A 56,114-nucleotide genomic window follows, 5' to 3' on the forward strand; every position below is an offset into this window, starting at 1 on the left:
GCGCGAGATGGCGCGCCGCGAGCTGGAGAAGCAGATCTACCAGCGGGACAGGCCGTCCTGGCTGGAACGGACGTGGAACCGCTTCGCCGACTGGCTGCAGGAGCTGATGAACCGGGCGTCCGCGCCGAACGCGTCGGGGAACGACGGCGGCTGGTTCTCGGTCATCGTCATCGTCCTCATCCTGATCGTCGCGATCATTCTGGTGACGTGGCTGCTGTGGGGCCGGGGCAATCCCCGGTCGCGCAAGAAGGCGCTGCTGGAGGACGAGCCGTCCACCGCCATGGACCACCGGAGCGAGGCCGAGCGGTACGCGGCGGCGGGGCAGTGGGCCGAGGCCGTCCGGGAGCGGCTGCGCGCGATCGCGCGGGACCTGGAGGAGCGGGCCGTGCTGGCGCCGCGTCCGGGCCGGACGGCGGACGAGCTGGCAACGGAGGCGGGCGAGGCGCTGCCCGACCTGGCGGACGCGCTGCGCGCCGGCGTCCAGATCTTCGACGACGTCTGGTACGGGGACCGGCCGGGCACCCCGGAGGGGTACGCCGCGCTGCGCGACCTCGACGAGCGCGTGCGGGCCGCCCGGCCCAGGCCGCTGCCGCCGGGCGACCTCGTCCCGGCCGGCGCCCCGCCCGCCGACGGATCGGCGCCGGCCACCGCGTCGAACGCCGCGGCGCCCACCAGCGCGTCGAACGCCGCGGAGGACGGGGGCCCGCGTTGGTGACCCCGACGGCTCCCGCCGGCGCCCCGGCGGCCGCCCAGGGCCCCGCGGGCGGCGACGCGCCGTCGGCCCGCGAGGTCGCGGGACGCCGCTGGCGCTCGTCGCGGGCGATCGTGGCGGTCCTGCTGGCCCTGGCCGTGATCGCGGTGATCCTGGCCGCCCTGCGGCCGTCGGTGTCACCGGACGCCCTCGATCCGGAGTCGCCGGGCCGGGACGGCAGCCGGGCGCTCGCCGAGATCCTCAAGCGGAACGGCGCGGACCTGTCCGTCGCCAGGAGCACCCGGGACGCCCTCCGCGCCTCCACCCCCCGAACCGTGCTGGTGGTGACCCGTACGGAGCGGCTCACGACCGACGACATCGACCGGCTGCGGGCGACGCCCGGGGAACTCGTCCTGGTCGTGCCGGGCCCCGACGTCCTCGAAGCCCTCGCGCCGGGCGTCGAGCCCGCGGGCGTGAGCTTCACGCGGACCGCCGCGCCCGGATGCGGCCTGCAGGCCGCGACGCTCGCGGGAACCGTCGACTTCGGCAGGTCGGACACCTACACCGCCACGGACCCCCTGGCCGCCTGCTACCGGACCGACATCGGGCACCGGCTCGTCCAGGTGCGCCACCACGGCCGGACCGTCACCGTGCTGGGATCGGCGCGCCCGTTCACGAACGAGCACCTGGAGCGGGAGGGCGACGCGGCGCTCGCCATGAACCTGGCGGGGGCCGAGCCCTCGGTGGTCTGGCTGATCCCGGACCCGCCGGAGCCCGGCGCCGAACGCCAGAAGTCGCTCGGCGACCTGCTCCCGTTCGGCGTGAAGCTGTTCGTCCTGGAACTGCTCGTCGCCGTGCTGCTGGTGGCGCTGTGGCGCGCCCGCAGGCTCGGCCCCGTCGTGGCGGAGGCGCTCCCGGTGGTCGTCCGCTCCGCCGAGACCGTGGAGGGCCGCGCGCGGCTGTACCGCGCGAGCCGTGCCCGGGACCGGGCCGCGGACGCCCTGCGGGCGGGCGCCAGGGAACGGATCGTCCCGCTCCTGGGGCTGCCCCGCAGCTCCGCGCAGGACTTCGGGGCCGCGCGGGAGATCGTCGCCGCCGTCGCCCAGCGGACCACCTTCGAGGACGCCCAGGTGGGCGCCGTCCTGTACGGTCCTGAGCCCGCGGACGACGCCGCGCTCATCGCCCTCACCGACGTGCTCGACGACCTGGAAAGGCAGGTACGCCAGTCGTGAACCATCCTGTGGACCTGGGGAAGGACGACCTGGGCGACGACGTGCCCGGCGCCCTCTCCGGAGCGCCCGGAGCCGTCCCCGCGGAGACGCGGCGACGCGGGGAGACCGCCCGCGCGGCCCTCACGGCGCTGCGCGGCGAGGTCGCCAAGACGGTCGTCGGCCAGGACGCCGTGGTGACGGGCCTCGTCATCGCGCTCCTCTGCCGGGGCCACGTGCTGCTGGAGGGCGTGCCGGGCACCGCGAAGACGCTGCTCATCAAGACGCTGTCCCGCGCGCTCGACCTGGACTTCAAGCGCGTCCAGTTCACGCCCGACCTCATGCCGGGCGACGTGACCGGGTCGCTGGTGTACGACAACCGGACCGCGGAGTTCGAGTTCCGCGAGGGCCCGGTGTTCACCAACCTCCTCCTGGCGGACGAGATCAACCGGACCCCGCCGAAGACCCAGGCGTCCCTGCTGGAGGCCATGGAGGAGCGGCAGGTGTCGGTCGAGGGGACGGCGCGTCCGCTGCCCGACCCGTTCGTGGTGTGCGCGACGCAGAACCCGATCGAGTACGAGGGCACGTACCCGCTGCCCGAGGCCCAGCTCGACCGGTTCCTGGTGAAGCTCACCGTCCCCGTCCCCACCCGGGACGAGGAGATCGCGATGCTGCAGCGGCACGCCGCCGGGTTCGACCCGCGCGACCTCTCGGCGGTGAAGCCGGTCGCGGGCGCGGCCGACCTCGCGGCGGGGCGCGCCGCGGTGCAGGCCGTCCACCTCGACCCGAAGGTGGCGGCGTACGTGGTCGACCTGTGCCGCGCGACGCGGCAGTCGCCGTCGCTGCAGCTGGGCGTGTCCCCGCGCGGCGCGACGGCGCTGCTGGCGACGTCGCGCGCGTGGGCGTGGCTGTCGGGCCGCGACTACGTGACGCCGGACGACGTGAAGGCCCTGGCGCGCCCGACGCTCCGGCACCGGGTGCAGCTGCGCCCCGAGGCGGAGCTGGAGGGCGCGACGGCCGACGGCGTGCTGGAGGGCATCCTCGCCCACGTCCCCGCCCCGCGCTGATGGCGCTCACCGGGCGCCTGGGCCTGCTCGCGCTCCTCGGCGCGGCCGTCCCGCTCCTCCTGCCGGGGTGGGGCGCGCTGTTCGCCGTCTGGGGCGTGCTGCTCCTCGGCGTGGTCGCCGATCTGGCGCTGGCGGGGAACGTGCGCGCGCTGCGGCTGCACCGCCACGGCGACACCAGCGTCCGGCTCGGCGAGACCGCGCGGGTGACGCTCACCGTGGAGAACCTGGGGCGGCGCCGCCTCAAGGGGCGCCTGCGGGACGTGTGGCCGCCGAGCGCGGGCGCGACGCCCCGCACCGTCCGGGTGGACGTCCCCGCCGGCGAACGCCGCCGCATCGAGATGACGCTGACGCCGACGCGCCGGGGCGACCGGCGGGCGGTGACGGTGGTGGTCCGGTCCACGGGCCCGCTGGGCCTGGCGGCGCGCCAGCTGTCGCGTTCCGCGCCGTGGACGGTGCGGGCGCTCCCGGCGTTCCCGTCGCGCCGCCATCTGCCCGCGAAGCTCGCGCGGCTGCGGGAGCTCACCGGCGCGCACGTCGCGCTGATCCGCGGCCAGGGGACGGAGTTCGACTCGCTCCGCGAGTACGTCGTCGGGGACGACGTCCGGTCCATCGACTGGAGGGCCACCGCGCGGCGCGCGGACGTCGTCGTCCGGACCTGGCGCCCGGAGCGGGACCGGCGCATCTACCTCGTGCTGGACACCGGCCGCACGTCGGCGGGCCGGGTCGGCGACATCCCGCGGCTCGACTGCTCGATGGACGCCGCGCTCCTGCTCGGCGCGCTCGCCTCGCGCGCGGGCGACCGCGTCGACCTGCTCGCCTACGACCGGCGGGTCCGCACGCGGGTGGAGGGCGCCTCCCGCACCGACCTGCTGCCGGCGATGGTGCACGCGATGGCGCCGCTGGAGCCGGAGCTGATCGAGTGCGACGCGGCGGGCATGGTGTCGACGCTGATGGCCCGGGTGCGGCAGCGCTGCCTGGTCGTGCTGCTGACGGAGCTGAACACCGCCGCGATCGAGGAGGGGCTGCTGCCGCTGCTGCCGCAGCTCACGTCGCGGCACCTCGTGATGGTCGCCGCGGTGTCGGACCCCCGGGTCGGCGAGATGGCCGCCGGGCGGGGCGACCTCGCGTCCGTGTACGACGCGGCCGCCGCCGAGCGCGCCCGCGCCGACCGGCGCCGCATCACGGCGGAGCTGCGCGGGCACGGGGTCGAGGTCGTGGACGCGCCGCCGGACGAGATCGCGCCCGCGCTGGCCGACGCCTACCTCGCCCTCAAGGCGGCGGGGCGGCTCTAGCCGTGTCCGGCCGTCCCGCTAGCCCGAGACGGGGGCGAGGTCGGGGCGCAGGTCCGCGTCGCCCGTCTCGCCGCGCCGGGTGGCGCGCCGCCCGAGGACGATGACGTAGGCGAGGAACGCGACCTCCGCGACCACGCCGATGCCGATGCGCAGCCACGTGGTGTGGACCCAGCCCGTGACGAACCCCTCGATCAGGCCGGAGACCAGGAGCACGACGATGAGGCCGAGGGCGATGCTGACGGCGGCGCGGCCCTCCTCCGCGAGGGCCTGCCCGCGGGTGCGCCGCCCGGGGTCCACGATCGTCCAGCCGAGCTTCAGCCCCCCGGCGCAGGCCAGGTAGACGGCGGTGAGCTCCAGCAGGCCGTGCGGCAGGATCAGACCGAAGAACACGTCGCCCTTGCCGTGGGCGAACATCAGCCCGCCGACGATGCCGAGGTTCACCTGGTTGACCAGCAGGACGTAGACGGTGGGGATGCCGAGGAGGATCCCGAAGATGAGCGCCACGGCCGACACCCACGCGTTGTTCGTCCACACCTTGAAGGCGAACGAGGACGCGGAGTGCTCGGTGTAGTAGTTGGCGAAGTCGTGCTCGACGAGTTCGCGGATCTCCTGCGAGGTGCCGATGGTCGCCTGGACCTCGGGGCTGTGGACGACCCAGATGGCGAGGGCGAGGGCGACGAGGTTCCCGAGCACGGCGTTGCCGAGCCACCACCAGCGCATCCGGTAGGCGGCCGCGGGGAAGGACAGCGTGGCGAAGCGCGACACGTCCCGCCAGAGGGGCGCGTGGGCGCCCGCCACGGCGGCCCTGCCGCGCGCGACGAGCGATGACAGCCGCCCGATGAGCTGGGGGTCGGGCGAGCTGGACCGGACGGCGGACAGGTGCGTGGCGGTCCGCTGGTAGAGCTCCACCAGCTCGTCGACCTCCGAGCCCGACAGCCTGCGTCCGCGGTTGATGAGCCACTCCAGGCGCTGCCACTCGGCGTTGTGCGCGGCCACGTAGGCGTCGACGTCCACCCGGGGAGACTAACGGGTCACCCCGCCGAGACGGCAAGATGGACCGTCCCGGCCCTGACCGGCCGGGAAAGAGGAGGAACGGGACATGGCGAAGCTCGTCACCGGCGAGGCCGTGGCGCTCGACATCCGCGTCGCGCGGCTGGCCAGCCGCGGCTGCGCGCTGCTGCTCGACCTGCTCGTCCAGATGGCGCTCCTCTGGGTCCTGCTCATCATCACGGGCATGACGTCCCTGGTGGCGGACGACGCGTGGACGACCGGCCTCACGCTGGTCGCGGTGGTCCTCGTCATCGTCGGCTACCCGTGCGCGTTCGAGACGCTGTCGCGGGGACGGACGCTCGGCAAGATGGCCGTGGGCATCCGCGTCGTCGCGGACGACGGCGGCCCGATCCGCTTCCGGCAGGCCTTCGTGCGCGCGCTCGCCGGGTTCATCGAGTTCTGGACGCTGTACGGGGCGCCGGCCCTCATCACCTCGCTCGGCAACCGGCGCGGGAAGCGGCTGGGCGACCTGTTCGCCGGGACGATCGTCATCCAGGAGCGGGTGCCGTCCTCCGCCGTGTTCGGCCCGGCCGCGGTCATGCCGCCCCAGCTCGCCTGGTGGGCGCGGACGCTGGAGCTGTCCATGCTCCCGGACGACCTGGCGATGACGGCACGTCAGTACCTGCTGCGGTTCTGGGAGCTGCGTCCCGAGGTGCGCGACTCCCTGGGCGACCGCATCACCCGGCAGGTGGTCGCGGTGGTCAGCCCTCCGCCGCCGCCCGGCGTGCGCCCCGAGATCCTGCTGTCGGCCATCCTCGCCGAGCGTCGCCACAGGGAGGAGCAGCGTCTCGCGGAGCGCGCCCTGCGCCGGGCCCGCCGCCACGGCGCGGTCCCCTGGCAGCCGCAGCCGCATCCCGCGATGGTGATGGCCGGGCCTCCGCCCGCCGGGTCTCCGCTTCAGGGCCCTCCCGCTCCGCCGCCGTTCAGCGCTCCCGGCCCGGGGCAGCCGCGATTCCTGCCGCCCGCCGATTACGGCGCGGGCCCGTATCAGGGGATGCTCCCCCCGCCCCAGCATCAGCCGCAGCCGTGGCAGGACCGGCGGCAGCACCCGTAGGCGCCGGAAACCTCGGTGATCTTGCCTGGTCAGCGGGTTCGCCGGGGGTGTCCAAGGTGACCGGTGATGCCCTAGGGTGCACCCCGTGCGGGTGGTGGTGACGGGGGCGGCGGGATTCATCGGGAGCCACGTGGTCGACGCGCTGTGCAGCGCCGGTCACGAGGTCCTCGCCGTCGACGCGCCCGGACGCTCCCTGGCGCCCGAGGTCGCGTGGCGTACCTGGGCCGCGGTCGCGGCGCGTCCCGGCGTCACGGTCCTGGAGGCCGATCTGGCGGTCGCCGACCTGGCCCCGCTGACCCGCGCCGACACCGTCGCGCATCTCGCGGGGCGTCCCAGCGTCCGCGGGTCCTGGGGCGCGGGGCGGGCGGCGGCGGAGCGCGACAACGTGCTCGCCACGCACCGGCTCCTCGCGGAGTGCGCGCGGCGTCCGGCACGGCGGCGTCCCAAGGTCGTCGTGGCCTCCAGTTCGTCCGTGTACGGGTCGGCGGGTGACAGGCCGAACCGGGAGGGCGATCCGCTCCACCCGGCCAGTCCCTACGCGGTGAGCAAGGTGGAGGTCGAGCGACTCGCCGTGGACGCCGCCCGGAACGGGCTCCGCACGGTCCTGCTGCGGTACTTCTCCGTCTATGGTCCGCGACAGCGCCCCGACATGGCGTTCCACCGGTTCACCGAGGCGGCGCTCGACGGCCGCCCCCTGCCCGTGTTCGGCGACGGCCGCAGGTCGCGGTCCTTCACCCACGTGGCGGACGTCGTGACCGCGACGCTCAGGGCGGTCGCGGAGGAACTGCCGTCCGGGATCGCGGTCAACGTCGGCCATCCCGAGCCCGTCGGCGTGCACGAGGCGATCGGTCTGCTGGCCGGCGTGCTCGGCGTCCGGCCCGAGATCCGCAGGGAGGCCCCCGTGGCCGGGGACGCCGCCAGGACCTGGGCCGACCCGGCGCGCGCGCACCGCCTGCTCGGCTGGACGCCCGCCGTCGACCTCGCCGAGGGGCTGGCCGACCAGATCGCCTGGCACCGCGCCCTGCGGCGCCCGGAGACATCCCGGCCGGAGACATCCCGGCCGGACGCCCGCGAGCGGGAGGTGCGCGTCGGGTGAAGCACCGCGCGGCCTACTTCGCCTTCGACCGCTTCCCCTCCGCCAAGGGGTCGGCGGTGCACATCGCCCAGATGGCGGACGAGCTGTTCGACGTGTTCGGCGGCGGGCTCCTCGGCGTCCTCGGCGGCGGCGACCTGCCCCGCTACCAGCGGGAGGGGACGCGGGAGATCGCGCGGTTCGGCGAGCGGATCCCCAACCTGCTCGACCGGGTCGAGGCGTTCTCCGCCTGGGTCGCCGCCCATCTGGCCCCGCACCGGGAGACGCTGGAGATCTGCCACGTCCGCGACCCCTGGGGCGCGCTTCCCGCCGTGGCGGCCCCCGGCCGCGGGTACCGGGTCGTCTACGAGGTCAACGGGCTGCCGTCGATCGAGATGGGGCACACCTGGCCGCTGGCGTCACCGCGCACGCTGGGCAAGATCCGCGAGCTGGAGCTGTTCTGCCTGGAGCGCAGCGACGCGATCGTGGTCCCGTCGGAGGTCATCGGCGGCAACCTGCGCGGGCTGGGCGTCCCGGCGGAGAAGATCCATCTCGTGCCCAACGGCGCGGAGGTCGGCCCGACGCCGCCCCGCCCGCCGGACGCCCCCGACCGCTACATCGTCTACGTCGGCGCCCTGCAACCGTGGCAGGGCCTCGACGTCCTTCTGCGCGCGTTCGTCCGCCTCCAGGACCTGCCCGGCCTGCGCCTCGTCATCTGCTCGTCGCTGCCCGAGCGGCGCGCGCGCACGGTGCGGCGGCTCGCGGAACGGCTCGGCGTCGCGGAGCGGATCGACTGGCGGTTCGAGCTGCCCCACGCGGACGTCGCGGCCTGGCTCGCGCACGCCGCCGTGTCGGTCGCGCCGCTCACCGGGTGCGCGCGGAACCTGGACCAGGGCTGCGCGCCCCTCAAGGTCGTCGAGTCGATGGCGGCGGGCGTGCCGGTCGTCGCGTCCGACCTTCCGGCGGTGCGGGAGCTGATGACGGACGGGGAGCACGGACGGCTCGTCCCGGCCGACCGCCCGGCGGAGCTGGCGCGGGCCGTACGGATCCTGCTGGAGTATCCGGAGGCGGCCGCGGCGCTCGGGGCGCGGGGCCGCCGCCGGATCGAGGACGACCTGACCTGGGCGCGGTCGCGGGCCGCGCTGGCCGACCTGTACCGGGCGACGGCGTGCCGGGCGGACCGCCCGGCGATTGGTGGTGACACGCATGTTCTGGCGTAGGCAACGGGCGGCCATGGAGCGGTTCCATCCGCTGCACCGGGCGCTGATCGACCAGCGCGGTTTCACGGTGTCGCTGCGCCGCGACGACTGGGAACCGGTCATCCGCAGCCTGGCCGGGCACGGCCTGGAGGTGAAGCGGCGCAAGTGGGCGCCGCCGCCCAGGACGGCGACGGTGCTCGTGCCGCTGGTGCGGGTCCTCACCGCCGACATGCGCCCGGAGGGGGTGCTGTCGGTCGCGGCGGACCTGCGCGGCCCCACGGCACCGGGGAAGGCGACGCCGGAGCAGCAGCTCCCCGTCCGCCATCCGGTCAAGTCCCTGAAGCAGTGGTTCGTCATCGATCCCTGGCTCCGCATGCGGGCCGAGCTGCGGGACGGAAGCGTCCTGGAGTTCCAGGTCACCGACCGGATCCGGCACCGCAAGCTCCGGAAGACCAACCCGCGCGGGAAGATCAAGTTCAAGCGGAAGTCGAAGACGGTGCAGCTGGTGCGGGTGATCCGGCACCTGCCGAAGGGCGCCGCCCACCGCCGTCCGGACACGCCTCCGCCGGCCTGGTTCAGCGTCCGCGTCAAGACCGGCTCCCGGATGGTGATCCGCGCGACCGGCAAGTTCCAGGGCCCCGTCGCCGACCCGGAGCTGACCAAGGCCATCCTGCAGATGACGACGGAGCCGTTCCGGTGGACGCCTCCCGGGACGATCACTCCGAGGAGGAAGCCGTGACCCCCTGTACCGTCACCACCGGGTTCTTCGTGCTCGGCCGCTGCGGGCGCCCGTCCGTCGCGGACTGCCCGCGCTGCCGCCGCCGGGTGTGCGCGGAGCACGCCGATCCGCAGAGCGGCACCTGCCCCGAGTGCGCCGCCGCCCAGGGCTACGGGTCGGACGACCCGCACGACCCGACGTGGATCGTCCGGTACCGGCGCCGGCACTACGAGCAGGCGCACGCGTCCTACCAGGGCGGCTGGACCACCTACGACGACTACGATCGGGGCGCGTTCAACCCCGGCGACGACTGGTCGTACGGAAGCGGCGACTTCGGGGCGGGCGACGACGGCGGGTTCGTGGACAGCTGATGGACCGCGTCCTGTGGATAACGGAGCACTATCCGCCGAGCCGCGGCGGGATGGCCCAGTCGTGCGACCGGATCGTGCGGGGGCTTCGCGGCGCCGGGGTCGAGGTGGACGTCGCGCACCTGACGCGGCGGGACCGGCCGTGGCGGGTGGAGCGCGAACACGGCGGGCGGCTGCTGACCGCCCCGCTGGGCGACGACCCCGAGCACGCCCTGCGCCGCCTCTGGACCACCGTCACCGCCGAGGGTCCCGCGTCCTACGGCCATGTCGCCGGGTTCGGCGGCACGTACTCGATGCTGGCCGCGCCGGTCCTGGCGCGGCTCCTGGACGCGCCCCTCATCACGCTGCTGCGCGGCAACGACATCGACGTCGGGGTGTTCTCGCTCCGGCGGCGCGGCGTGCTCGCCGACGCGCTGCGGGCGTCGGCGCGCGTCTGCGTGGTCGCCCGCTCGCACGCCCCGCTCGTCGCGGCGGTGGCCCCCCGCGCGCCCGTCACGTTCGTGGCGAACAGCGTCGACACCACGCACTGGCGGCTGCTGCCGTCCGAGGAGGCGCAGGGCCGCGCGTGGCGGGCCGCGAACGTCGAACCCGAGCGGCGCACCATCGGGCTCATCGGGCAGCTCAAGAGCAAGAAGGGCATCGGGTTCTTCCTGGACGCGCTCGCCGCCTCCGGGCATGTCGAGACGTTCCACCTGGTGCTCATCGGCGAGGTGGAGGACGACGTCACCGCGTGGCTCGCCGCGCGCGACGGCGCCGTCCGGTACTCCCGGCTGCCGTTCCTGGACCGGTACGACCTTCCCGCGCGCTACGCGAGCTGCGATCTCGTGGCCCTGCCGTCCTTCTACGACGGGATGCCGAACGTCGCGCTCGAGGCCGCGGCCCTGGGCGTCCCCCTCCTCGCCTCGGACGCGGGCGGCCTCGCCGACGTCGCCGACGACGCGATCGGGTTCACGTTCCGGGCGGGCGACGCGCACGGCTGCCGGGAGGCGATCGACCGGGCCGCCCGGGTGGACGACGACGCGCTCGGCAAGCTCGGCGCCGCCGCCGCCGAGCGCATCGCGCGCGACTTCACACCCGCCGCCGAGACCGCCGGCTACCTGCGGGTCCTCGCCGAGACGCGGTGACTCGGGACGTGATCGCCTGCTACGCGCGTGGGGGCGGCCTCGGCCACCTCACCCGGCTCCGCGCCGCCCTGCACACGCTGCGACCGGACGGCGAGGTCGTGATCGTGTCGGACTCGCCGTTCGCCGCGCGCGCCGCGGGCGGGCTCCCCGTCGTCCCGTCGCTGGACGGCCTGCGTCCGCGCGAGATCGTCGTGGACGCGTTCCCGGCGGGGCTGAAGGGTGAACTGACCCGTCCACCCGCCGGGACGCGTGTGACGCATCTGGCGCGTTCCCTTCGCTGGGACGCCTACCGCCCGCTGCTGCCCGCCGACCCGCCCCGCTTCGACCGGACGTTCCTCCTCGAACCCCTCCAGGCCGGGCACGAGTCGTACCTTCGGGCGATGTCGGACGAGGTCGTCCCGCTCACCCTCATCGACCCGCCGGCGGAGCCCCTGGACGTGCCCGGGTGGCTCATCGTCCACAGCGGGCCGGACGAGGAGACGCGCCAGCTCGTCTCGTACGCGCGCGACATGGCGGCCATGGAGGGCGTGGACCCGCCGCTGACCCTGATAGCGCCGCGACGGCCGAGCGGCGTCCCGGACGAGGTGGCCCACAGGGACGTGTACCCGGTCGGCCCGCCCGGCCCGCGGGTGGAGCGGATCGTCACGGCGGGCGGCTTCAACGCCGTGCGGCAGTACGCGCCCTGGCGGCGCATCCACCGCGTCCTGCCGTTCCCCCGCACCCTGGACGACCAGTTCGCGCGCGCCGCCCGCGCCAAGGGAACCGCCTAAGTCGGGTCAGCGCGCGCGGGCGCCCTCCCGCATCCGGTTGGGGTCGATCTCCCTGCCGGGCCGCCTTCGCAGGTACTCCGCCTCCATCTGGTTCATCCGGCGCGTGTGCTCGCCGTACGCCTGGTCCGGGGCGTGCCGCAGGGCCTCGAGCCGTGTCTCGTACAGGTGCCCGAGCTCGCGGAACAGATCCTCGTCGCTGAGCGCACTGGGCGCGACTCCCGTCTCAGTCATCTGCCCTACTCCCTCCGGCGGCACTGGCCGGATCGTCCTGCGCGGTCGATGGCGCGGGGTCCCCTACCCGGTGGCCGACCTGTGAACCGCGGGGCAGAACACCGCGAGGGCGCGCGTCCGCTTGCCGATCCGCACGCCCGCGGGCTGCGACGTCACCTCTCCGTCCCGGGCCAGGCGGAATCCGCCCGCCGGGGCGACGAGCTCCAGCCCGCCCGCCTCCCACGCCCGGTAGCCGGGCGTTATGTGGAGGTGGCCCACCATGATCGCCGCGAGGGCGCGGAGCCGGGGGGCCCGCCGCCCGGTGGCGATCACCCGGATGTCGAGGCGCCCGTCGTCGAGGCGCTCCCGCCAGGTCGGCGCGGCGCCCCGGGACCCGTAGACGCAGTTGCCGATGAACGCGAGCCATACCCGGCGGCGCCGCCCGTCCATGACCATCTCGACGGGTTCGGAGTGCCGGAGCGTGCGGACGGCCGCCACCATCAGCGCGGGCCATTTCCCGAGCCGGCCCTGGAGGCGCTCCCGCCGCAGGACCAGTTCCGGGTAGGCGCCGATGCTGGCCGTGTTGAGGAAGACCTCCTCGTCCCCGCCGCTCGCGACGGAGGCGACGTAGCCCACGTCCACGTGCCCGAGGCTCCCCTCCCGGTACGCGGCGATCGCGTCGGTCGCGGTCTCGACGCCCACCGCACGGGCGAAATGGTCGAACGTCCCACCGGGCAGGACGAGGAGGGGGACGTGCCGGTCGATCGCGGCGCGCGCGGCCGCGTTCACCGTGCCGTCCCCGCCGACGACCGCGAGGACCTCGGCCCGCTCCGCAGCCTCCGCGAACACCTTGCGGGCGTCGTTCCCCGGCTCCAGCCGGACGATCTCGGCGGCGGGCAGCTCGCGCTCCAGCGCCACCAGGGCGAGCTCCGTGCCCGCCGGCAGGAGGCTGTCCTCGGAGGCGCCCGAGCCGGGGTTCACGACCGCCACGACGCCGCGTCCGTCCGGGCTGGTCTCGACCTCCACATCCTGGGCGCGCGGCACGCAGGCCACAGGGGGACGCGCGGGCCACACCACGCGCGTGCCCACCGCGGCCAGGGCGCCCAGCCCGAGCCCGGCGAGGACGTCGCCCGGGTAGTGCGCGCCCGTGTACACCCGGGCGAACGCCACCGCGGCGGCCGTCGCGGCGATCGGGGCGGCCACGGCCCGGGGCGCCTCCAGCGCGACGCCCGTCGCGAACGCCGCGGCGGACGCCGAATGCCCGGACGGGAAGGCGTGGGACGTCGGCAGCTTCCACCGGATCCGCATCGGCGGCACCAGGTCGACGACCGGCCGCCGGCGCCGGAACGCCTGCTTGCCGATGATGTTCACGCCGGGGCTGGCGATCGCGATCGCGACCGCGCCGCGCAGGGCGCCGCGCCGCAGCCGGGCCCGCCGGCTCAGCCCCAGCACCCCCGCCGTGGTGAACCACAGGACGCCGTGATCGGCGAACCGGGACAGCCGCGGCAGAACGTACTCCAGACCGGGGAGGTGAGCGGCCGCGACCCGGTCGAACGCCCACCGGTCGAGCCGGCCGAGGCGCCGCAGGAGCGGGGCCCCACCTTGAGGAGAACGTTCCCACACGGACGGTGACCTTCCATGATTGGCGCGCATGGGCGGGGTATCCCCAGAGGGGACGACATGATTCCGTAAAGATCTCAAAACGGGGGTCACATGCGGGCGAACGTCACGCGGGGCCTGGGGACTGCAATAGGCTTCGCGACATGAGTCACCCGGAACGGCTCGGTTCCTCGGGTGGCGAGTCGGTCGGGACGATCGCGGGGCCTCCTCACGTGAGCGAAACGCTGGCCGACTACGCCGCACGGCATGGGCTGAAGCAGAGCGCCGCGCGTCCTCCCCTGCGCAAGTACATCCAGGACGTATGGGCCCGGCGCAACTTCATCTGGGCGTTCGCGTCCGCCAAGAACATCTCGATGTACACCGACTCGCGTCTCGGACAGGTCTGGCAGCTGCTGACCCCGATCCTGAACGTCGCGGTCTACTACCTGATCTTCGGTGTGCTGCTGAACACCAGCCGCGGCATCCCCGACTTCATCCCCTTCCTGGTGACCGGCGTGTTCATGTTCGGCTTCACGCAGCGGTCGATCCAGTCGGGCTCCAAGTCGGTCGGCGACAACCTGTCGCTGATCCGGGCCCTGTACTTCCCCCGGGCCACGCTGCCGCTGGCCATCGCGGTCGTGGAGCTCCAGCAGCTCCTGACGTCGCTGATCGTGCTGATGGCGATCATCTTCGCGTTCGGCGAGCCGCTCACCTTCAACATGCTGCTGTTCCTGCCGATCCTGGTCCTGCAGCTGATGTTCAACATCGGGGCGAGCCTGGTGGTCGCCCGGCTGGGCGCGTTCAACCGCGACATCACCCAGCTGCTGCCGTTCATCATGCGCACCTGGCTGTACGCCTCCGGCGTCATCTTCAGCCTGCCGACGCTGATGGGCCCCGGCTCCAAGCTCGCCCAGTACCCCTGGGCCGCGGACCTGCTCCAGATGAACCCCGCGTACGTGTACATCGAGCTGAGCCGGCACGTCCTGCTCGGCAAGTACAGCGACTACGTGGAGAACACCCTGAACATGCAGCACGTCGGCCAGCTCTGGCTGTACGCGGTGATCTGGTCGGTGGTCGCTCTCGTGGGCGGTTTCCTGTTCTTCTTCCGTGCCGAGGAGCGTTACGGACGTGGCTGACACCAAGGTCCGCAAGGCCGTCGAGATCGACCCGAACCGCGAGCCCATCGTGGTCGTGGACGACCTGCACATCATCTACCGGGTGTACGGCGCGGGCGGGAAGGGCAACGCCGCCAGCGCGTTCTCCCGCGTCCTGCGGCGCGAGAGCCGCCCCTCGATGACCGAGGTCCACGCCATCAAGGGCCTGTCGTTCGTCGTCTACCGGGGCGAGGCCGTCGGCATCATCGGGACGAACGGCTCCGGCAAGTCGACCCTGCTGAAGGCCATCGCCGGCCTGCTGCCCCCGCACAGCGGCGGCGTCTACACCGACGGCCAGCCGTCCCTGCTCGGCGTCAACGCGGCCCTCATGAAGGACCTCACGGGCGAGCGCAACATCGTCCTCGGGTGCCTCGCGATGGGCATGACCCCGGCCGAGACCAAGGCGAAGTACCAGGAGATCGTCGACTTCGCCGGGCTGAAGAAGGGCTTCATCCAGTACCCGATGCGGACGTACTCGTCCGGCATGGGGGCGCGGCTCCGGTTCGCGATCGCCGCCGCGAAGACCCACGACGTCCTGCTGATCGACGAGGCGCTCGCCACCGGCGACGCCAAGTTCAAGGTCAAGAGCAAGCGGCGGATCGAGGAGCTGCGCAAGGAGGCGGGCGCGGTCTTCCTCGTCGCCCACCAGCTCGACGTCGTGAAGGAGACCTGCGACCGGGTCATCTGGATCGACGACGGCATGATGCACATGGACGGCCCGGCCGACGAGGTCGTCGCCGCCTACATCGAGGCCACCGGCAAGTAGTTCCCCGGCCCGGTGATCCCGGGCCGACCGACGACCGTGGCGCCCCCGTGGCGCCGCGGTCGTCTCGCGTTGTACCCCGCTGTGACCTCCTTCGCCCGGAGTTGCGGATGAGGTTGGTGTTACCCCGCAGGCTCTGGGTGGGCCGCGTCCCCCGATCTACCGTCGTAGGTGACCCCTTCATCGGCGAGGGAGAGCTCCCATGGCGGACCACCTCAGCAGGCGCGGCTTCCTGTCCTCGACGGCGCTCGCCGCGGGCGCCTACGGCCTCCTGGCGGGCTGCGCCAGCGAGACGACCGGGCCGCAGGCGAAGAACACCGGGAACGCGCCGAAGGAGGTGCACACCGTCCCCACGCGAAAGCTGAGCGGCTCTCTCAGCATCCTCATGTGGAGCCACTTCGTCCCCAGGCACGACACGTGGTTCGACCGGTTCGTCGCGGACTGGGGCGAGAAGGTCGGGGTCGACGTCCGGGTCGACCACATCAACACGGTGGACATCCCGCGCCGGGCCGCCTCCGAGATCCAGGCCGGGCGCGGGCACGACCTCATCCAGCACATCGCCCCGTTCTCGCAGTACGAGCCGTCCGTCCTGGACATGAGCGACGTCGTCCAGGAGGCGACCCGCCGGTGGGGGCAGCAGCTGGAGCTGTGCCGCAGGTCGAGCTACAACCCCAACACCCGGCGGTTCTACGCCTACTGTCCGGGCTGGGCGCCCGGCCCGGGCGACTACCGCAGGTCGATGTGGCAGGAGGTCGGCTTCCCGAACGGGCCCGCGAGCTGGGACGACCTGCTGCGGGGCGCGTCCGAGATCAAACGGACGACCGGCGTCCCCTGCGGGATCGGCCTGTCCCCCGAGACCGACTCCAACATGGCCGCGCGGGCGCTCCTGTGGTCGTACGGCGCGTCCGAGCAGGACGAGAACGAGCGCGTCGTCATCAACTCGGACGCCGCGGTCGCCGCCGTCGAGTTCATGACCCGGCTGTGGAAGGGCGCCGAGACCGAAGAGGTGTTCTCGTGGGTCCCGGCGTCCAACGACCAGGCCCTCATCGCGGGCAGGTCGTCGTTCATCCTGAACTCCATCTCCGCCTGGCGGACCGCGATGGGCACCAGCCGCTCCATCGGTGACGACATCTTCTTCAGCCCCGCCCTGCGCGGCCCGAAGGCGGCGATGGCGGCGCAGCACGTCATCCAGCAGTGGGTCGTCCCCAAGCACGCCGGGAACGCGGACGCCGCGAAGGAGTTCCTGCTCCACTACACGGCGAACCTCCCGGCCGTGACGTACCACTCGGAGCTGTACGACCTGCCGGGCTGGCCGTCACTCGTCCCGCAGCTCAACGGCTGGTTCGACGACGACCCGTTCGGCGCGCGGCCGGCGGACAAGCTGAGCCTGCTGAAGACGGCGGCGTCGTGGAGCGCGAACATCGGCTACCCGGGGCCGTCGAACCCGGCGATCGGCGAGGTCTTCAGCACGAACGTGCTGCCCACGATGTTCGGGCGGGCCGCGCGCGGCCAGGTGTCCGCGAAACAGGCCGTCGCCGACGCGGAGAAGCAGATCGACAAGATCTTCCGCGACTGGCGCGACCGCGGCCTCGTGGGCGGCTAGCGGCATGCGGACGGTCGAGGTGAAGGGGCTCGTCTGGCAGTCCCTCCAGGCCGCGACGGTCATCACCGCGGTGCCGAGCGCGTTCCTGTTCAACCTGTTCCTCGACCGGTTCGTCACGGGCCTCACGATGGGGGCCGTCAAGACCTGATAGACGTGGGAGGGACACGAGATCCCTTGACGAGGAGGTCGTCATGGCCGGTAGGCCGCCGCTCCCCCACGAGTTCCTTCCCGAGGTCCCGTCGTTCACGGTGACCAGCGACGACATCGCCGACGGCGGGCGCCTGCCCGAGGCGCACGTGTTCGACGACTGGGGCTTTCGCGGCGGGAACCGCTCGCCGCACCTGCGCTGGTCCGGTTTCCCGGACGAGACGAAGGGCTTCGCGGTCACCTGCTTCGACCCCGACGCCCCCACCGGCAGCGGCTGGTGGCACTGGGTGCTGTTGGACATCCCGGCGGACGTGCGGGAACTCGCGACGGGCGCCGGCACGGAGGACTCCAAGGCCGGCGTCCACGTCCGCAACGACTACGGCGTCGCGGCGTACGGCGGTGCGGCCCCGCCGCCCGGCGCGCCGCACCGGTACGTGTTCACCGTCCACGCCCTGGACGTCGAGACCCTCGGCGTCGACGGCGACGCGACCCCCGCCATCGCGGGCTTCAACATCACCTCGCACACCCTCGCCCGCGCCTCGCTCGTCGCGGAGTACGAGAGCTGACCGCGTTCCGCCGGGCCGCGGCGGCGGCCGCGACCCGGCGTCCGGTCACCGCTCGAAGGGGAAGCGGTCGGTGAAGGCGGGTTCCAGGTCGTCCAGCCAGACGGCCTCGGGGTCGTACTTGGCGAAGAAGGGCTTGCCCACGAGGTCCGCGTCGCGGCACTGGATGAAGTGCAGGGCGAAGACCTTCTCGCCGAACAGGTCGACGACACCGTCCACGCAGACCTTGCCCGGTGTCGCGGACATGGAGGGGCCGCGGACCGTGCGGGACAGGCCCGAGACGTTCTTGTAGGCGTCGCGGAAGATGTCGTAGGCGCGGGCCAGGGGAACGGCGAAGTAGTCCTGCGGTCCCGTGTCACGCTCCACGAACATGTAGTAGGGGACGAGGCCCATGCGGGTCTGCGTCCGCCACATCGACTCCCAGACCTTGGCGTCGTCGTTGATGGTGCGGATGAGGGGCGCCTGGGTGCGGATGACGGCGCCGGTGTCGCGGATGCGGCGGCACGCCTCGGTGACCATGAGGGGTTCGAGTTCGCGCGGGTGGGTGAAGTGCGCCATGAAGGCGAGGTTCTTGCCGGACGCGACGACCTCCTCGAACAGCCGGAGCATGGCGTCGGCGTCGGGGTCGGTGACGAACTTCTGCGGCCAGTAGGCCAGGGACTTCGTGCCGATTCGGATGGATTCGAGCTGGTCGAGTTCCAGGAGCGGCTCGATGTAGCGGCGCAGGACCGGCTCACCCATGATCATCGCGTCGCCGCCGGTGAACAGAACGCTGGTCACCTCGGGGTGCGAGATCAGGTAGTCGCGCAGCCGGCCGGGGTCGTCGCCGGCCATCTTCAGGTCGGCCTCGCCGACGAACTGGGCCCAGCGGAAGCAGTACGTGCAGTAGGCGTGGCACGTCTGTCCCTGCTTGGGGAAGTACAGGACGGTCTCGTCGTACTTGTGCTGCATCCCGGGGATCCGGCCGTCGCCGAAGCTCGGGATGTTGAGCTCCATCTGGCCCGCCGGGTGCGGGTTGAGCTTCATCCGGACGGCGTGGGCGACCGCCTCGACCTCGGCCTTCGGAGCGTCGCGGCGGAGGAGGTCACTGAGTTTCGCGACGTCCTCGGCGGGGAGCATGTCCTCCTGCGGGAACACCAGGCGGTAGATCGGGTCGTCCGGGGCGGCCGACCAGTCGATGAGCTCCTCGATGACGTACGCGTTCGTCCGGAACGGCAGGACCGTGGCGACCGCCCGGGTCGCGAGCCGCTGGTCGGGCGACAGGCCCGCGCGGGCGGTGAGCTCGTCGAGGTGCTTCGCCGTGAAGGCGCGGAACTTGCGACCCGAGGATCGCACTGCGGGAGCCGCGTCGTTCACCAGTGTCACGTGTTGGTACTCCTTGAAGTCGGCGGGGGAGACGGACCCCGGCATCACGGACAGTGATCACAGAGCCCAGAAACACCCCCATTGAACAGTTTTGGGACGGTACATGCAGAATTGATACCCGCTCCCCCGACTGAAGATGCTGGTCAAGGACGATCTACGCAAACCAACACGACATCATCGTGGAGCGGACGGCCCGTGCACAATGATTACGTCCTGTCAGCTCGTCTCCGCGCCGCGCGCCCGATGAGCGGTCTGCGTCACATCCGGCCCTAAGGTCCGAAATACTGGCGGGCACGGGCCGGGCCGAGGGGGCGGTGTGGAGTCTGTCGACGCGCGGGGGCCGGGGGTCGCGCCCCGCCCTCTGATCGTATTCGCGTTCCTCGCGGCGGTCTCGTACGCGACGTTCCTGCTGGAGCATTTCCTCAGCCCCGATCTGGACGTCATCAACGGTTATGTGAGCGAACTCTCGGCCTCCGACCAGCCGTTCCACCTCGTCTACAGCGGCGGCGACCTCGTCACCGGCGTCCTGTCGATCACCGTGGCGGCGGGGATGCTGGCGCGCCTCCCCCGGCGGCCGCTCGCGACGGCGGGCTGGACGTTCCTCGCCCTGTTCGGGGTGTGCGCGATCGGCGACGCCGTCTTCCCGCTGGACTGCGCGCCGTCCCTGGAGACGCGGTGCGCGCTGAAGGAGCGTTCCGGGACCCTGAGCTTCTCCCACGGATTCCACGCCGTGACGAGCAGCTCGGTGATCGTCTGCGGCGTGGCGGCGCTGTTCACGCTGTCGCTGGCGGCGCGCCGGTACGGGTGGTGGCCCGCGCTGGCGCGGTGGGGATGGCCGCTCGCGCTGACCGAGGCGGTGTTCGCGCTGAGCACGCTGGTCGCGATGTACGCGGGGCGGTGGCTGGGCATCCTCCAGCGCGTCCAGATCGCCATCCTGTGCGCCGGGCTGCTGACCATCGCGTGGGCACTGCACACCGGCCGGCGGGCCGCCGCGGAGAGGACGGCGTCATGATCGTCAATGTGGGGCGCGAGCAGGTGCACCTGGTCGAGTCCGGGCCCGCGGGCGGTCCCCCGCTGCTGCTGAGCACCGGGCTCGGCGGGGCGTGGTTCGACTGGACGCCCGTGGTCCGCCTGCTGGAGGGCGCGTACCGCGTCATGGTGTTCGACCGTCCGGGCCTCGGCCTCAGCCCGGCGGCGCAAAGGCCGCCGAGCCTGCGCCGCGACGTCGGAACCATGGCGGTGCTGGCGGAGCGGGCCGGACGGCCGGTGACCCTCCTCGCGCACTCGATGGCCGCGTTCCCGGCCGAGGCGCTGGCGCGGCTGCGGCCCGACCTCGTCCGCGGCCTGGTCCTGGTCGACCCGAGCTGCGAGCGCGACCCGCGCGTGCTCGTCCGGAAGGCCGCCGCGCTCACCCCGCTCGCCACCGCGTTCGGCGCGCTGCTCGACGCGACGCGGCTGGCGCGCATGCTGGGGCCGCTGGGGCGGCGCCTGGTGCTCGCGCGGACGACCACGCGGGACGAGCCCGTCCCGGCGAAGACCGTCCGGGCGGTGTACGGGCGCGGAACGGTCCTCGGCACCGTCCTCGCGGAGAACCTGGCGTACCGGGAGATGGCCGTCGATCTCGCCCGGCTGCGGGAGCGGCGGCGGTTCCCCGCGATCCCGCTGGCGGTGCTGACCGCGCTCGGGAACGCTCCGGACTCGCGCCGGGCGAGGAGCTGGGCGGAGGCCCACGCGGAACTCGCCGGGATGAGCCCGCACGGGAGCCGGGCGGAGCTGCCCGGCTGCCTGCACATGGTCTCGCTCGATCGTCCGGACGCCGTCGCCGACGCGGTCGCCGAGGTCTGCCCATGAGACGCGCGGCGATGGCCTGCCTGGCCGCCCTCCTCGTCCTCACGCTGCCGGGCTGCAAGGTGATGCAGAGGATCTCCGAGGGCGCGTACCGCAACGCGGTCGCGGACGGCGCGGTCGCCGAGCTGCGGGAACGCGGCTTCGACGTCCCCGAGCGCCCCGACTGCACCGTCCGCGCGTCCGGGACCGACCTCGTCCGCGTGAACTGCACCGGGAGGACGGGAACCGGACGGCCCGTCACGGTCGAGGGCATCGCCCGCGACGCCGGGGCCGAGCATCCCCGCGAGACGTACGTGATCGCGGTCGACGGGCGGGAGGTGCTCCGCCAGGACTGCCTCGGCCTCGGCTGCCGCTGACATCTGACCAGGTCAGCGGGTTTGTAGGGGCATGCCGTCGGTGAGGAAAGCGGTGTGGAGATCACTCGCACCAAGGGCCTGGCCGCAGGCGCCGCCGGGCTGCTCGCCCTGGCCGCCGCGAGCGCGGGCGCGGCCTACCTGGCCCTGTCCGACGGGGACGAACTGCGCTACCGGACGCAGGCGGCGCTGCGCGGCGCGCTGCCCACCACCGCCGCCGCCGAGCTGCACGACCGGGGCGTCCGCCTGCGGACCGCGCTGACGTGCACCGACCTGCCCGGCCTGACCGCCGGCAGGCTCGGCGCGACGTGCACCGGCGTGACCGAGGACGACCGGCCGGTTCAGGTCCTCGGCACCGGCGACCTCGAGACCGACCGCAGCTTCTACACGATCCTCGTGGCCGGTGAGCCGCTCGTCGAGAACGCCGGGTGCCTGGGGGCCGACTGCCACCGCGACGAGTGAGGACCACCACTCCGGCCGGGCGCGCGCGAGGCAGGGGGACGGACCGCCTACGATGCGATGAGCTGCGTTCTTGCGGCGCACCTCGTCCTTCCACCCTCCTGGAGCCGCCATGCCCGGCCCTGGCGAGCCGTCGCGCCCGGCGCCGGTCCGCCGCCCCGTCCCGGTGCGCCAACCCGCGCGCCCGCTGCCGGTCGCGGTCGACACGATGGGCGGCGACAACGCCCCCGAGGAGATCATCGCGGGCGCGGTGGAGGCGATCCGCCTGCACGGCGTCCGGCTGGTGCTGGTGGGGCGGGCGTCGCGGATCCGGCGGGAGCTGGAGCGGCACGACTTCATGGGGAAGGTCCCGATCGTCCACGCGGACGAGGCGCTCGACATGGGCGAGGGCGCGCTCGCGAGCTGGCGCAAGCCCCGCTCGTCGATCGCGATCGCCTGCCATCTGATCAAGCAGGGGCGGGCGTCGGCGCTGGTGTCGGCGGGCACGACGGCGGGCGTGGTCGCGACGTCCCGGCTGAGGCTGAAGAGCCAGCAGGGCGTGCTGCGGCCGGCGATCGCGGTGACGCTTCCGACGCGTCCGCATCCGACGATCCTGCTGGACGCCGGGGCGACCGCGGACGTGAAGCCGGAGGGCCTCGTCCAGTTCGCGGCGCTCGGCACCGCGTGCGCGCAGATCCTGCTGGGACGCGACCGCCCCCGGGTCGGGCTCCTGTCGATCGGGGCCGAGGCGGGCAAGGGCAACAAGCTGGCCAGGCGCGCCCACGAGCTGCTGGCGAGCGGCCACCACGGCATCGAGTTCGCGGGGAACGTCGAGGGGCACGACCTCCTGCAAGGCGCGGTGGACGTCATCGTCACCGACGGCTTCACCGGCAACGTCGCCCTCAAGACGATGGAGGGCACGGTCCGGACGGCGTTCTCCGAGATCCGCGCCGCCATGACGTCCAGCGCCACGGCGCGGATGGGCGCGCTGCTCCAGCGGAGGCGGCTGCAGGAGCTCCGCCACCGCCTCGACCCCGACACCTACGGCGGCGGCGTCCTGCTCGGCCTGAACGGGACGGTGGTGATCGCGCACGGCGCCTCGCACGCGCGCGCGATCACCTCGGCGTGCCTGCTCGCCCACCAGCTCGCCGAGGGGCGGATCGTGGAGCGCATCCGCGAGCAGGTCGCGCTGACCCGGACGTCCCGCTTCGGCCGCTGGACGCACGGCGAGCGCGACGACCGGCCCGCCGAGCCCGCGGAGCGGCCGGGACCGGGCGCCCCCGCCGTCCCCGAGCACGACGAGGCGCCCGGCGTGCCGTGACGCACCCTCCGCGACGGGCGAATATGTGCCGGTCCGGCGCCCCGGCGCCGATAGCCTTGGAGCATGCCCGATCCGCAGCTCGTTCTCGCCGCCCGCGTCCAGGCCGCGCTCAGCGCCGCCTTCGGACCGTCGTACGCGGACGCCGACCCGGTCATCCGGCCGTCGCAGTTCGCCGACCTCCAGGCCAATGTGGCGCTGCCGCTGGCCAAGAGGCTGGGCCGCAAGCCGCGCGACGTGGCCGATGAGATCGCCGCGCGCCTCGACACCGCCGATGTGATCGCGAACGTCGAGGTCAGCGGCCCGGGGTTCCTGAACCTGACGCTCAGCGACGCGTGGATCGCGGGCGAGGCGCAGAACGCCCTGGAGGACGCGCGGCTCGGCATCCCCGAGACCGCGGCGCCGCAGCGGGTCGTCGTCGAGTACTCCTCCCCCAACGTGGCGAAGGAGATGCACGTCGGGCATCTGCGGACCACGATCGTCGGCGACGCCATCGCCCGCATCCTCGGCTTCCTCGGGCACGAGGTCGTCCGGGACAACCACGTCGGCGACTGGGGCACCCCGTTCGGCATGCTGATCGAGCACCTGCTCGACCTCGGCGAGGACGCCGCCGCGCGCGACGACTCGTCCGTCTCCGACCTCACCGCCTTCTACCAGGCCGCCCGGCAGAAGTTCGACGCCGACGAGGCGTTCGCCGACCGGTCCCGGCGGCGGGTCGTGGCGCTCCAGGCGGGCGACCCGGAGACGCTGCGCCTCTGGCAGATCCTCGTGGACGTGTCCAAGCGGTACTTCAACCTCGTCTACCGGCAGCTCGGCGTCACCCTCACCGACGACGACATCAAGGGCGAGAGCTTCTACAACGACATGCTCGCCCCGACCGTCCGGGAGCTGGAGGACAAGGGCATCGCGGTCGTCAGCGAGGGCGCCCTGTGCGCGTTCCCGCCCGGCTTCACCGGCCGCGAGGGCGAGCCGCTGCCGATGATCATCCGGAAGAGCGACGGCGGCTACAACTACTCCACCACCGACCTCGCCACGATCCGGTACCGGGTCGACACCGAGCGCGTCGACCGGATGGTCTACGTGGTCGGGGCGCCGCAGGCGCTGCACTTCCAGATGGTGTTCGCGGTCGCCCGGATGGCGGGCTGGCTGAGCGACGACGTCCAGGCCGAGCACGCCAAGATCGGCAACGTCCTCGGCACCGACGGCAAGATCCTCAAGACGCGGGCGGGCGGCACCGTCAAGCTCGCCGAACTGCTCGAGGAGGCCGTCGAGCGGGCCGGGGCCGTGTTCGACGAGATCCAGCGGGACGAGCCGCTCGACGACGCGACGCGCGCCGCGATCGTCCGGGACGTCGGGATCGGCGCCGTCAAGTACGCCGACCTGTCGGTCGCGCTCGACAGCGAGTACGTCTTCGACTTCGACCGGATGATCACCTTCAACGGCAAGACCGGCCCGTACCTGCAGTACGCGGCGGCGCGGATCCGGTCCATCTTCCGCAAGGGCGGGCTCGCCCCGGAGGACGCGGCGGGGCCGATCGTCCTCACCGAGCCGGCCGAGCGGGCGCTCGCGCTGCAGCTCCTCGGGTTCGGCTCGGTGCTGGAGCAGGCCGCGGCCGCCGCCGAGCCGCACAAGCTCGCGACGTACGTCTACGCGGTCGCCGACGCCTACACGACGTTCCACGAGAACTGCCCGGTGCTGAAGGCGCCCGACGAGGCCGCCAGGGCGTCCCGGCTGGCTCTGTGCGCGGTGACGCTCCGCACCCTGGAGACCGGCCTGCACCTGCTGGGCGTGCCGACCCCCGAGCGCATGTAGCTACTGCAGGTAGCCCTCGACCTGCTCCGCCGGGCGGACCTCCGACACCTCTTCGGGGTCCTGGCCCGCGTCCCGCTTGGCGCGGCGGCGGCGGAGCAGGTCCCAGCACTGGTCGAGCTCCACCTCGAGCTCGTGGAGCCGGCGCTGCTCGTCCGCCCGCCCGAGTCCGCCCTGCCTGTGCAGGTCCCGGAGCCGCTGCTCCTCGTCGACGACCACCTGGATGCGGTCCAGGATGTCCTTCTCGTCCATACGGTCCTCCGTCCGGGCCGGGCCGCTCCGCGGCGAAGCCCCCCTCCCCTCGATCGGGGCAGGGGCTCCGCGCCGGACGCGCCCGGCGGTCAGCTCTCGCGGCGCGCGTCGCTCGTCAGGCCCGTGAGGAACCCGCCGTCGGTGCTCGTCGAGTGCTGGAGCGATTCGGTCGCGCTCCTCGCCATCGGGGACGGCGCGGGCGGCGTCGAGGAGATCGCGGCCTCCGCGGTCCCCTTCCCCGCGCCCGCGGCCGCCTTGGCCCGCGTTCCCGTCGCCTTCCGCGCGCCCGTCGCGGCCTTGGCGGCGCGCGGCCGGGTCGTCGCGGCCTTCGGTTTCGCCGCGGCCTTCGTGGTGCGGCTCGTCCCGGACCGCGCGGCGGACGCCGCCGGCTTCGCGGCCGCGGCGCTCTTGCCCGCGGCGCTCTTGCGCGCCGTACCCGACTTGGCCGTGCTCCTGGCCGTGCCCGACTTCGCCGTGCCCGACCTCGACGCGGCCGACTTCGCCGTGCTCGACCTGGTCGTGCCGCTCTTGGCGGTGCTCGCCCTGGCCGTGGCCGGCCTGGACCGGCCGGCCGCGGCCGACGTCGTCTTGCGCGCCGTCCCCGACCTCGAGGTCGTGCCGCTCTTCTTCGCGGTCGTCCTCGACCGGGCCGTGGACGACGCGGCGCGGGTCGTCGCGCCCGCCTTGTCCGCGGTCGTCTTGATGGCCTTGGCGGCGGAGTCCATCGCCTTCGCCGCGTCCGCCATCGCCTTGGTCGCGGTCGTCATGGCCTTGTTCATGGCCGTCATGGCCTTGGCCGACGTGGACGCCTTCGTCGCGACCGACTTCATCTGCGTCGCGGCGGCCTTCGCCTGGCTCGCGGCCTTGGTGACGCGGGCCGACGCGGCCGACGTGGTGCGGCTCGACGCCGACCGCGCGGACGCGGTGCGGCTCGCCGGTTTCCTCGCGGCCGACGTGCGGGACGACGACGTCTTCGTCCCGGACCGGCTCGCCGACATCCGGGCCGTGGTGGTCCCGGACGTCGACCGCCTGGCCGCCGAGGTCTTCGTCTTGGCCGCGCTCGACCGGGTGGCCGGCTTCTTCGCGGCGGTGGACTTCTTCACTGGTGTGCTCTTCGCCCGTGCGGCCGTGCTGCGGCCGGACGCGGTGCGAGATGCGGTCTTGGTAGGCACTGATCTCCCCCCGTGATGATCAGTCTCATCTGGGGAGATCTATTCCACAGTTCGTGATGCTCTACACACAGTCCGTGATTTCCGTGTCAGACGCCCACCGGATGCCAGACCGTCTTGGTCTCCAGGAAGGCGGTCATCCGGGCGGTTCCGGGCTCGTCCGCCCAGTCGATGTCCCCCGGCCGGACGACCCGCTTCAGGTTCCCCGCGGCGGCCTCCTCGAGCGCCGCGACGGCATCGGCGCCGACCCCGGCGAGGTCGAGCGCGTTCACGTCCATGTGCGACGCGAGCCACGGCGCGAGCTCCGCGCGCCGACCCGTGAGGATGTTGACGACCCCGCCCGGCAGGTCGGACGTGGCGAGCACCTCCGCGAGCGTGACGGCCGGCAGCGGCGCCGGCTCGGACGCGACGACGACCGCCGTGTTGCCCGACACGATCGCGGGCGCCACGACCGACACGAGGCCGAGCAGCGGCGAGTCCGGCGCGACGACCGCGACGACGCCCGTCGGCTCCGGCGTCGAGAAGTTGAAGAACGGCCCCGACACCGGGTTCGCGGACCCGGCGACGGCGGCGAGCTTGTCCGCCCACCCCGCGTACCAGACCCACCGGTCGATGGCCGCGTCCACCTGCGCGACGGCCTGCGGCTTCGTGACGCCCGTCTGGCGGAGCTCGTCCACGAACTGGGCGGCGCGCCCCTCCAGCACCTCGGCGACCCTGTAGAGGATCTGGCCGCGGTTGTAGGCGGTGCGGCCGGACCAGCCGCCGAACGCCTTGCGGGCGGCCGTCACGGCGTCACGGGCGTCCTTGCGGGACGCGTGGGAGGCGTTGGCCACGAACCGGCCCTTCGCATCGGTCACCACGTACGACCTGCCCGACTCCGAGCGCGGGAACGCGCCCCCGATGAACAGCTTGTAGGTCTTGCGGACCGCGAGACGGTCAGACATCGAGGTACGCCTCCAATCCGTGGCGCCCGCCCTCACGGCCGAACCCCGATTCCTTGTAGCCGCCGAACGGGGAGGCCGGGTCGAACTTGTTGAACGTGTTGGCCCACACGACCCCCGCGCGGAGCCGCTCCGCCGTCCACAGCATGCGGGAGCCCTTCTCCGTCCAGATCCCGGCGGACAGCCCGTACGGCGTGTTGTTGGCCTTGGCGACGGCCTCGTCCGGCGTGCGGAACGTCAGCGCCGACAGCACCGGCCCGAAGATCTCCTCCTGGACGACGCGGTGCGACTGCGAGACGCCCGTGAACACCGTCGGGGCGAACCAGAAACCGCGCTCCGGCAGCTCGCACGGCGGCGACCACCGCTCGGCGCCCTCCTGTTCGCCCACCGCCGCCAGCGCCCGGATCCGCTCCAGCTGCTCGGCCGAGTTGATCGCGCCGACGTCGGTGTTCTTGTCGAGCGGGTCCCCGATCCGCAGCGTCGCCATCCGCGCCTTCAGCCGGTCGAGCAGCTCGTCCGCGATGGTCTCCTGGACGAGCAGCCGCGACCCGGCGCAGCAGACGTGCCCCTGGTTGAAGAAGATCCCGTTGACGATGCCCTCGACGGCCTGGTCGAGCGGCGCGTCGTCGTAGACGATGTTCGCGGCCTTGCCGCCGAGCTCCAGCGTCAGCTTCTTGCCCGTGCCCGCCGCGCTCCGCGCGATCAGCCGTCCGACCTCGGTGGACCCGGTGAACGCGACCTTGCCGACGCCCTCGTGCTCCACGAGCAGCCGGCCGGTGTCGCCCGCGCCCGTCACGATGTTCACGACGCCGGGCGGCAGGTCGGCCTGCCGGCAGATGTCGGCGAACAGCAGCGCGGTCAGCGGCGTCGTCTCCGCCGGCTTGAGCACCACGGTGTTGCCGCAGGCCAGCGCGGGGGCGATCTTCCAGGCCAGCATCAGCAGCGGGAAGTTCCACGGGATGACCTGCCCCGCGACCCCGATCGGCCGCGGGTCCGCGCCGAACCCGGCGTGGCCGAGCTTGTCGGCCCATCCGGCGTGGTAGAAGAAGTGCGCCGCGGCGAGCGGGACGTCCACGTCCCGGGACTCGCGGATCGGCTTGCCGTTGTCGATCGACTCCAGCACCGCGAGCTCCCGCGCCCGCTCCTGGAGGATCCGCGCGATCCGGTACAGGTACTTGGCGCGCTCCCGGCCGGGCATCGGGCCCCAGACCTTGTCGAACGCGGTGCGGGCCGCCTTCACGGCGCGGTCGACGTCCGCCGCGTTCGCGGTGGCGATCTCCGCCAGCACGGTCTCGTCGGCCGGATTGATCGACTTGAACGGGTCGCCGTGCCCGTCGGTGAACTCGCCGCCGATGAACAGCCCGTAGGACGCGCGGATGTCGACGACGTCCCGCGACTCGGGCGCGGGCGCGTACTCAAAGACCATGGTCAGTCCTGCGAGAAGTAGTCGGGACCGGAGTAGACCCCGGTGGTGAGCTTGCGGCGCTGCATCAGCAGGTCGTTCAGCAGGCTGGACGCGCCCAGCCGGAACCACTCCGGCGTCAGCCAGTCCGGGCCCGCCGTCTCGTTCACGAGCACCAGATACTTGATCGCGTCCTTGGTCGTGCGGATGCCGCCGGCCGGCTTCACGCCGACCTGCCGCCCGGTCTCCGCCCGGAAGTCGCGGACCGCTTCCAGCATCACGAGCGTCACCGGCAGCGTCGCGGCGGGCGACACCTTGCCCGTGGACGTCTTGATGAAGTCGGCGCCGGCGCGCATCGCCAGCCAGGACGCCCGCCGCACGTTGTCGAGCGTGACCAGCTCGCCCGTCTCCAGGATGACCTTCAGGTGGGCGTCACCGCAGGCGTCCTTGACCGCGACGATCTCCTCGTACACCTTGAGCAGGTCCCCGGACAGGAACGCGCCGCGGTCGATCACCATGTCGATCTCGGACGCCCCGGCCTCGACGGCCGCCCGCGTGTCCACCAGCTTCGCCTCGAGCGGCGCCCGTCCGGACGGGAACGCCGTCGCCACGCTCGCGACCCCGATGCCCGTCCCCTTGAGCGCCTCGACCGCCACGTCCACCCGGTCGGGGTAGACGCAGACGGCCGCGACCCTGGGCACGCCCGCGTCCAGCGGATCGGGCCGGGCGGCCTTGGCGCACAGCGCCCGCACCTTCCCCGGCGTGTCGGCGCCCTCCAGCGTGGTCAGGTCGACCATCGAGATCGCCAGGTCGATCGCCTCGGCCTTCGCGGACGTCTTGATCGACCGGGTGGCCAGCCGCGCGGCCCGCTCCCCCGCCCCGACCTCGTCCACACCCGGCAGGCGGTGCAGGAACGCGCGCAGCTCGGCGGCGCTGATCACAGTCTCCGTTGACACGTCACCAGCATCACCCATGAGCGGGCATTTGGACAAAACGGCCGCGTCCCGTTTCGGTCACGTCCCCGTCATCGACCTGCGAAGACGCCCGTCCCACCGATCAGCCGAGGGGGCGGGCCGCCCACCGCCCCGGCGTGCCGGGGAGCACCGTCGTCCGGTCGAAGAGTCCTCGCGCGCCCCCCTTCGCCTTCACCAGGGGAACGGCGTCCCCCGTGGCCGTGAAGCCCACGAGGAATCCGCCCTTGGCGCCCTGGTGCGTGTCGCCCTTGAACGCTCCATCGGGGGGAACGAACGTGCCGCCTCTGACGGGCCGATGCAATGTGATGGACAGCCCGCCCTGTTTTCCGCTCTTGGGGATCAGGTACATGGAGACCGACGGCTTCTCGCTGAGGACGGCTCGCTTCACCGTGAAGCCCGCCGGGAACCCCCTGATGTGCAGCGGGAACTCCACCGGCCGGTCGGCGAACCTTGTCGCGGACGCGATGCGGTAAACCATGCCGGACGTGACCGGCCGGCGGTCGGTGATCGCGAGGACCGCCCAGCGCCCCGGCCGGAACTCCCACCGGAACTCCGCCGGGACCTGCTCCGAGCCGCGCTCGCCGGGCTTGACCGTCCAGTACGCCGGACGTCCGTTCACCGGAGCGGCCGGGGTGCGGCGCCCCTCCCGCCCCCCGGGCAGGCGCCCGATGCCGGGCTCGGCACGGTGGACGCTCAGTTCGATCCCCACCGTCGGAGAGTCGACCCGGGTGGCCAGCACCGAGAAGGTCCGGGCACCCTGATCATCCCGGATCCACAGGCTTTCCCTGTAGCCGTCCGGAAGCCACCCGAACGTGGCCTGGGCGACCAGGGGCTCCGCGTAGGACGGCGCCGCGGACGCGATGCCGGCCCCGCGCTCGGTGTCCGGTCCGGGAAGGACCACGGCTCCGACCCCGACGGCGCCCGCCAGCACGGCCCCGACGGCCGTCCCCGTCCTGGTCCGGCGGATGCGGCGGATGCGGCGGCCCCTCACGGCCGCCGCTGCGATGTCGACCCTCGGGGCCGGCCCGGCGGTGCCGGCGATGCGCTCCAGTTCGTCCTTGATGGTGTTCATGCCCGGCTCTCCCCTTGATGCTCGACCGGCCGCAGGGTGCGGCGCAGCGCGGCCAGGCCGCGCGCGGACTGGCTCTTGACGGTTCCGGTGGAGCAGTTCAGGGCGTCCGCCGTCTGCTCGACGGACAGATCGCAGTAGAAGCGCAGCACCACGACCGCGCGCTGCCGGGGCGGCAGGGCGGCCAGCGCCGCCCGCAGGTCCAGGTCGGCGAGTTCGTCGCTGACAGCCGCGTCCGGCGTGTCCCGGACGACCCGGACCCGCCGCCGCCACCCGCCCCGCTGCTCGGCCAGGTACACGCGCACGAGGACAGTCCGGGCGTACCCGTCGAGGTTGTCGGCCGCCGAAGCCCGCCGCCAGTGCACGTACAGGCGCGTGATGGCGGTCTGCACCAGGTCGTCGGCGCGGTGCCAGTCCTGGCACAGCAGGTAAGCGACGCGCCGCAGCCAGCTCAGCCGGCCCGACACGTACGCGGTGAACTCCTCGTCACGCCCCGGCTTCGCCATGCTCGCCCTTTGCTCCACACCCCCCTGATGCGCCCGGAGCCGACAAAGGTTGCACCCGCGTCACATGGAGGGAAGCGGGGGGAGGGGCAGGGGCAGTCCCGGCAGGCCGTCCATGCTGGTCGCGACATGCTCCTTCTTGTGGAAGTACTCGTCGAGCGACTCATCGGTCTCCCGCTCGAACCGGGAGGCGTGCAGGGGGCGGTCGGACTCGTACGTCATGAAGGGAACGGCGTACCCGCACGTGTCGCGGATCTTCTCGGCGGTCACGACGATGATCGCGCGCAGGCCGTGCGCGGTCGGGTCGATGTCCGGGAAATGGCTCATCAATTCCGCCCAGCGCGCGTCGTCGCGGAAGACCGGCTCCCCGCGGCCGTGCACGCGCACGATGTTGGGCGGGCCGTCGAAGGCGCACCACATCAGCGTGATGCGTCCGTTCTCCCGCAGATGCGCGATCGTCTCGGCGTTGCTGCCGGCGAAATCGAGGTAGGCCACCGTGCGTTCGTCCAGCACGGCGAACGAGCCGGTCAGCCCCTTGGGCGAGAGGTTGACGGTGCCGTCGCCGTCCAGCGGCGCCGTCGCGGTGAAGAAGATGTGCTGCGCCTCGATGAAGGCGCGCAGCCTGCCGTCAATCCGGTCGTAATTCTTTCCCATAGGCCGATTATGTCGGGCGATGCTTCCTCTCCCCAGAGACGCGTCAGGAATCGGTGAGGGCCGCCGGGCAGGACTCTGGTCGCTCTTGTTGGCGACGCCCCAGCTGGTCGACGTGCCGGGCACGATTCCTCGGGCCCTCGGTCTCAGCCGTACATCGCCGACTCGGCCGCCGGGGTGTTTCCGGTCAGTTGGACGGGAACTGGCGGTTCGTCCAAGCAGTGAGTTCGGTGCGGGCCGCGGCCAGTTGCCCGGCCGTCACGGGTGTGCCGGCCGTCGTGTTGACGACCAGGGCGACGTGCACCGCGCCCGGAGCCGCGGGCGCCGTGAGCTGCAGCCGGTACGCCGAGGTGGAGCCGGTCTCGTGGACGGCCCGGACGGCGCCCGACGCGGGCACGCCGTTGACCGTCCCGAGATCGCTGACGACGGTGGTGCCCGCCGGGGCGAACGAGCGCGGCAGGTGCAGTTCCGTGGGAGCGGCGGTGGCCGATCCCCGCCACGCCAGCACGGCGTACTGGCGGTCCTTGACGAGGGCGGCCAGGGTCGGCATCGAGGACGGGACGGTGAGCCACGCCTGCTGCCTGCCGGCGCCGCCGTACCCGGAACGGGCCAGGTCCTCGAAGGCGAAGGCGAGGGTGTCGCCGTTGACCGCCGAGGGGTAGAGCCGGTCCAGGACGCGCGCGTCCAGCCGGAGGGTGACGTTGCCCGCGTCGTCGGCGGCCACGACCGAGTGGTCCTCGTCGTTCCATCCGTCGCCCTCGGTCTGCACCTTGCCCGGGTTGCCGTTCATGAGCTCGCGGTGGCGGCCGCTGTAGACGTCCCAGTGCCACTGCATCGACGACAGCACCGAGCCGCCCGCCGCCGGCCCGTTCCACCAGGTGCGGCCCGCGACGCCGGAGTCCATGCCCTGGTACATCGCGCGGATCATCCAGGGGGTGCGGTCGCTGCCCGATCCGGAGAGCTTGTTGCCGAACTCCGAGACCAGCGGCGCGGTGCCGAGGGCGGCGGCCCGCTGCCGGATCTCGTTCATGGCGGCGGCGTACGTCCCGTCGGATGCGGGCGAGGGGTCCACGGTCATGCGGGCGCCGTCGTAGTAGTGGCTGTTGAACACCATCCGGGTGCCCAGCGGCCCGACCGACGCCATGCCGCCCTGCTCGAAGAACCCGGTGTTCCAGAAGACGAGCGGCTCGACGAACGCGGGTTTGGCGTTCCAGCCCGCCTCGTCCATGGCGGCGCGGACGCGCTGGTAGAAGGGCATCAGGTGGTTCTTCTCCCAGTCCAGGCCGGTGCCTCCGTCCAGGCCGCCGTCGAACGGCTCGTTGAACGGGTCGAGGCCGACGATGCCGTCGAAGGCGGACTGGGGCAGCCGCTGCTTCATGTAAGTCATGGTCGCCTTGGCCTGGGCGAGGTAGGCGTCCTGGACGCCGACCGGCCCCGCGGACGTGGTGAGCACGCGGTTGCGCCAGAAGTCGTAGGCCGCCTTCCGCACGGCGGCGTTGTTCTGCATGTTCTGCCCCCACAGCAGGCAGATGCCGCAGGACTCCTTGGGGTAGCCGCCCGCCTGGACCACCCACCTGGGCGCGCCGTCCCCGGTGTACCAGCTGCCGGAGTTGAACAGGTGGGAGGAGTAGAGGTCCTGGTGGTAGTCGAGCAGGACGCGGAACCCCCGGTCGGTGAACGCCCTGATCTGCGCGATGGCGCGGTCGAGGTAGGCGTGGTCGATCCGGTCGGGGGCGGGCTGGACCCCTTCCCAGCTGATCAGGAAGCGGACCGCGTTGGCGCCGGTGAGGTCGCGCATCGCCTGGGCCGACCTGGCGGCGTCCGCGGTCGTGCGGAACGGCAGCAGGCCGTTCTCGTAGAGCTTCGTGCTCCCGGAGACGTTGAAGCCGCGCAGGGTCACCTCGCGGCCCCCGGCGTCCCGGAACACCCAGCTCTGCTGTTTGGGAGCGACGACGACGGCTCCTTGGCCGTCCGCCGCCTGCGCCGGGGGCGCGTCGACGGCGGACAGACCGGCCGTGGCCAGGAGGACGGCCGACACCATCCGGACGGAACGGGGGGACGCATGGGACGCGCGTATCGCGGGCATCGGCGCGGCCTTTCGGCTCGGGCCCTCCACTGTGCAAGAGCTCTCTTGCATTTGCAAGAGCTATCTTGCATGCGTGCCCTCCTCCACGCGCGAGCGCATCCTCGACGCCGCACTCGAGCTGATCCAGCGGCGCGGTTTCGGCGGGACGGCCGTCACCGACATCGAGGAGCGGGCCGGGCTGTCCCCCGGCAGCGGCAGCTTCTACCGGCACTTCCGGTCCAAGGAGCACGTGTTCCGCGAGCTCTTCGAACGCGAACTCGACCGCGCCCAGCGGCACCGCCGGACGTTCGAGCGCGGCCCCCTCGCCGGCGACCCGCAGGACGCGCTCGCCCGCCGCCTCCTGCAGCAGATCGAGTACATGGCGCGGATCAGGCCGCTGATCACGCTGATGGCCCGCGAGCACGGCCGGTTCCCCGAGCTCACCGGCAAGATCCGCGACGCGCTCCTGGACCAGGGCATCGCGGAGGAGAGCGAGCATCTGCGGCGGGACCTGCCGGGCGCCTCCGGCGACGACGACCCGCACGCGCTGCTCGCGGTCATGGTCTCCGCCCTGACCGGCTACCACCTGTCCAGCGAGTTCTTCGGCCGCCCGCCCGCCGGCGTCGACCCCGCCCGGTTCGCGGCCGCGCTCGCCCGCCTCCTCGCCGCGCACCGCTCCCCCGGCTGACGCCCCGCGCGGGCTAGCGGTTCTCGTCCAGGAGCCGCCGGACGCGGGCCAGGAACGCCTGGCGCACGTCCTCCGGAGCGAGGATTCTCAGGGGCGTTTTCAGGCCCAGGAGGTAGCGGGCCAGGCCGTCGGCGTCCGGGCCGCCTATGTCGATGATGGTGGCGTCGTCGCCGTCCGGGCGGTGGAAACCCGTCGTCGCCGGGACCACGCGCAGCGCCTCCTCGAGGGGCATGGCCAGGCGGATCGTCACGTGCATCGCGTAGGGGTTCACGGCCAGGCCCCTGCTGACCAGGCGCGCCGGGTCCGGCGGGTCGGGCAGGTCCACGGGCTGGCCGATCGCGGCGGCGTCGATGACGCGGTCCGTGCGGAACGTGCGCCAGTCCTGCCGGGTCAGGTCATGGGCCACGAGGTACCAGCGGCGTCCCGTCGAGACCAGCCGGTAGGGGTCTACCCGGCGGTTCGACATCGCGCCCGACCCGTCCCGGTACGTCATCCGGAGGCGTTCGCCCCGGCGGCAGGCGGTGGCGAGGTCGAGCAGGAGCGCCGGGGACGTCTGACCGTCGTCGGGCCGGGCGATGTGCGTCAGCGCCGTGTCCAGCGTGCCGAGGCGGTCGGCGATCCTGGACGGCAGCCATTGCCGCAGCTTGAGCAGGGCGGACAGGGCCGCCTGGTCACTGCCGGAGACGGCCCCCAGCGCGGCGGCCCGCAGGCCGACGGCGACGGCCAGCGCCTCCTCGTCGTCCAGGATCAGCGGCGGGACGGTCGTTCCCGCACCCAGGCGGTAGCCGCCCCACGGCCCCATCTGCGACTCGATGCCGTAGCCGAGGTCGCGCAGGCGCGTGATGTCGCGGCGGACGGTCCGCTCGGTGATCTCCAGGCGGTCGGCCAGCTCGCCGCTCGTCCACGCGCGGCCGGTCGCCAGCAGCGAGAGGAGCCGCAGGAGCCGAGCCGAGGTGTCCAGCATGTCGCGGCCAGTCTGCCGCATGACCCGGACCGGAACTGACCGGGTCACCTCGTAGCGTCCGGCGTCATGAGCGAATCCACCAACGCGAAATCCACCGGCGCCAAGGTCCGTATCGGCGGGCTCAGCGTCGACTGCGCCGACCCGGCCGAGCTGGCGCGGTTCTACGCCGACATCCTCGATCTGCCCGCCCAGTACGAGAGCGAGGAGTTCGTCCTCCTCGGGCGGGAGGGCATGCCGGGCATCGGGTTCGTCCGGAACGACGACTACCGCGCCCCCACCTGGCCGAGCCCCGACGTGCCGCAGCAGGTGCACTTCGAGTTCGGCGTCGACGACCTCGACCAGGCGCAGGCCGAACTGGTCGCCCTGGGCGCCACCACCCCGAAGGAGCAGCCCCAGCCGGATCGCTGGCGGGTCCTGCTCGACCCCGCCGGACACCCGTTCTGCATCTCCACCCGTACCTGACACCCTGGCGGAGGCCGGACGGCGATCCGGCCTCCGCCACCGTCCACACCGCCCTGTCTATCCCGCCCGGAGGGCCCTGCCTATCCCGCCCGGAGGGCGAGGGTGCGCTGGAGTGTCGCGGCGGACGCCCGGAGCCGGTCCGCGGACGCCGCGATCTTCGGCAGCCTCGCGGGCCGGCACGAGATCGCGAGAGCGCCGACCACGGTGCCGGTCGCGTCCGTCACCGGGACGGCGGCGCAGCCGGTGCCGATGGCGTACTCCTCCCGGTCGAACGACAGGCCGTTCGGTGACCGGAGGCTGTTCAGCAGGTGCCGCGGCTCGGTGATGGTGTGCGGAGTGAGGTCGACGAGGCGGCTCCGGTCCAGATAGGCGCGGCGGCGGTCCTCGTCGAGCTGGCTGAGGACGCACTTGCCGATAGCGGTGGCGTGCGCCGCGTCCTCGAAACCGACCCGAAGGTCGACGCGCGGGTTGCGGGGGCCGTCGGCGATGTCGATCACCTTGATCTCACCGTCGTCGTGGACGCTGAAGTAACACGCCACGCCCAGCTCGTCACGCAGCGCGGCCAGCACCGGGCGGACCTCCGCCAGCAGCTGCTGCGCCCGGCTCTGCCCGTGCAGGGTGTGGACGCGGTCGCCCAGCACCCAGATACCGTCCGGGAGACGGGTGGCGTAGCCCTCGTGGGCGAGGGTGCGCAGCAGGTGGTAGGTGGTGGCGAGCGGCAGATCGGCCTCGCGGGCGAGCTGCTTCGCGGGCGCCCCGCTCGGGTGGGAGGCCACCGCCTCCATCAGGTGCAGGGCACGTTGCACTGAGGCGATGAGAGTGGGCTTACGTGTCTCATCCATTACACTCAGCGAACCCCTCTGGCCTGGACCGGTCAAGGCCTTCGGCGATACCCCCGCCATTAGATCAGTCTTTGCACTCTTTTTCCGGGATATGGCGGCGCAGTCGGTCTCCTCAGCCGTCCCGCCCCGGCGTACCGTCGGAAGGCAGGCACGCCGCGGCACGAAGGAGCCGGCATGAGCCACGTCGACGAACGGACCGCCCGGAAGGTCGCCGAGGAGGCGCGCGAGACGGAGTGGCGGCTGCCGAGCTTCGGCAAGCAGCTGTTCCTGGGCGACTTCCGGCTCGACCTCATCCACCCGCATCCGCGGCCGACGGACGAGGCGCGGCGCCGCGGCGAGGAGTTCCTCGCCGAGCTCACGGAGTTCTGCGCGACGAAGGTCGACCCGGCGCTCATCGAGCGGGACGCCCGGATCCCCGACGACGTGATCGGCGGGCTGCGCGAGATGGGCGCGCTCGGCATGAAGATCCCCGAGCGGTACGGCGGCCTCGGGCTCAGCCAGCTGTACTACGGCCGCGCGCTCATGGTGGTCGGCTCGGTCTCCCCCGCGCTCGGCGCGCTGCTGTCGGCGCACCAGTCCATCGGCGTCCCGCAGCCGGTCAAGCTGTTCGGCACGCAGGAGCAGAAGGACGTGTGGCTCCCGCGCTGCGCCCGGCAGATCAGCGCGTTCCTGCTCACCGAGCCCGACGTCGGGTCCGACCCGGCGCGGCTGCGCGCCACGGCCGTCCCGGACGGCGACTCCTACGTCCTCGACGGGGTCAAGCTGTGGACGACGAACGGCGTCGTCGCCGACCTCGTCGTGGTGATGGCCCGCGTCCCGAAGTCGGACGGGCATCGCGGCGGCATCTCCGCGTTCATCGTCGACATGGACACCCCCGGCATCACCGTCGAGAACCGCAACGCGTTCATGGGGCTGCGGGGCATCGAGAACGGCGTCACGCGGTTCCACGGCGTCCGGGTGCCGGCGGCGAACCTCATCGGCAGGGAGGGCGCCGGCCTCAAGATCGCGCTGACCACGCTGAACACCGGGCGGCTGTCGCTGCCCGCGATGTGCGCCGCGAGCGGCAAGTGGGCCGCGAAGATCGCCCGGGAGTGGTCGAGGGAGCGGGTGCAGTGGGGACGGCCCGTCGGCGAGCACGAGGCCGTGTCGAAGAAGGTGGCGTTCATCACCGCGACGGCGTACGCGCTGGAGGCGATGCTCGACCTGTCCGGGCAGCTCGCCGACGACGAGCGGGGCGACATCCGGATCGAGGCCGCGCTCGCGAAGCTCTGGTCGTCCGAGATGGCCTGCCGGGTCGCGGACGAGCTCGTCCAGCTGCGCGGCGGCCGCGGCTACGAGACCGCCGCGTCCCTCGCCGCCCGGGGCGAGCGGGGCGTGCCCGTCGAGCAGATGCTGCGCGACCTGCGGATCAACCGGATCTTCGAGGGCTCCACGGAGATCATGCACCTGCTGATCGCGCGGGAGGCGGTCGACGCGCACCTGTCGGTCGCGGGCGACATCATCGACCCGGACGCGTCCGCCGGGCGGAAGGCCCGCGCGGCGGCGCGCGCCGGCGGCTTCTACGCCCGGTGGTTGCCCACCCTGGTCACCGGCGCCGGGCAGCGGCCGAACGCGTACGCGGAGTTCGGGCCGCTCGCCCGCCATCTCCGGTACGTGGAGCGCGCGTCGCGCAAACTGGCGCGCTCCACCTTCTACGCCGCCGGACGCTGGCAGGGCGGCCTCGAGCGCCGGCAGGGGTTCCTCGGCCGGATGGTCGACATCGGCGCCGAACTGTACGCGATGAGCGCGGTCTGCGTGCGGGCGCGGTCCGACGGGGGCGCGTCCCGGATCCTGCTCGCCGACGCGTTCTGCCGGCAGGCGCGTGTACGGGTCGAAGAGCTCTTCGACGGCCTCTGGCGCAACACCGACGCGATGGACGCGCGACTCGCCCGCGCCGCCCTCGCGGGCGACTTCGCCTGGGTCGAGGAGGGCGTGCTCGACCCGTCCATCCCCGGCCCCTGGATCGGCCCGTCGGAGCCCGGCCCGAGCGACCGGGAGGACGTCCACCGCACCATCGGCTGAGGGGCGTGACCTGGTGAGCCCTGGGTGACCGGCGGCCCGCCGTGCGCTACGGTGTCCGGGCGGCAAAGGTGAACGCTCCGCGTCCGGGGGACGTAGGGGTGGGTAGACTGTCCCGACCTTTGCGCCCGAGACCGGTTGCCCGACGGGCCCAGGTCTTTCGATCCGGCGAACGAGAAGCCGAACGCCAACGCACTCAGCGAGCGGGAAGAATGCAGCCACCAGGTCAGAAGAAGTCCATCGCAGGCACCCTCCTCAACCTCCTCGGCAGCCGCCGCGCACCGGCGCCGGCCGTGCCCACGGCGGGCGACGGCGAGGTCGTCCAGCCCGCCGCGGGCGAGGGGGCGCTCGAGAACCACCTGGGCGGCGACGAGGCCCGCAACTACCGCAAGTACGAGTACGACACGGTCGCGCCGCACGTCGGCCGGTCGCTGCTGGAGATCGGGTCCGGTCTCGGGCACTTCTCCGAGCAGCTCGCCGACCGCCTCGACTACCTCGTCGTGTCCGACAACGACCCGTACTGCGTGGGCGAGCTCCGCAAGCGGTACGACGGCAGCGACAAGGTCGAGGTCATCCACCTCGAGCTGCCCGCGGACGTCGAGATCCGTCAGCAGGTCGACACCGTCGTGATGATGAACGTCCTGGAGCACATCAAGGACGACGTCCAGGCGCTGCGCGACCTCGCGAAGGTCACCCTGCCCGGCGGCCGCATCGTGATCTGGGTCCCCGGCTACATGCAGCTGTACGGCGACTTCGACCGCAAGGTCGGCCACGTCACCCGGTACACCCCGGCGACGCTGGAGAAGTCGGTCCGCGACGCCGGCCTCGTGCCCGAGGTGCTGAAGCCGATCAACTTCCTCGGCGGCATCGCCTGGTGGTTCGCGGTCCGCCGCGGCGGCGCCGGCTACCCCGACCCGCGGCTGGTCAAGATCTACGACCGGACGGTCGTCCCGCTGACCCGCGGCATCGAGCGGTTCGTGCGGCCGCCCTTCGGCCAGACGGTCTTCTGCGTGGCGCGCGTCCCGCGCTGACGCCCCGGCGTCCCCGCCGGGGGCGGTCGCACCGGTCGGTGCGCCCGCCCCCGTCGCGCTCGCGGGGTCAGGTCGCCGGGGCCGCGAAGAGAGCGAGCCGGTGTGCGGTGGCGGCGGCCTCGCCGCGGTTCGCGACGTCCAGCTTGGCGAGGATGTTGGAGACGTGGACGCTGGCCGTCTTCACGGAGATGAAGAGGGCCTCGGCGATGTCGCGGTTGCTGCGGCCGTCGGCCACCAGGCGGAGGACCTCGAACTCGCGCGGCGTCAGGCCGAGGGGCGCGGCGGGGTCCGTCGCGGTGCGGCGCGGCGCGCGGGTGCGGCGCAGCAGGTCGGCGATCCGAGCGCCGAGCGGAACGGCCCCCAGGCCGCGGGCGAGGGCCGCGGCCGAGGTCAGGCGGGCGGATGCGGCGTCGTGGTCGCCGGACGCGAGGGCCGCCTCGGCGGCGCGGGCGAGCGCCTTCGCGTGGGCGTAGGGGTTGCCGAGCGCCTCCCAGGCGGAGGCGGCGGCGTCCCAGATGGCCCGGTCGAGGACGCCCCGCGCGCGGGCGGCCTCGGCACGGAAGGTCATGGCCTGCGCCTCCTGGAGGGGGCCGCGGACGGCCAGCCCGCGGGCGCGCTCCTCGAGCCGGTGCAGGTCGTCGGCGGCCGACGGGCCGATCTCCACGCAGGCGGTGGCGCCCAGGACGAGGACGGGAAGGGCGTAGCGGGCGTCGTCGGGCAGGCCGGGCTCGTCGATGACCTGGAGAGCGGCTTCCAGCGCGGCGGCGGGACGGCCCTCCTTCAGCGCCATGCTGGCCTGGAGGCGGAGCGTGGAGAAGAAGTCCTGCGTCTTGCGCCACACCATCTTGAGATTCATGATCTCACCGGCGCGGGACAGGCACGCGTTCGCGTCGGCGAGGTCGCCGCGGGCCAGCGCGATCTCGCCCGCGAGGACGAGCAGCGACGTCCGGGTGGTGATGGCGGGGTCCTGGTCGAGGGCGTGCCGGATGACGGCCATCGCCTCGTCCCAGCGGCCGAGGGACACCAGGGGTTCCGCCTGGTTGATGCACAGGAACGTGCCCTGCGTGCGGGCCACCCCGGCCTTGCGGGCGAGGGTGGCGCCCTGCGCGGCGACGGCCGCGGCCTCCTCGTGCCGCCCGGCGCCTTCGAGGAAGTGCGACTTGATGACGGCGTGGCGGAGCCTGGACGCGTGGTCGCCGCTGCGGTTCGCGGCGTCCTCGACCTCCGCGAGGGTGACGCCGGTCTCCGCGTACTCGATGTCGGCGCAGAACAGGGTGCAGAGCGCGTCGGCCTCGGCGATGGGGTCGCCCAGCTCGCGGGCGATGGCGAGCGCCTCCCGCGCGGCGGCGCGGGCGCCGGAGATGTCGGTCGTGAAGCGCACGTACTTCGCGAGCGTGGACAGGACGCGCGCGTGCAGGACCGTCGGCGGGCCGTCCGGCAGCGCCTTGACGGCGGCGCGCAGGTCGTCGACGAAGCCGTGCCGGGCGAGCTGGTACCGCATGCGGCCGCGCCGCTCCAGCAGCCGGACCCACCGGGCGTTGGCTTCCGGGGAGCCGCCGGCGGCGGCCTCGCACTCGCCGAGCGCCGCCGTGGCGATCTTGATGCCGCGGTCGTACTCGCCGGCGAGGTCGGCGGCGGACGCGGCGTCCTCCAGGACCTTGAGGTGGTCGACCTCGATGCGTTCCGCGGCGTCCGGGACCCGGTCCCACAGTTCGAGGACGCGCGACAGCATCGTCAGGCATTCGGCGTAGGCGAGGGCCTTGCGGGCGTCGGCGGCGGCGCGCCAGGACGCGACGAGCGCCCACGTGGGGTCGTGGGCGGAGTTCCAGTGGTGGCTGAGCTCGACCCAGAGCCGGTCGGACGGGACGAGCCCCGGTTCGTTCTCGAGGGCCTCCGCGTAGCGCGTGTGGAGCCGGGTGTGCTCGCCCGGAAGCAGGTCGTCGTGGACGGCCTCGCGGATGAGGGCGTGCCGGAACGCGTACCCGTCGCCGTCCACCACGAGGATGTTCGCGGCCACGGCGGGCCGGAGCAGGCGGGTGAGGGTGGCGTCGTCGTGGCCGGAAACGGCCGCGAGCAGCGCGTGCTCGATGCGGGTGCCGCCGCCGGACGCGTCGCGCAGCACGTCCTGGGTGTCCTCCGGAAGCCGCTGGACGCCCGCGAGCAGCAGGTCGCGGAGCGATTCGGGCAGCTCGCACGCCAGCGTCCCGTCGGCGAGGAGCGCCTCGACGAACAGCGGGTTGCCCTCGCTGCGCGCGTGGACCCGCTCGACCAGGCCGGGGGGCGGCGCGTGCCCGAGGACCTCGGCGGTGAGCGCGGCGACGTCGCCGCGCGGCAGCCGGCCGAGCTCGACGCGCCGGACGCGGTCGAGGCGCTCGAGACCGGCGAGCAGGGGCCGCAGCGGATGGGTGCGGTGCAGCTCGTCCGTCCGGAACGTGACGACGATCAGCAGCGGGGCGAGGCCGACATTGCGGATGAGGAACGCCAGCAGGTCGCGGGTGGAGCGGTCCGCCCAATGGGCGTCCTCGATCACCAGGACGACCGGGCCGCGCTCCGCGAGCCGTTCCAGCAGCGTCAGGACCAGCTCGAACAGCCGGGCCCGCTCCTCTCCCGACGCGGCGTCGCTCTCCGGCTCCCCGAACTCCGGAAGCAGCCGCGCGAGCCCGGCGGTGTCACCGCGCGGGACCAGCCCCGCGACGCCGTCGATGCCGATGTCACGGACGAGTCCCCGCAGGACGGTCGTGAACGGCGCGAACGGCAGACCGTCCGAACCGAGCTCCAGGCAGCCGCCGATGAGCAGGCGCACCCCGTCCAGGCGGCGCCCGAACTCGCGGATCAGCCGCGTCTTGCCGAACCCGGCGTCGCCGCCGAGCAGCACCGCCCCGGGCGCCGCGTCGAGTGCGGCGCGCAGCCCGTCCAGCTCGGCCGATCTCCCGACCAGGACAGGACTCATCACGCGAGCGCTCACGGCGTCCAGCATGCCAAACGATCCACCGATTCCCACCTGAATATCACTTCGTGAGACGCATCCGGATCGCCCGTCCCCGTGTCGTGGTGGTGGCCGCGGCCCCCCGAAAGCCGCGGCCACCGGAATGTCTGATGCGCCGGACGCCGTCCGGGTTCAGCGACCCTGGAAGTCGGGTGTGCGGTTCTCCAGGAAGGCCGTGATGCCCTCCTTGGCGTCGTCGGTCGCGGCCAGGGCGACCAGTTCGCCGAGGAGGTGCGCCACCTGGTCGTCCAGGGGGAGGCCCTCGGTGGCGAAGAAGGCGTCGCGGCCCCGGCGCAGGCCGAGGGGGCTCTTCGCGGCGATGGTGCGGGCCAGCTCGTCGACGCGGGCGTCGAGGTCGGCGCGCGGGACGACCTCGGTGACGAGGCCGATGTCGCGGCCCTCGGCCGCGGTGATGCGGGCGCCCGTGTAGTAGAGCTTGAACGCGTGCTTGGGGGCGACGTTCCGGTTGATGACCGCCATGATCATCATGGGCCAGAGGCCGACGTCGACCTCGGGGGTGGCCAGCTTGACGTCGTCGGCGGCGATCACCAGGTCGCAGGACGCGGCGAGGCCGAGGCCGCCCGCGACGGCGTGGCCCGCCAGGCGGGCGATGATCGGCTTGCCGAGCTTCGGGAACGCCGTGAACAAGCGGTAGGGGGCGCTCTCCCGGATCGCGCCGGCGTCGGCCACGGAGCGGCCGTCCGCCTGCGCCCGGCCGAGCCCGCCCAGGTCGGCCCCCGCGCAGAAGGCCCGGTCGCCCGCGCCGGTCAGGACGATCACCCGGACGCCGTCGTCGGCCTTCGCGCGCTCGAACGCGTCCAGCAGCTCGTCCGTCATCCGATCGCTGAGGGCGTTGCGGGTCTCCGGGCGGTTCAGCGTGATGCGCGCGACGCGCTCGGACACCGCGTAGACGATCGTCTCGTACATGCCGTCCCCCTCTGCGGACACCGGCGGGTTCTTCGAACACCGGCGGCTCTGCGAACACCGGCGGGCTCTGCGAACACCGGCGGGCGAGGCCCCGGTGGGGACCTCGCCCGCTCACGGTACGCGGATCAGATGCGCTCGATGATGGTGGCGTTGGCCTGGCCGCCGCCCTCGCACATCGTCTGGAGGCCGTAGCGGCCGCCGGTGCGCTCCAGCTCGTGGAGGAGCTTGGTCATGAGCACGCCACCGGTGGCGCCCAGCGGGTGGCCGAGCGCGATGGCGCCGCCGTTGGGGTTGGTCTTCTCCAGGGACGCGCCGGTGTCCTTCGCCCACGCCATCGGGACGGGCGCGAACGCCTCGTTGACCTCGAAGACGTCGATGTCGTCGATCTTCAGGCCGCTCTTGGCGAGCGCCTTCTCGGTCGCCGGGATCGGGCCGGTCAGCATGTAGACCGGGTCCGAGCCGCAGACGGCGAGGGTGTGGATGCGGGCGCGCGGGGTGAGGTTGTGCTGCTTCACGGCCTCCTCGGAGGCGATGAGCAGCGCGGACGCGCCCACGGAGATCTGCGAGGCGACGGCGGCGGTGATGTCCCAGCCCTCGCGCAGCGCCTTCAGCTCCGCCATCTTCTCCATGGTGGTGTCGGGGCGGGCGCCCTCGTCGCGGGAGAGCCCGGCGATCGGGGCGATCTCGCGGTCGAAGTAGCCGGCCTCGATGGCCTTGGCGGCGCGCTGGTGGCTCTCGAGGGCGAACGCCTCGAGGTCCTTGCGGGTGAAGCCCCACTTCTCGCACATCAGCTGCGCGCCGCGGAACTGCGAGACCTCCTGCATGCCGTAGCGCTCGGCCCAGCCCTCGCCGTACGGGAAGGGCATGCCCTTCTCGAGGGCCATGGCGACGGACGAGCCCATCGGCACGATCGCCATCTGCTCGACGCCGGCGGCGACGACCAGGTCCTGGGTGCCGGACAGCACGCCCTGCGCGGCGAAGTGGACCGCCTGCTGGGACGAGCCGCACTGGCGGTCGATGGTGACGCCGGGGACGTTCTCCGGCAGGCCCGCCGACAGCCACGCGGTGCGGGCGATGTCGAGGGACTGCGGGCCGACCTGCATCACACAGCCCATGATGACGTCCTCGACCGCGGACGGGTCGGCGCCCGTGCGGTTGATGAGCTCCTTCAGCACGTGCGCGCCGAGGTCGGCGGGGTGCACGTCCTTCAGGGCGCCCTTCTTGGTACCGACGGGGGTACGGACCGCACCGACGATGTACGCCTCGGCCACTGGTGCCTCCAAAGCAAAGGGGTTGGGGTTGGTTCCGTCCCGAATCTGATTCGGTCAGTATGAGATTACATCGCATGGCGTCCGGCGCCATGTGAGGTGGGTCTCGCGCGCGGTCCAGGCTAGTCCCGCACGCGGAGGTCAGCGCCCCGCGAGGTCCTTGACGACCTTGGCCGCGCCGACGGCGGCGGCGCCGGCGGCGATGGCGGTCGCACCGGCGCTGGCCCGCAGGGGGACCGCGCCCCGGGTGCGCAGCCCGCTCGCGGTGTCGAGGACGTCCGCGACCAGCCCGAGGCGGGCGAGCAGGCGGCGCCCCTCCCGGCCGCTCAGCAGGTAGCCGGCACCGAGGGCGATCTCGCGGGCGCCGAACACGCGGGCGAGGTAGTCGCGCCCCGCGTCCGCGCCCCCTCCCATTCCGATCAGCTTGACGGTCGCCTTCGGGGCGGCCAGCGCCGCGAGCCCGAGGGCGAGGCGCCCGCGCGCCACATGGACCAGGAGGTCGTCCAGAACGTCACGGCCGTCTATTTCCTTCGCATCTGCCACGGATGCGAGATTAGCCGGACGTGTCATGTCAGCCGACCGGCGGGTAACCCTTTCCTTACGCGTCTAGGGTGGGACCGAGGCGTCGCTCCCCGAAAAGTAGGTGACCATGGAAGGCATTCTCGCCCTCGGCGTCGTGTCCCTGCTCGCCGCGTTCTGCGTGCGCTGGGCCGCGACCCGGATGCGGCTCGCCGCGCCGACCCGCGTGGCCGTCATCACCGTGTTCGTCCTGGTCGTCCTCGCCCTGTACGGGCAGTCCCTGGAGTGAGCGCGACCAGTCGCCGAACGAGCCGAACTTCCTGACCCGGCGGAGAGTCATACCTGACGAGACCGGCTTCACGACCGTCCGGCGCCCGCGTCCCCGCACCGCCGGGAGAGGGCGCGGCCGGTACCCCGTCCGGCGAAGTCGGCCCGAGCCGAGGGAGTGCACCAGTGCCACGTCCGGCGACCGCGATGAAGGAGACCGGCGGCTCGCTCGCCCCGCATCTGAGGCGCCTGCTGGACTTCGTCGAGCCGTCCGCCGACGACGTCTGCCTCGATGTGGCGCGCGGCCGGGGGCCGCTGGCCGCCGCGCTCGGCCCCGCCGTCCGGCACGTGACGGCGGTCGACGCGCAGCCCGCCCGGACGGCCCATGAGGCCGGCCGGACGCCCACCGTCACGTTCGGCACGGGACCCGTCCGCATCGCCGACGGCGACCCGCCCCCGGCGGTCACCCGGGAGGAGAAGCTGCCCCGGACCCCGGCCGGCGAAGGCCCCGACGACGCGCGCGTGCACGCCGACGCCACCGCGCTCCCCTACAAGGACGGCGCGTTCTCCCTCGTCACCGCCCGGTTCTCGCTCTACAGCACGGGCGAGCCCGACCGCGTCCTGCGCGAGCTGCTGCGGGTCTGCCGGCCCGGCGGACGAGTGATCATCGCGGACCTCGTGCGCGGCAACCTCGCCGGCCCCGACCGGGACCGCATCGAGCGGCTCCGCGACCCCGGCCACCCCGGCGTCCCGTCGATCGCCCGGCTCACCGAGATGATCGTCTCGGCGGGCGCCAGCATCCGCCGGCTGGACGTCTTCACCGTCGAGCGCCCCCTGGAGCCGTGGCTGGACGGGGCGCACGACTCCGCCGCCGCCGACCGCATCCGCGAGGCGCTCACCGACGAGGTGGACGGCGGGCCCCGCACCGGCGCCAAGCCCCGCGTCATCGGCGGCGAACTGTGGTTCACCCAGTCCTGGGCGCACGTGGCCGCCGAACCGATCTGACGCCGGACCGGCCCGCCGTCAGGGCTCGAGGGGCAGCTGGAACCAGACGGCCTTGCCGTCGGACGTCGGGCGCGCCCCCCAGCGGGTGGCGAGCTGGTCGACCAGGTAGAGGCCGCGGCCGCCCTCGTCGGTCTCGCCGGCGCTGCGGATCCGCGGCAGCCGCATGTCGGAGTCGAACACCTCGACCCACAGCGCGTCCGCGCCGCGCCGCAGCCGGAGCCGGAACTCCTTCGTCGGCGGTTCGCGGCGGCCGAGGTCGGCGCCGAGGTTCCAGTCGTCCTCGTCGAACGCGCCGAACGGGTCGGCGATCCGGTCGGTGTTGAACTGGACGGGCGCGGCCAGCGGCTCGCAGGCGCCCGGCCCGGCCGGCGCCGGGATCGGGACGACCGGTTCGCGGCGCGGCGCGGGCGTCGCGGTGGCGTGCAGGACGACGTTCGTCACGACCTCCGAGACCAGCAGGCACGCCAGTTCGGCCTGCTCGTCGCGCATCCCCCAGGACGCGAACGCGTCCGACGCCATCCGCCGCGCCTCCGACACCATGATCGGCTCGGCGGCGAAGGTGCGCTCGGCGACGGCGAGCTCGTCCGCGCAGGTGCGGATCACGACGATCGCGACGTCGTCGTCGATGTCGCCGGGAACGGCGTCGTAGGCCGCGTTCGCGACCGCCTCGACCCCGCCGCCCGCCGCCGCCTCGACGGCGGCGCGGATCTGCTCGCGGGCCTCCTCGCGCGAGTAGTACTCGCCGTTCTCCTTCGGCCGCCGGTCGATCAGTCCGTCGGTGTAGAGGACGAGCGTCGCGCCCGGCTTCAGCTCGGCGGTCTCCTCGTTGAACAGGATCTCGCCGCCCATGCCCGGGGCGCGGACGCCGAGCATGGCGCCCTCGCTCTCGAACGGAAGGTCGGTGACCTCGCCGTCCACGATGAGGAGCGGCGGGTCGTGCCCGGCGTTGGCGAACTCCAGGACCCGCGACCACGCGTCGTAGACGAAGTACGTGCAGGACACCAGCGGCGGGCGGACGAGGTCGTCGCTGTTCCAGCCGGACCGCATCCGCTCCGGCCGCGTCATCGTCCGGACCCATTCGTCCAGCTTGCGGAGGATGTCGGCGGGCGGCTTGTCGTCCTGCGCGAACGCCCGCAGCGCGGCGCGGAGCTGTCCCATGACGGCGGCGGCGCGGGCGCCGCGGCCCTCGACGTCCCCGATGACGAGCCCGACGCGGCCCGCCGACAGCGGGATCACGTCGTACCAGTCGCCGCCGACCTGCGTCTGTATGCCGTGCCCGTGCGATTCGAGCGGACGCGCCGGCTCGTACCGCCAGGCGATCTGCAGGCCGTCCAGCCGGGGCGGCCGGTCGCCGGGCAGCAGGTGCTTCTGGAACGCGAGCGCGGTGTCGCGCTCCTCCTCGAACAGCAGCGCGTTGTCGACGGCGAGCGCGACCCGGCTGGCGATCGCGCCGAGCAGGTCGCGGTCGAACCCGTCGTAGTGGGGGTCGGGCCGCTTCGACAGGTTCGACAGGGCGAGGCTCATCACGCCGAGCAGCTCGCCGCGCACCAGCAGCGGCGCGGAGATCACCGAGGTGATGCCCATCGCCTCGCCGAGCCGCTGCGACGACTCCGTCGGCGCGGCGAACCGGTGCTGGATCATGTCCTCGACGAGGACGGCGTCGCGGCGGCTCATCGCCTTCGCGGAGAAGTGCCCCGGCGGGTAGGAGACGGGCTCGCCGACCTCCGCCCACGTGCCGGGGGGCGGCTCCCAGCCGCCCGCGTGCCGCGACACCCGCCGGTACAGCCGGTCGCCGCTGTAGAGGTCGATGAAGCAGTGGTCGGCGAACTGCGGGACGAGCGTGTCGGCGACCCGCCGCAGCGTGCTCTCCAGTTCGAGGGACCCGGCGAGCCGCTCCCCGATGCGCTCCATCAGGCCGTAGCGGTCCTGCTCGCGCTGGTTGGAGCGGAGCGCCTCGCGCGCGAAGATCACGACGCCGTCGACGGCCCCGGACGGGTGCCGCAGCGGCACCGCGTGCGCCCGCGTGTAGACGGTGCTGCCGTCCGCGCGCAGGTTGCAGAACGTGCCCTCCCAGACCCCGCCCTTCAGGACGTGCTTGGCGAGCTCGGTGGCCTGCTCGTGGTCCTCCTCGGAGATGCCGAGGGAGAGGATGGAGTGCCCGATGACCTCGTCGCCGCCGTAGCCGAACAGCTGCCGGGCGAAGTGGTTGCCGTAGATGACGTTGCTGAAGCGGTCGCAGACGACGACCGCCATCTCCATCTGGTTGAGGACGGTCTCCGGCGGCAGGCGCGCCTCCAAGGGCGCTTCCCCCCAACGCTTCATCTCCCCATCCCGATCACAGAGCCGTCCCGGACGCACCCGACGGTGGCGCGGTGCCGCGGCCCGGCCGCCGCCCGCGTCCTCCCCGTCGTATTGAACGACGGAACGGCCACCGGGACACGCCCGAACGGCGCACCGGAACGGAGATCTTCGGTATAGACCGCGAAGGCGGAACGGGGCCCGCGCACGCCTGGCCCGCGCACGTCCGGACGGTCTGCGCGGGCGCAGACCGGCGGGGCGGGGGCGGGGGCGGACACGCGGCGACGGTCAGCGCCTGCTGACGAAGACGTGCTCGGCGATGTCGCGCGGGAGCTCGGTCTCCGGTCCGTCGGCCTCGTCGTCACAGGTCACCCGCACCCCGTCGTCCGTCGCCCGAAGCGTCACCTCTCGTCCGGGTTGTATCCCCATGTGCTTGAGTCTAAGCATCAGATCGCTGTCGCTCTGGACCTGCTCGCTGATGCGCCGGACCACCGCGCCGGCCCCGGCGGGGCTCGCGACCGCGGTCATCACGGCGAGCGGGGCGGAGTCGGCGACGCCGCCGCGGCCCCCCAGTTCACCCAGACCGGGGATGGGGTTGCCGTGGGGGCAGGTGGTGGGGTTGTCCAGCAGCGCGACGATCCTGCGCTCGACGTCCTCCGACATGACGTGCTCCCACCGGCACGCCTCGATGTGGACGTCCTCCCAGGGCAGGCCGATGACGTTCACCAGCAGGCATTCCGCCAGCCGGTGCTTGCGCATGACCCTGGTCGCGAGGCCACGGCCGCTATCGGTCAGTTCGAGGTGCCGATCGCCCTCGACCCGGAGGAGGCCGTCGCGCTCCATCCGCGCCACCGTCTGGCTCACCGTCGGACCGCTCTGGGACAGCCGTTCGGCGATGCGCGCGCGAAGAGGGATGATCCCTTCCTCTTCGAGTTCGAACACCGTCCGGAGATACATCTCGGTGGTGTCGATCAGGCCGTGTGAGGTCACAGCTCCCTCCAGTCTTATGGCACCGAGTCTACGCGCTCCGGCAGCCCGTCGCGGGGCGTGAGCGAATATCGCGAGGGGCGCGGGCGGACGGCGCCCGCGCTTCCGGCTAGCCGCCCGGCGCGGCCGTCCGGGTGTCGTAGCGGAGCAGGGCCGGGACGGCCAGCGCCGCGACGACCACCAGCACCGCGCAGGCCAGCCCGCCGCCCACCCAGGACGCCGTCGCGCCGGCGACGCTCGCGGTCGCGCCCGCCCGCAGGTCGCCGAGCCGCGGCCCGCCCGCGACGACGACGGTGAACACGCCCTGAAGGCGCCCGCGCATCTCGTCCGGCGCGTACGTCTGAAGCATCGTCTGGCGGAAGACGGCGGACACCAGGTCGGCGGCGCCGCCCGCCGCGAGCAGCGCGACGGCGAGCCACAGCTGCTCCGCGAGCCCGGCGGCGGCGACCGCCAGGCCCCAGACCACGATCGACGCGACCAGCGCGACGCCCTGCCGACGCACCCGCCCGATCCAGCCGGACGACAGCCCGCCGAGCACGGCGCCGATCGCGATCGCCGCGAACAGCCAGCCGACCGCCGCCTCGCCCCCGTACCGCGTCTCGGCCAGCTCGGGGAACAGGGCGCGCGGCATCGCGACCCCCATCGCGATGATGTCCACGACGAACGACATCAGCAGGACGGGCTGCGTCCACAGGTAGGCGAGACCGTCGATCACCGACCGGAGGCCGGGCGTGCCCGTGACGTCGCCGAGCGGCGGGATCGGCGGCAGCCGCAGTGCCGCGTACAGGGCGAGGGAGAACAGGACGGCGTCCAGCCCGTAGGCGGCCGCGTAGCCCCAGCGGGCGAGGAGCACGCCCGCGAGCAGCGGGCCGGCCAGCATCCCGACCTGGCTCGCGGTGAAGTTGAGGGTGTTGGCGGCCGGGACGAGCGGCTCGGCGACGAGCCGCGGGACGATCGCGCTGCGGGTCGGCGACGACACCGCGAACCCGGTGGCCTGCACCGCCACCACCGCCATGATCAGCGCCAGGCTCTCCAGCCCCAGCAGCGCCTGCGCGAGGAGCAGCAGGGTGGCGGCCCACATCACGCAGGACGCGGCGAACAGCAGCCTGCGCCGGTCCCTGTGGTCGGCGATCGCGCCGCCCCACAGGCCGAAGACGATCAGCGGGACCAGGTTGACGATCCCCAGCATGCCGACCCAGAGCGACGACCGGGTCATCTCCCACACCTGGACCGGGACCGCCACGGCGGTGACCTGGAACCCGACGAAGGAGACGCCCTGCCCCATCCACAGCCGCCGGTAGGCGCCGTCGGCGAGGGGCCGCGTGTCGATCGCCACGCGGCGCAGCGCACTCCGCCGGGACGCCTTCACCCTGATCGTCTCGGCCCCGGCGCAGTGATCCTCGCCGGGCGCGTCCTGCGGGGTCGGCCGCTGCTCCGCGGTCACGGCGACAGCCGCTCGATCACCCAGTCCCCCTCCGCGTCCCCGTCCGCGCGGCGGTAGCGGATGCGGTCGTGCAGGCGGTCCGGGCGGCCCTGCCAGAACTCGATCGCCTCCGGGACGAGCCGGTACCCGCCCCAGAAGTCGGGCAGCGGAACGGCGTCGCCCGGCGATCCGGAGCCCTCCGGGCCCGCGCCGGGATCGGGCCAGCGCTCGGCCAGCTCCGCGAACCGCCGCACCAGGACGTCCCGTCCCTCGATCACCGCCGACTGCTCCTCGCTCGCCCACGCGCCCAGCCGCGACCCGTAGGGACGCGTCCGGAAGTACGTGGCCGACTCGTCCCTCGGCAGCTCGTGCACCGGTCCCGACGCGCGCAGCTGCCGGTGCATCGCGTGCCACGGGAACACGACGGCCGCGCGGGGGTTCTCCGCGAGGTCGCGGCCCTTCAGCGACGTCCGGTTGGTGAAGAAGCGCAGGCCCTGCGGCCCGTACCCCTTCAGCAGGACGGTCCGGGCGCTCGGCGTCCCGTCGGCGGACGCGGTGGCGAGCACCATCGCGTTCGGTTCGGGCAGGCCGAAGGCGTGCGCGTCGGCGAACCAGCGGGCGAACAGCGCCAGCGGGTCGGCGGGCAGCGCGTCCTCGGCCAGCTCACCGCCCTCGTAGGCGCGGCGGAGCCCGGCCGGGTCGGGCATGGGGGAGTCCACGGCATCTGAGCCTCTCACCAGGGCATTGTGCACTCTGCGGGGACCCTGGGTACTCACCGGTAGGGCGGACAGGGTTCAATGGCACGGCTACCGCCTTATCACTCTTGGGGACGAAAGGCAGGACGACATGTCCGACTTCAAACCCGGTCTCGAGGGGGTCGTGGCCTTCGAGACCGAGATCGCCGAACCGGACAAGGAGGGCGGCGCCCTCCGCTACCGGGGCGTCGACATCGAGGAGCTCGTCGGCCGCGTCTCCTTCGGCGACGCCTGGGGCCTCCTCGTGGACGACAGCTTCGACCCGGGCCTCGCCCCGGCGGACCCCCACCTCCTCCCGGTCACGTCCGGCGACGTCCGCGTGGACGTGCAGGCCGCGCTCCCGACCCTCGCCCCCGCGTACGGGATGCGCCCGCTGCTGGACATCTCCGACGAGGAGGCCCGCGCCGACCTCGCCCGCGTCTCGGTGACCGCCCTGTCGTTCGTGGCCCAGTCCGCGCGCGGCCTCGGCGTCCCGATGGTCCCGCAGAGCCGGATCGACGAGGCCGAGACCATCACCGAGCGGTTCATGGTCCGCTGGCGCGGTGAGCCCGACCCGAAGCACGTCCGGGCCATCGACGCGTACTGGGTCTCCGCCGCCGAGCACGGCCTCAACGCCTCCACGTTCACGGCGCGCGTCATCGCCTCCACCGGCGCGGACGTCGCGGCCGGCATCTCCGGCGCGATCGGGGCCATGTCGGGCCCGCTGCACGGCGGCGCCCCGGCCCGCGTCCTGCCGATGATCGAGAAGGTCGAGCGGCTCGGCGACGCCCGCAAGGTCGTCAAGGACATCCTCGACTCCGGCGACCGGCTGATGGGCTTCGGCCACCGCGTCTACCGCGCCGAGGACCCCCGCGCCCGTGTGCTCCGGCGTACCGCCAGGGAACTCGAGGCGCCGCGCTTCGAGGCCGCCAAGGCCCTGGAGGACGCCGCGCTCGCCGAGCTGCGGGAGCGCCGCCCCGACCGCGCGATCGAGACCAACGTCGAGTTCTGGGCCGCCGTCATCCTGGACTTCGCCGACGTCCCCACCGCGATGATGCCCGCGATGTTCACCTGCGGCCGCACCGCCGGCTGGGCCGCGCACATCCTGGAGCAGAAGCGCACCGGACGCCTCGTCCGCCCGAGCGCCCGCTACACGGGCCCCGGCACCCGCTCCCTCGGCGACGTCGCCGGTGCGGCGAAGGTCCTCAAGCGGAACGAGGGCTGATCCGGCCCCTCCCCCCGCATCGACCTCGAGGCCCCCGGTTCGCCGGGGGCCTCGCCCGTTCCCGGCGCGACCGCGTTCTTGCCATGATGGGCGCGTGAATCGCGACATGGACGACGAACCTCTCGAAGGCGACATCGGTCCCGCCGCGCGTCCGGACGAGCCCGCGCGCAGGGCGTCCACGGCCGCCGAGGAGATGCGGCGGCACGAGGCGGAGCGGGAGGCGCGCCGGCGGCGGACGAACGCCGTGTCGGGGCGCGTCGCGGCCCTCCTCGTCGCGGCCCTCCTCGCGTTCCTCGCCTACGACTCGGTCCGGACCGCCGTCGAGGCGCACTCGCGGGGCGACGACTGGATCTATCCGCCCGCCGTCATCGCCGCCGTGTGCGGTTGCGCACTATCGGCCCTGGTCGCCTGGACGATCAAGCGGGGCGGGTAGCCTTCTCGCGTGACCGAGAGCGCGAATCCAGCCATTGCCATCCCCGCCGACCTCAAGCCCTCCGACGGCCGCTTCGGATGCGGTCCGTCCAAGGTGCGTCCCGAGCAGCTCGCCGCGCTCGCGGAGTCCGGCTCGACCTACCTGGGCACCTCCCACCGGCAGAAGCCGGTGAAGTCCCTGGTCGGGCGGGTCCGCGCGGGCCTCGCGGAGCTGTTCTCCCTGCCCGAGGGGTACGAGGTCCTGCTCAGCAACGGCGGCACCACCGCGTTCTGGGACGCCGCCGCGTTCGGGCTCGTCCGGGAGCGGTCCCAGCACCTGGTGTTCGGCGAGTTCTCCGGCAAGTTCGCCAAGGTCACCGGCGGCGCCCCGTGGCTCGGCGACCCGACCGTCGTCTCCGCGGCCCCAGGCTCGCTGCCCGAGGCGTCCGCCGAGGAGGGCGTGGACGTCTACGCGTTCACCCACAACGAGACCTCGACCGGCGTCGCGATGCGGATCGAGCGCCCGGCGGGCACGAGCGCCGACGACGCGCTCGTGCTGGTGGACGCCACGTCCGGCGCGGGCGGCCTGCCCGTGGACGTCAGCGAGACCGACGTGTACTACTTCGCGCCGCAGAAGTGCTTCGCGTCCGACGGCGGCCTGTGGGTGGCGCTCGCGTCCCCGGCGGCGCTGGCGCGGATCGACGAGATCGCCTCGTCCGACCGGTACGTGCCGGAGTTCTTCAACCTGAAGACGGTCGTCGACAACTCCGCCAAGGACCAGACCTACAACACGCCCGCCGTGGCGACGCTGCTGCTATTGGCCGAGCAGATCGAGTGGATGAACGGCCAGGGCGGGCTCGCCTGGACGACCGCGCGCACCGCCGACTCGTCGCAGCGGCTCTACACCTGGGCCGAGAAGACGTCCTACACGACGCCGTTCGTGGCGGACCCGGCGCACCGCTCGCAGGTCGTCGGCACGGTCGACTTCGCCGACGGCATCGACGCCGCCGCCGTCGCGAAGGTGCTGCGGGCCAACGGGATCGTCGACACCGAGCCGTACCGGAAGCTGGGCCGCAACCAGCTGCGCGTCGCGATGTTCCCGGCGATCGACCCGGCCGACGTCGAGGCCCTCACCGCCTGCATCGACCACGTCGTAGAGAGGCTGTCTTAACTGCGATCGCCGCATCGCTCCGACTCGCCCAGGGGCTCGCTGCGCGATCGCGACGGTGGGGGTCACTGACGGCTGAGGTGCCCCTCCCTACCCGACGGAAACAAGTTCGCCGCGGGTGAGGGAGGGCAGGTCGGCCACACGGTGGCGGAGGCGTGCGCGGTCGCGTTCCTCGTCGGCGGGAGTGAAGCCCGTCCAGACGCGGGGGTCGAGGTCGAAGTCGCGGGCCGTCGGGACGAAGTCGGCCCGCGTCAGGATCTGCGGGCGGCCGCCCGGCCGGGCGGGTCCTATCCGCAGGTAGGTGCCCTCGTCGAGCTGGACGGCGGTGACGAACCGCGTCCGGGTGTGCCGCTGGATCTCCCGGAACCAGCGCGGGTTCGACGCCCAGTAGAAGTTCTGCGCGGTGTCGACGGCCACGGTCAGCGGGCTGAGCGCGGCGCGCGCGAGGTGGACGGTGCCGGGCCGGTCGCGGTCGGCCCAGGCGAGGGCGGCGCGTCCGACGATGCTCTCCAGCGCGGCGACGACGCCGGCCGCCGTACGGCGGCGCGACAGGAGCTGGAAGACCGGCTCGCTGTCGGTGGTGCCGAGGGCGGGCGGCAGCGCGAACCGGGTTCGCAGGTCGTCGGCGTCCACGTCGCCGTTGTGGGTGGCGACGATCCCGCCGGGGAGCACCATCGGGCTCGCGTTCACGAGGGCGTAGGGCGAGCCCTGCGTGGCCCAGCGGGTGTGGCCGAGCGCGATCGGCGCCCGGTCGAGCTCGGCGAGCAGGTCGTGGCGCCAGATCCCGGAGAAGCGGCCGCGTCCCTTCACGACGCGGCAGCCGCCGTGCCGGACGTCGGAGCGCCGGTCGTCCTCCCCCAGGACGACCGGCTCCTCCCCCGGCGGATCGCCGAACAGGGCCATTCCCGCCGCGTCGCGGCCGCGCTCCTCGGCGAGCGCGCCCAGCGCCACGAACGCGTCCGATACCCGTTCCGGGTGGTCGTCCCCCGGCGCTCGCACCATCCCGAACAATCCGCACATGTTGGATGAGATGCGCATCATG

Annotated in this window: 56 protein-coding genes (2 of these 56 cut by a window edge); 33 read left to right on the forward strand and 23 right to left on the reverse strand. The window is 73.2% G+C overall.

The features are described 5' to 3' along the window. The 4 genes in view from IE99_RS0107750 to IE99_RS0107765 are tightly spaced (at most 41 nt apart) and all read left to right on the forward strand, a layout consistent with a single transcriptional unit that may run on beyond the window. Positions 1-715, forward strand: partial view of a DUF4129 domain-containing protein gene (locus tag IE99_RS0107750; RefSeq protein ID WP_245623098.1) — the 3' portion only. The gene continues 26 nt to the left of window position 1, outside the view; the window shows 715 of its 741 coding nt (coding positions 27-741); its start codon lies beyond the left edge, outside the window; it ends in the stop codon at positions 713-715. Continuing rightward, entirely contained in the window at positions 712-1,923 is a 1,212-nt protein-coding gene (locus tag IE99_RS0107755; RefSeq protein ID WP_051712204.1) for a DUF4350 domain-containing protein, read from the forward strand. The genes IE99_RS0107750 and IE99_RS0107755 overlap by 4 nt, the downstream gene beginning before the upstream one ends. A 41-nt stretch (positions 1,924-1,964) precedes the next feature. Beyond that, positions 1,965-2,966, forward strand: coding sequence for an AAA family ATPase (locus IE99_RS0107760; RefSeq protein ID WP_245623113.1), 1,002 nt, complete (start codon positions 1,965-1,967; stop codon positions 2,964-2,966). Then, positions 2,966-4,258 carry a DUF58 domain-containing protein gene (locus tag IE99_RS0107765; protein WP_030165837.1) on the forward strand — a complete coding sequence of 431 codons (1,293 nt, stop codon included), beginning with the start codon at positions 2,966-2,968 and terminating at the stop codon, positions 4,256-4,258. The genes IE99_RS0107760 and IE99_RS0107765 overlap by 1 nt, the downstream gene beginning before the upstream one ends. An 18-nt stretch (positions 4,259-4,276) precedes the next feature. On the opposite strand, the gene IE99_RS0107770 is transcribed toward IE99_RS0107765, so the two are convergent. Then, on the reverse strand, positions 4,277-5,272 hold the full coding sequence (locus IE99_RS0107770; RefSeq protein WP_030165839.1) for a stage II sporulation protein M: 996 nt from the start codon (positions 5,270-5,272) through the stop codon (positions 4,277-4,279). A gap of 85 nt (positions 5,273-5,357) precedes the next feature. Between IE99_RS0107770 and IE99_RS33370 the strand changes: the two genes are divergently transcribed. From IE99_RS33370 to IE99_RS0107805, 7 genes are all read left to right on the forward strand, one after another. Then, positions 5,358-6,362 carry an RDD family protein gene (locus IE99_RS33370; protein WP_037558859.1) on the forward strand — a complete coding sequence of 335 codons (1,005 nt, stop codon included), beginning with the start codon at positions 5,358-5,360 and terminating at the stop codon, positions 6,360-6,362. Between the two features lie 85 nt (positions 6,363-6,447). Then, a complete protein-coding gene (locus IE99_RS0107780; RefSeq protein ID WP_245623099.1) occupies positions 6,448-7,458 on the forward strand; it encodes an NAD-dependent epimerase/dehydratase family protein in 1,011 nt (336 codons plus the stop codon). Continuing rightward, complete coding sequence (locus IE99_RS0107785; protein ID WP_245623100.1) at positions 7,455-8,654, forward strand: glycosyltransferase family 4 protein; 1,200 nt, start codon at positions 7,455-7,457, stop codon at positions 8,652-8,654. The genes IE99_RS0107780 and IE99_RS0107785 overlap by 4 nt, the downstream gene beginning before the upstream one ends. Further along, complete coding sequence (locus IE99_RS0107790) at positions 8,641-9,372, forward strand: hypothetical protein (RefSeq protein WP_245623101.1); 732 nt, start codon at positions 8,641-8,643, stop codon at positions 9,370-9,372. The genes IE99_RS0107785 and IE99_RS0107790 overlap by 14 nt, the downstream gene beginning before the upstream one ends. Then, positions 9,369-9,722 (forward strand): hypothetical protein, encoded by a 354-nt coding sequence (locus IE99_RS0107795; RefSeq protein WP_030165851.1) that lies wholly within the window; start codon positions 9,369-9,371, stop codon positions 9,720-9,722. Before IE99_RS0107790 ends, IE99_RS0107795 begins: the two co-directional genes overlap by 4 nt. Beyond that, on the forward strand, positions 9,722-10,843 hold the full coding sequence (locus IE99_RS0107800; protein WP_030165853.1) for a glycosyltransferase family 4 protein: 1,122 nt from the start codon (positions 9,722-9,724) through the stop codon (positions 10,841-10,843). Before IE99_RS0107795 ends, IE99_RS0107800 begins: the two co-directional genes overlap by 1 nt. Continuing rightward, on the forward strand, positions 10,840-11,613 hold the full coding sequence (locus IE99_RS0107805; RefSeq protein WP_245623102.1) for a hypothetical protein: 774 nt from the start codon (positions 10,840-10,842) through the stop codon (positions 11,611-11,613). The genes IE99_RS0107800 and IE99_RS0107805 overlap by 4 nt, the downstream gene beginning before the upstream one ends. A gap of 6 nt (positions 11,614-11,619) precedes the next feature. On the opposite strand, the gene IE99_RS0107810 is transcribed toward IE99_RS0107805, so the two are convergent. Both IE99_RS0107810 and IE99_RS0107815 read right to left on the reverse strand, forming a co-directional pair. Further along, positions 11,620-11,844, reverse strand: a complete 225-nt coding sequence (locus IE99_RS0107810; RefSeq protein WP_030165857.1) for a DUF6158 family protein — start codon at positions 11,842-11,844, stop codon at positions 11,620-11,622. A gap of 63 nt (positions 11,845-11,907) precedes the next feature. Continuing rightward, positions 11,908-13,446 (reverse strand): bifunctional phosphatase PAP2/diacylglycerol kinase family protein, encoded by a 1,539-nt coding sequence (locus tag IE99_RS0107815; RefSeq protein ID WP_030165859.1) that lies wholly within the window; start codon positions 13,444-13,446, stop codon positions 11,908-11,910. 209 nt (positions 13,447-13,655) lie between these two features. Between IE99_RS0107815 and IE99_RS0107820 the strand changes: the two genes are divergently transcribed. The 5 genes from IE99_RS0107820 to IE99_RS0107840 all read left to right on the forward strand — a co-directional run bounded on the left by IE99_RS0107820 (position 13,656) and on the right by IE99_RS0107840 (position 17,655). After that, positions 13,656-14,558, forward strand: coding sequence for an ABC transporter permease (locus tag IE99_RS0107820; RefSeq protein ID WP_245623103.1), 903 nt, complete (start codon positions 13,656-13,658; stop codon positions 14,556-14,558). Continuing rightward, on the forward strand, positions 14,551-15,342 hold the full coding sequence (locus tag IE99_RS0107825) for an ABC transporter ATP-binding protein (RefSeq protein ID WP_084219351.1): 792 nt from the start codon (positions 14,551-14,553) through the stop codon (positions 15,340-15,342). Before IE99_RS0107820 ends, IE99_RS0107825 begins: the two co-directional genes overlap by 8 nt. Positions 15,343-15,541: 199 nt before the next feature. Beyond that, a complete protein-coding gene (locus tag IE99_RS0107830) occupies positions 15,542-16,942 on the forward strand; it encodes an ABC transporter substrate-binding protein (protein ID WP_030165864.1) in 1,401 nt (466 codons plus the stop codon). Positions 16,943-16,946: 4 nt separating this feature from the next. Beyond that, the gene (locus IE99_RS31720) at positions 16,947-17,090 is read left to right on the forward strand and encodes a hypothetical protein (protein WP_157610120.1); all 144 of its coding nucleotides are present in this window, start codon (positions 16,947-16,949) and stop codon (positions 17,088-17,090) included. 43 nt (positions 17,091-17,133) lie between these two features. Beyond that, positions 17,134-17,655 carry a YbhB/YbcL family Raf kinase inhibitor-like protein gene (locus IE99_RS0107840; protein WP_030165867.1) on the forward strand — a complete coding sequence of 174 codons (522 nt, stop codon included), beginning with the start codon at positions 17,134-17,136 and terminating at the stop codon, positions 17,653-17,655. Between the two features lie 45 nt (positions 17,656-17,700). Here IE99_RS0107840 and IE99_RS0107845 read toward each other — a convergent pair whose 3' ends face one another. After that, positions 17,701-19,017 carry a KamA family radical SAM protein gene (locus IE99_RS0107845; protein WP_030165871.1) on the reverse strand — a complete coding sequence of 439 codons (1,317 nt, stop codon included), beginning with the start codon at positions 19,015-19,017 and terminating at the stop codon, positions 17,701-17,703. A gap of 316 nt (positions 19,018-19,333) precedes the next feature. Between IE99_RS0107845 and IE99_RS0107850 the strand changes: the two genes are divergently transcribed. The 6 genes from IE99_RS0107850 to argS all read left to right on the forward strand — a co-directional run bounded on the left by IE99_RS0107850 (position 19,334) and on the right by argS (position 24,786). Continuing rightward, on the forward strand, positions 19,334-20,029 hold the full coding sequence (locus IE99_RS0107850; protein ID WP_245623104.1) for a DUF998 domain-containing protein: 696 nt from the start codon (positions 19,334-19,336) through the stop codon (positions 20,027-20,029). Further along, positions 20,026-20,868 carry an alpha/beta fold hydrolase gene (locus IE99_RS0107855; protein ID WP_030165887.1) on the forward strand — a complete coding sequence of 281 codons (843 nt, stop codon included), beginning with the start codon at positions 20,026-20,028 and terminating at the stop codon, positions 20,866-20,868. Before IE99_RS0107850 ends, IE99_RS0107855 begins: the two co-directional genes overlap by 4 nt. Continuing rightward, positions 20,865-21,221: a hypothetical protein gene (locus tag IE99_RS0107860; protein ID WP_030165890.1), complete on the forward strand. Its 357-nt coding sequence runs from the start codon at positions 20,865-20,867 to the stop codon at positions 21,219-21,221. Before IE99_RS0107855 ends, IE99_RS0107860 begins: the two co-directional genes overlap by 4 nt. 54 nt (positions 21,222-21,275) lie before the next feature. Then, positions 21,276-21,680, forward strand: a complete 405-nt coding sequence (locus IE99_RS0107865; RefSeq protein ID WP_051712206.1) for a hypothetical protein — start codon at positions 21,276-21,278, stop codon at positions 21,678-21,680. 109 nt (positions 21,681-21,789) lie between these two features. Beyond that, a complete protein-coding gene (gene plsX / locus IE99_RS0107870) occupies positions 21,790-22,977 on the forward strand; it encodes a phosphate acyltransferase PlsX (RefSeq protein ID WP_084219352.1) in 1,188 nt (395 codons plus the stop codon). A gap of 63 nt (positions 22,978-23,040) precedes the next feature. Beyond that, positions 23,041-24,786, forward strand: a complete 1,746-nt coding sequence (gene argS / locus IE99_RS0107875) for an arginine--tRNA ligase (protein WP_030165899.1) — start codon at positions 23,041-23,043, stop codon at positions 24,784-24,786. On the opposite strand, the gene IE99_RS0107880 is transcribed toward argS, so the two are convergent. After that, the gene (locus IE99_RS0107880; protein WP_030165901.1) at positions 24,787-25,035 is read right to left on the reverse strand and encodes a DUF2630 family protein; all 249 of its coding nucleotides are present in this window, start codon (positions 25,033-25,035) and stop codon (positions 24,787-24,789) included. 123 nt (positions 25,036-25,158) lie between these two features. Here IE99_RS0107880 and IE99_RS31725 point away from each other — a divergent pair, with 123 nt between their 5' ends. After that, the gene (locus tag IE99_RS31725; RefSeq protein WP_157610122.1) at positions 25,159-26,223 is read left to right on the forward strand and encodes a hypothetical protein; all 1,065 of its coding nucleotides are present in this window, start codon (positions 25,159-25,161) and stop codon (positions 26,221-26,223) included. 70 nt (positions 26,224-26,293) lie between these two features. Here IE99_RS31725 and IE99_RS0107890 read toward each other — a convergent pair whose 3' ends face one another. The 7 genes from IE99_RS0107890 to IE99_RS0107920 all read right to left on the reverse strand — a co-directional run bounded on the left by IE99_RS0107890 (position 26,294) and on the right by IE99_RS0107920 (position 33,830). After that, positions 26,294-27,148, reverse strand: a complete 855-nt coding sequence (locus IE99_RS0107890) for an aldehyde dehydrogenase family protein (protein WP_030165907.1) — start codon at positions 27,146-27,148, stop codon at positions 26,294-26,296. Next, positions 27,141-28,571 carry an aldehyde dehydrogenase family protein gene (locus tag IE99_RS0107895; protein WP_030165910.1) on the reverse strand — a complete coding sequence of 477 codons (1,431 nt, stop codon included), beginning with the start codon at positions 28,569-28,571 and terminating at the stop codon, positions 27,141-27,143. The genes IE99_RS0107890 and IE99_RS0107895 overlap by 8 nt, the downstream gene beginning before the upstream one ends. Positions 28,572-28,573: 2 nt before the next feature. After that, the gene (gene deoC / locus IE99_RS0107900) at positions 28,574-29,503 is read right to left on the reverse strand and encodes a deoxyribose-phosphate aldolase (RefSeq protein WP_030165913.1); all 930 of its coding nucleotides are present in this window, start codon (positions 29,501-29,503) and stop codon (positions 28,574-28,576) included. A gap of 100 nt (positions 29,504-29,603) precedes the next feature. Then, positions 29,604-30,593 carry a hypothetical protein gene (locus tag IE99_RS0107905; RefSeq protein WP_030165916.1) on the reverse strand — a complete coding sequence of 330 codons (990 nt, stop codon included), beginning with the start codon at positions 30,591-30,593 and terminating at the stop codon, positions 29,604-29,606. Next, complete coding sequence (locus IE99_RS0107910; RefSeq protein WP_030165919.1) at positions 30,590-31,096, reverse strand: SigE family RNA polymerase sigma factor; 507 nt, start codon at positions 31,094-31,096, stop codon at positions 30,590-30,592. Before IE99_RS0107910 ends, IE99_RS0107905 begins: the two co-directional genes overlap by 4 nt. A gap of 60 nt (positions 31,097-31,156) precedes the next feature. Then, complete coding sequence (locus IE99_RS0107915; protein ID WP_030165922.1) at positions 31,157-31,747, reverse strand: pyridoxamine 5'-phosphate oxidase family protein; 591 nt, start codon at positions 31,745-31,747, stop codon at positions 31,157-31,159. Between the two features lie 184 nt (positions 31,748-31,931). After that, positions 31,932-33,830 (reverse strand): cellulase family glycosylhydrolase, encoded by a 1,899-nt coding sequence (locus IE99_RS0107920; protein WP_245623105.1) that lies wholly within the window; start codon positions 33,828-33,830, stop codon positions 31,932-31,934. A gap of 73 nt (positions 33,831-33,903) precedes the next feature. On the opposite strand from IE99_RS0107920, the gene IE99_RS0107925 reads away from it, so the two are divergent. Next, the gene (locus tag IE99_RS0107925) at positions 33,904-34,497 is read left to right on the forward strand and encodes a TetR/AcrR family transcriptional regulator (protein ID WP_030165928.1); all 594 of its coding nucleotides are present in this window, start codon (positions 33,904-33,906) and stop codon (positions 34,495-34,497) included. A 13-nt stretch (positions 34,498-34,510) separates the two neighbouring features. On the opposite strand, the gene IE99_RS0107930 is transcribed toward IE99_RS0107925, so the two are convergent. Continuing rightward, positions 34,511-35,482 carry a helix-turn-helix transcriptional regulator gene (locus IE99_RS0107930; protein WP_245623106.1) on the reverse strand — a complete coding sequence of 324 codons (972 nt, stop codon included), beginning with the start codon at positions 35,480-35,482 and terminating at the stop codon, positions 34,511-34,513. A 45-nt stretch (positions 35,483-35,527) separates the two neighbouring features. Between IE99_RS0107930 and IE99_RS0107935 the strand changes: the two genes are divergently transcribed. Next, on the forward strand, positions 35,528-35,923 hold the full coding sequence (locus tag IE99_RS0107935; RefSeq protein WP_030165940.1) for a VOC family protein: 396 nt from the start codon (positions 35,528-35,530) through the stop codon (positions 35,921-35,923). 80 nt (positions 35,924-36,003) lie between these two features. Here the strand turns inward: IE99_RS0107935 and IE99_RS0107940 are convergent, their stop codons facing one another. Then, positions 36,004-36,729, reverse strand: coding sequence for an IclR family transcriptional regulator (locus IE99_RS0107940; protein ID WP_245623107.1), 726 nt, complete (start codon positions 36,727-36,729; stop codon positions 36,004-36,006). Between the two features lie 210 nt (positions 36,730-36,939). On the opposite strand from IE99_RS0107940, the gene IE99_RS0107945 reads away from it, so the two are divergent. Together IE99_RS0107945 and IE99_RS0107950 are read left to right on the forward strand one after the other, a co-directional pair. Then, positions 36,940-38,826, forward strand: coding sequence for an acyl-CoA dehydrogenase family protein (locus tag IE99_RS0107945; RefSeq protein WP_030165945.1), 1,887 nt, complete (start codon positions 36,940-36,942; stop codon positions 38,824-38,826). A 209-nt stretch (positions 38,827-39,035) separates the two neighbouring features. Continuing rightward, complete coding sequence (locus tag IE99_RS0107950) at positions 39,036-39,854, forward strand: class I SAM-dependent methyltransferase (protein ID WP_030165948.1); 819 nt, start codon at positions 39,036-39,038, stop codon at positions 39,852-39,854. A gap of 67 nt (positions 39,855-39,921) precedes the next feature. Here the strand turns inward: IE99_RS0107950 and IE99_RS33375 are convergent, their stop codons facing one another. The 4 genes from IE99_RS33375 to IE99_RS0107970 all read right to left on the reverse strand — a co-directional run bounded on the left by IE99_RS33375 (position 39,922) and on the right by IE99_RS0107970 (position 45,578). Continuing rightward, complete coding sequence (locus tag IE99_RS33375; RefSeq protein ID WP_281176511.1) at positions 39,922-42,819, reverse strand: helix-turn-helix transcriptional regulator; 2,898 nt, start codon at positions 42,817-42,819, stop codon at positions 39,922-39,924. Positions 42,820-42,972: 153 nt separating this feature from the next. After that, the gene (locus tag IE99_RS0107960) at positions 42,973-43,788 is read right to left on the reverse strand and encodes an enoyl-CoA hydratase/isomerase family protein (RefSeq protein WP_157610126.1); all 816 of its coding nucleotides are present in this window, start codon (positions 43,786-43,788) and stop codon (positions 42,973-42,975) included. A gap of 104 nt (positions 43,789-43,892) precedes the next feature. Next, a complete protein-coding gene (locus IE99_RS0107965) occupies positions 43,893-45,038 on the reverse strand; it encodes an acetyl-CoA C-acetyltransferase (protein WP_030165958.1) in 1,146 nt (381 codons plus the stop codon). A 138-nt stretch (positions 45,039-45,176) separates the two neighbouring features. Then, positions 45,177-45,578 (reverse strand): hypothetical protein, encoded by a 402-nt coding sequence (locus IE99_RS0107970; RefSeq protein ID WP_245623108.1) that lies wholly within the window; start codon positions 45,576-45,578, stop codon positions 45,177-45,179. 106 nt (positions 45,579-45,684) lie between these two features. Between IE99_RS0107970 and IE99_RS32350 the strand changes: the two genes are divergently transcribed. Both IE99_RS32350 and IE99_RS0107980 read left to right on the forward strand, forming a co-directional pair. Then, a complete protein-coding gene (locus IE99_RS32350; protein WP_169744402.1) occupies positions 45,685-45,843 on the forward strand; it encodes a hypothetical protein in 159 nt (52 codons plus the stop codon). A 164-nt stretch (positions 45,844-46,007) separates the two neighbouring features. Next, positions 46,008-46,826 carry a class I SAM-dependent methyltransferase gene (locus IE99_RS0107980; protein ID WP_030165964.1) on the forward strand — a complete coding sequence of 273 codons (819 nt, stop codon included), beginning with the start codon at positions 46,008-46,010 and terminating at the stop codon, positions 46,824-46,826. An 18-nt stretch (positions 46,827-46,844) separates the two neighbouring features. On the opposite strand, the gene IE99_RS0107985 is transcribed toward IE99_RS0107980, so the two are convergent. The 4 genes from IE99_RS0107985 to pdxH all read right to left on the reverse strand — a co-directional run bounded on the left by IE99_RS0107985 (position 46,845) and on the right by pdxH (position 52,241). Further along, on the reverse strand, positions 46,845-49,148 hold the full coding sequence (locus IE99_RS0107985) for a SpoIIE family protein phosphatase (protein ID WP_030165967.1): 2,304 nt from the start codon (positions 49,146-49,148) through the stop codon (positions 46,845-46,847). A gap of 264 nt (positions 49,149-49,412) precedes the next feature. Further along, entirely contained in the window at positions 49,413-50,114 is a 702-nt protein-coding gene (locus IE99_RS0107990; protein WP_030165970.1) for an iron-dependent transcriptional repressor DtxR, read from the reverse strand. 106 nt (positions 50,115-50,220) lie between these two features. Beyond that, positions 50,221-51,555: an MFS transporter gene (locus IE99_RS0107995; protein ID WP_084219355.1), complete on the reverse strand. Its 1,335-nt coding sequence runs from the start codon at positions 51,553-51,555 to the stop codon at positions 50,221-50,223. Next, the gene (gene pdxH, locus IE99_RS0108000) at positions 51,552-52,241 is read right to left on the reverse strand and encodes a pyridoxamine 5'-phosphate oxidase (protein ID WP_030165976.1); all 690 of its coding nucleotides are present in this window, start codon (positions 52,239-52,241) and stop codon (positions 51,552-51,554) included. The genes IE99_RS0107995 and pdxH overlap by 4 nt, the downstream gene beginning before the upstream one ends. Positions 52,242-52,380: 139 nt before the next feature. On the opposite strand from pdxH, the gene IE99_RS0108005 reads away from it, so the two are divergent. The 3 genes from IE99_RS0108005 (at position 52,381) to serC (ending at position 55,075) form a co-directional block, all read left to right on the forward strand. Then, positions 52,381-53,493 carry a citrate synthase 2 gene (locus IE99_RS0108005; RefSeq protein WP_051712213.1) on the forward strand — a complete coding sequence of 371 codons (1,113 nt, stop codon included), beginning with the start codon at positions 52,381-52,383 and terminating at the stop codon, positions 53,491-53,493. Between the two features lie 106 nt (positions 53,494-53,599). After that, positions 53,600-53,926 carry a hypothetical protein gene (locus tag IE99_RS0108010; protein WP_030165982.1) on the forward strand — a complete coding sequence of 109 codons (327 nt, stop codon included), beginning with the start codon at positions 53,600-53,602 and terminating at the stop codon, positions 53,924-53,926. A 9-nt stretch (positions 53,927-53,935) separates the two neighbouring features. Further along, positions 53,936-55,075, forward strand: a complete 1,140-nt coding sequence (serC, locus tag IE99_RS0108015) for a phosphoserine transaminase (protein ID WP_030165985.1) — start codon at positions 53,936-53,938, stop codon at positions 55,073-55,075. Between the two features lie 87 nt (positions 55,076-55,162). Here the strand turns inward: serC and IE99_RS0108020 are convergent, their stop codons facing one another. Continuing rightward, on the reverse strand, positions 55,163-56,074 hold the full coding sequence (locus IE99_RS0108020; RefSeq protein WP_030165988.1) for a class II glutamine amidotransferase: 912 nt from the start codon (positions 56,072-56,074) through the stop codon (positions 55,163-55,165). Positions 56,075-56,090: 16 nt separating this feature from the next. Here IE99_RS0108020 and IE99_RS31730 point away from each other — a divergent pair, with 16 nt between their 5' ends. After that, a protein-coding gene (locus IE99_RS31730) for a hypothetical protein (RefSeq protein ID WP_157610128.1) crosses the window boundary here: on the forward strand, positions 56,091-56,114 show its beginning. Its footprint extends 129 nt past the window's final position; the window shows 24 of its 153 coding nt (coding positions 1-24); it begins with the start codon at positions 56,091-56,093; its stop codon lies beyond the right edge, outside the window.

Origin of the sequence: Spirillospora albida (assembly GCF_000718255.1) — a bacterium.
GTDB classification, from domain to species: Bacteria; Actinomycetota; Actinomycetes; order Streptosporangiales; family Streptosporangiaceae; genus Spirillospora; species Spirillospora albida.

Bases quoted from the DNA above. Each gene is read 5' to 3' on its own strand.
- IE99_RS0107765 (WP_030165837.1), top strand. From the start codon at position 2,966: ATGGCGCTCACCGGGCGCCTGGGCCTGCTCGCGCTCCTCGGCGCGGCC.
- IE99_RS33370 (WP_037558859.1), top strand. From the start codon at position 5,358: ATGGCGAAGCTCGTCACCGGCGAGGCCGTGGCGCTCGACATCCGCGTC.
- IE99_RS0107790 (WP_245623101.1), top strand. From the start codon at position 8,641: ATGTTCTGGCGTAGGCAACGGGCGGCCATGGAGCGGTTCCATCCGCTG.
- IE99_RS0107800 (WP_030165853.1), top strand. From the start codon at position 9,722: ATGGACCGCGTCCTGTGGATAACGGAGCACTATCCGCCGAGCCGCGGC.
- IE99_RS0107810 (WP_030165857.1), bottom strand. From the start codon at position 11,844: ATGACTGAGACGGGAGTCGCGCCCAGTGCGCTCAGCGACGAGGATCTG.
- IE99_RS0107830 (WP_030165864.1), top strand. From the start codon at position 15,542: ATGGCGGACCACCTCAGCAGGCGCGGCTTCCTGTCCTCGACGGCGCTC.
- IE99_RS31720 (WP_157610120.1), top strand. From the start codon at position 16,947: ATGCGGACGGTCGAGGTGAAGGGGCTCGTCTGGCAGTCCCTCCAGGCC.
- IE99_RS0107840 (WP_030165867.1), top strand. From the start codon at position 17,134: ATGGCCGGTAGGCCGCCGCTCCCCCACGAGTTCCTTCCCGAGGTCCCG.
- IE99_RS0107855 (WP_030165887.1), top strand. From the start codon at position 20,026: ATGATCGTCAATGTGGGGCGCGAGCAGGTGCACCTGGTCGAGTCCGGG.
- IE99_RS0107860 (WP_030165890.1), top strand. From the start codon at position 20,865: ATGAGACGCGCGGCGATGGCCTGCCTGGCCGCCCTCCTCGTCCTCACG.
- plsX (WP_084219352.1), top strand. From the start codon at position 21,790: ATGCCCGGCCCTGGCGAGCCGTCGCGCCCGGCGCCGGTCCGCCGCCCC.
- argS (WP_030165899.1), top strand. From the start codon at position 23,041: ATGCCCGATCCGCAGCTCGTTCTCGCCGCCCGCGTCCAGGCCGCGCTC.
- IE99_RS0107880 (WP_030165901.1), bottom strand. From the start codon at position 25,035: ATGGACGAGAAGGACATCCTGGACCGCATCCAGGTGGTCGTCGACGAG.
- IE99_RS0107890 (WP_030165907.1), bottom strand. From the start codon at position 27,148: ATGTCTGACCGTCTCGCGGTCCGCAAGACCTACAAGCTGTTCATCGGG.
- IE99_RS0107895 (WP_030165910.1), bottom strand. From the start codon at position 28,571: ATGGTCTTTGAGTACGCGCCCGCGCCCGAGTCGCGGGACGTCGTCGAC.
- IE99_RS0107905 (WP_030165916.1), bottom strand. From the start codon at position 30,593: ATGAACACCATCAAGGACGAACTGGAGCGCATCGCCGGCACCGCCGGG.
- IE99_RS0107910 (WP_030165919.1), bottom strand. From the start codon at position 31,096: ATGGCGAAGCCGGGGCGTGACGAGGAGTTCACCGCGTACGTGTCGGGC.
- IE99_RS0107915 (WP_030165922.1), bottom strand. From the start codon at position 31,747: ATGGGAAAGAATTACGACCGGATTGACGGCAGGCTGCGCGCCTTCATC.
- IE99_RS0107920 (WP_245623105.1), bottom strand. From the start codon at position 33,830: ATGCCCGCGATACGCGCGTCCCATGCGTCCCCCCGTTCCGTCCGGATG.
- IE99_RS0107930 (WP_245623106.1), bottom strand. From the start codon at position 35,482: ATGCGGCAGACTGGCCGCGACATGCTGGACACCTCGGCTCGGCTCCTG.
- IE99_RS0107935 (WP_030165940.1), top strand. From the start codon at position 35,528: ATGAGCGAATCCACCAACGCGAAATCCACCGGCGCCAAGGTCCGTATC.
- IE99_RS0107945 (WP_030165945.1), top strand. From the start codon at position 36,940: ATGAGCCACGTCGACGAACGGACCGCCCGGAAGGTCGCCGAGGAGGCG.
- IE99_RS0107950 (WP_030165948.1), top strand. From the start codon at position 39,036: ATGCAGCCACCAGGTCAGAAGAAGTCCATCGCAGGCACCCTCCTCAAC.
- IE99_RS32350 (WP_169744402.1), top strand. From the start codon at position 45,685: ATGGAAGGCATTCTCGCCCTCGGCGTCGTGTCCCTGCTCGCCGCGTTC.
- IE99_RS0107985 (WP_030165967.1), bottom strand. From the start codon at position 49,148: ATGAAGCGTTGGGGGGAAGCGCCCTTGGAGGCGCGCCTGCCGCCGGAG.
- pdxH (WP_030165976.1), bottom strand. From the start codon at position 52,241: ATGCCCGACCCGGCCGGGCTCCGCCGCGCCTACGAGGGCGGTGAGCTG.
- IE99_RS0108005 (WP_051712213.1), top strand. From the start codon at position 52,381: ATGTCCGACTTCAAACCCGGTCTCGAGGGGGTCGTGGCCTTCGAGACC.
- IE99_RS0108010 (WP_030165982.1), top strand. From the start codon at position 53,600: ATGGACGACGAACCTCTCGAAGGCGACATCGGTCCCGCCGCGCGTCCG.
- IE99_RS0108020 (WP_030165988.1), bottom strand. From the start codon at position 56,074: ATGGTGCGAGCGCCGGGGGACGACCACCCGGAACGGGTATCGGACGCG.